Source organism: Vibrio sp. 10N.286.48.F5 (genome assembly GCF_041469785.1).
GTDB classification, from domain to species: Bacteria; Pseudomonadota; Gammaproteobacteria; order Enterobacterales; family Vibrionaceae; genus Vibrio; species Vibrio crassostreae_C.
Map to the genome: position 1 here is coordinate 1 of NZ_JBFRLG010000019.1, position 54304 is coordinate 54304.

The 54304-nt window shown below is 45.3% G+C and carries 66 protein-coding genes and 1 riboswitch (1 of these 67 cut by a window edge); of the genes, 43 read left to right on the plus strand and 23 right to left on the minus strand.

Going from position 1 to position 54304, the window contains the following annotated elements; all coding sequences use genetic code 11:
- The first annotated feature begins 473 nt into the window (after nt 1-473).
- The 28 genes from rpsJ (at nt 474) to rplQ (ending at nt 14124) form a co-directional block, all read left to right on the plus strand.
- Nucleotides 474-785, plus strand: coding sequence for a 30S ribosomal protein S10 (rpsJ, locus tag AB4185_RS12445; protein ID WP_004736761.1), 312 nt, complete (start codon nt 474-476; stop codon nt 783-785).
- A gap of 14 nt (nt 786-799) precedes the next feature.
- Nucleotides 800-1429, plus strand: a complete 630-nt coding sequence (gene rplC, locus AB4185_RS12450) for a 50S ribosomal protein L3 (protein WP_004736763.1) — start codon at nt 800-802, stop codon at nt 1427-1429.
- A 16-nt stretch (nt 1430-1445) separates the two neighbouring features.
- Entirely contained in the window at nt 1446-2048 is a 603-nt protein-coding gene (gene rplD / locus AB4185_RS12455) for a 50S ribosomal protein L4 (protein ID WP_004738803.1), read from the plus strand.
- Nucleotides 2045-2347: a 50S ribosomal protein L23 gene (gene rplW, locus AB4185_RS12460; protein ID WP_004736765.1), complete on the plus strand. Its 303-nt coding sequence runs from the start codon at nt 2045-2047 to the stop codon at nt 2345-2347. The genes rplD and rplW overlap by 4 nt, the downstream gene beginning before the upstream one ends.
- A 14-nt stretch (nt 2348-2361) precedes the next feature.
- Nucleotides 2362-3186 (plus strand): 50S ribosomal protein L2, encoded by an 825-nt coding sequence (rplB, locus tag AB4185_RS12465; RefSeq protein ID WP_010435149.1) that lies wholly within the window; start codon nt 2362-2364, stop codon nt 3184-3186.
- Nucleotides 3187-3205: 19 nt separating this feature from the next.
- The gene (gene rpsS, locus AB4185_RS12470) at nt 3206-3484 is read left to right on the plus strand and encodes a 30S ribosomal protein S19 (protein ID WP_004736729.1); all 279 of its coding nucleotides are present in this window, start codon (nt 3206-3208) and stop codon (nt 3482-3484) included.
- A gap of 10 nt (nt 3485-3494) precedes the next feature.
- Nucleotides 3495-3827, plus strand: coding sequence for a 50S ribosomal protein L22 (gene rplV / locus AB4185_RS12475; protein ID WP_004736732.1), 333 nt, complete (start codon nt 3495-3497; stop codon nt 3825-3827).
- An 18-nt stretch (nt 3828-3845) separates the two neighbouring features.
- Complete coding sequence (gene rpsC, locus AB4185_RS12480) at nt 3846-4544, plus strand: 30S ribosomal protein S3 (protein ID WP_004736734.1); 699 nt, start codon at nt 3846-3848, stop codon at nt 4542-4544.
- An 11-nt stretch (nt 4545-4555) separates the two neighbouring features.
- On the plus strand, nt 4556-4966 hold the full coding sequence (gene rplP, locus AB4185_RS12485; RefSeq protein ID WP_004736736.1) for a 50S ribosomal protein L16: 411 nt from the start codon (nt 4556-4558) through the stop codon (nt 4964-4966).
- Entirely contained in the window at nt 4966-5157 is a 192-nt protein-coding gene (rpmC, locus tag AB4185_RS12490; RefSeq protein ID WP_004736737.1) for a 50S ribosomal protein L29, read from the plus strand. Before rplP ends, rpmC begins: the two co-directional genes overlap by 1 nt.
- Nucleotides 5157-5411 (plus strand): 30S ribosomal protein S17, encoded by a 255-nt coding sequence (gene rpsQ / locus AB4185_RS12495; protein ID WP_004736739.1) that lies wholly within the window; start codon nt 5157-5159, stop codon nt 5409-5411. Before rpmC ends, rpsQ begins: the two co-directional genes overlap by 1 nt.
- Before the next feature lie 162 nt (nt 5412-5573).
- Nucleotides 5574-5945, plus strand: coding sequence for a 50S ribosomal protein L14 (gene rplN / locus AB4185_RS12500; RefSeq protein ID WP_004736740.1), 372 nt, complete (start codon nt 5574-5576; stop codon nt 5943-5945).
- Nucleotides 5946-5956: 11 nt separating this feature from the next.
- A complete protein-coding gene (gene rplX, locus AB4185_RS12505) occupies nt 5957-6274 on the plus strand; it encodes a 50S ribosomal protein L24 (protein ID WP_004738792.1) in 318 nt (105 codons plus the stop codon).
- 24 nt (nt 6275-6298) lie between these two features.
- A complete protein-coding gene (gene rplE / locus AB4185_RS12510) occupies nt 6299-6838 on the plus strand; it encodes a 50S ribosomal protein L5 (RefSeq protein ID WP_004738790.1) in 540 nt (179 codons plus the stop codon).
- A 16-nt stretch (nt 6839-6854) separates the two neighbouring features.
- A complete protein-coding gene (gene rpsN / locus AB4185_RS12515; protein WP_004738789.1) occupies nt 6855-7160 on the plus strand; it encodes a 30S ribosomal protein S14 in 306 nt (101 codons plus the stop codon).
- Nucleotides 7161-7189: 29 nt separating this feature from the next.
- Nucleotides 7190-7582: a 30S ribosomal protein S8 gene (rpsH, locus tag AB4185_RS12520; protein ID WP_017061309.1), complete on the plus strand. Its 393-nt coding sequence runs from the start codon at nt 7190-7192 to the stop codon at nt 7580-7582.
- Nucleotides 7583-7592: 10 nt separating this feature from the next.
- The gene (rplF, locus tag AB4185_RS12525) at nt 7593-8126 is read left to right on the plus strand and encodes a 50S ribosomal protein L6 (protein ID WP_017063712.1); all 534 of its coding nucleotides are present in this window, start codon (nt 7593-7595) and stop codon (nt 8124-8126) included.
- 9 nt (nt 8127-8135) lie between these two features.
- Nucleotides 8136-8489 carry a 50S ribosomal protein L18 gene (gene rplR / locus AB4185_RS12530; RefSeq protein ID WP_004738784.1) on the plus strand — a complete coding sequence of 118 codons (354 nt, stop codon included), beginning with the start codon at nt 8136-8138 and terminating at the stop codon, nt 8487-8489.
- Nucleotides 8490-8503: 14 nt separating this feature from the next.
- A complete protein-coding gene (gene rpsE, locus AB4185_RS12535; RefSeq protein WP_017061307.1) occupies nt 8504-9004 on the plus strand; it encodes a 30S ribosomal protein S5 in 501 nt (166 codons plus the stop codon).
- Between the two features lie 7 nt (nt 9005-9011).
- The gene (rpmD, locus tag AB4185_RS12540) at nt 9012-9188 is read left to right on the plus strand and encodes a 50S ribosomal protein L30 (RefSeq protein WP_004736756.1); all 177 of its coding nucleotides are present in this window, start codon (nt 9012-9014) and stop codon (nt 9186-9188) included.
- A 5-nt stretch (nt 9189-9193) separates the two neighbouring features.
- Nucleotides 9194-9628 (plus strand): 50S ribosomal protein L15, encoded by a 435-nt coding sequence (gene rplO, locus AB4185_RS12545; protein WP_004736758.1) that lies wholly within the window; start codon nt 9194-9196, stop codon nt 9626-9628.
- Between the two features lie 20 nt (nt 9629-9648).
- Nucleotides 9649-10983: a preprotein translocase subunit SecY gene (gene secY / locus AB4185_RS12550; protein ID WP_004738781.1), complete on the plus strand. Its 1335-nt coding sequence runs from the start codon at nt 9649-9651 to the stop codon at nt 10981-10983.
- Between the two features lie 41 nt (nt 10984-11024).
- Entirely contained in the window at nt 11025-11138 is a 114-nt protein-coding gene (rpmJ, locus tag AB4185_RS12555; protein ID WP_000868186.1) for a 50S ribosomal protein L36, read from the plus strand.
- 148 nt (nt 11139-11286) lie between these two features.
- Complete coding sequence (rpsM, locus tag AB4185_RS12560; RefSeq protein WP_004738779.1) at nt 11287-11643, plus strand: 30S ribosomal protein S13; 357 nt, start codon at nt 11287-11289, stop codon at nt 11641-11643.
- A 19-nt stretch (nt 11644-11662) separates the two neighbouring features.
- Nucleotides 11663-12052: a 30S ribosomal protein S11 gene (gene rpsK / locus AB4185_RS12565; protein WP_004738778.1), complete on the plus strand. Its 390-nt coding sequence runs from the start codon at nt 11663-11665 to the stop codon at nt 12050-12052.
- Between the two features lie 31 nt (nt 12053-12083).
- Nucleotides 12084-12704, plus strand: a complete 621-nt coding sequence (rpsD, locus tag AB4185_RS12570; RefSeq protein ID WP_004738777.1) for a 30S ribosomal protein S4 — start codon at nt 12084-12086, stop codon at nt 12702-12704.
- Nucleotides 12705-12726: 22 nt separating this feature from the next.
- Nucleotides 12727-13719, plus strand: coding sequence for a DNA-directed RNA polymerase subunit alpha (locus AB4185_RS12575; RefSeq protein WP_004729813.1), 993 nt, complete (start codon nt 12727-12729; stop codon nt 13717-13719).
- Nucleotides 13720-13743: 24 nt separating this feature from the next.
- The gene (rplQ, locus tag AB4185_RS12580) at nt 13744-14124 is read left to right on the plus strand and encodes a 50S ribosomal protein L17 (protein ID WP_004729812.1); all 381 of its coding nucleotides are present in this window, start codon (nt 13744-13746) and stop codon (nt 14122-14124) included.
- Between the two features lie 279 nt (nt 14125-14403).
- Here the strand turns inward: rplQ and AB4185_RS12585 are convergent, their stop codons facing one another.
- Nucleotides 14404-14898, minus strand: coding sequence for a DUF2780 domain-containing protein (locus AB4185_RS12585; protein WP_017058875.1), 495 nt, complete (start codon nt 14896-14898; stop codon nt 14404-14406).
- 134 nt (nt 14899-15032) lie between these two features.
- On the minus strand, nt 15033-15653 hold the full coding sequence (locus tag AB4185_RS12590; RefSeq protein ID WP_008220519.1) for an FKBP-type peptidyl-prolyl cis-trans isomerase: 621 nt from the start codon (nt 15651-15653) through the stop codon (nt 15033-15035).
- Nucleotides 15654-15866: 213 nt separating this feature from the next.
- Here AB4185_RS12590 and AB4185_RS12595 point away from each other — a divergent pair, with 213 nt between their 5' ends.
- Nucleotides 15867-16451 (plus strand): LysM-like peptidoglycan-binding domain-containing protein, encoded by a 585-nt coding sequence (locus tag AB4185_RS12595; protein ID WP_372135511.1) that lies wholly within the window; start codon nt 15867-15869, stop codon nt 16449-16451.
- Nucleotides 16452-16510: 59 nt separating this feature from the next.
- On the opposite strand, the gene AB4185_RS12600 is transcribed toward AB4185_RS12595, so the two are convergent.
- From AB4185_RS12600 to AB4185_RS12645, 10 genes are all read right to left on the minus strand, one after another.
- Nucleotides 16511-17359 (minus strand): DMT family transporter, encoded by an 849-nt coding sequence (locus tag AB4185_RS12600; protein ID WP_017058877.1) that lies wholly within the window; start codon nt 17357-17359, stop codon nt 16511-16513.
- Nucleotides 17359-17811 carry a GNAT family N-acetyltransferase gene (locus AB4185_RS12605; RefSeq protein ID WP_372135512.1) on the minus strand — a complete coding sequence of 151 codons (453 nt, stop codon included), beginning with the start codon at nt 17809-17811 and terminating at the stop codon, nt 17359-17361. The genes AB4185_RS12600 and AB4185_RS12605 overlap by 1 nt, the downstream gene beginning before the upstream one ends.
- 57 nt (nt 17812-17868) lie before the next feature.
- A complete protein-coding gene (locus tag AB4185_RS12610) occupies nt 17869-18435 on the minus strand; it encodes a Crp/Fnr family transcriptional regulator (protein WP_017067547.1) in 567 nt (188 codons plus the stop codon).
- Between the two features lie 71 nt (nt 18436-18506).
- Nucleotides 18507-20261 (minus strand): lysophospholipid acyltransferase family protein, encoded by a 1755-nt coding sequence (locus AB4185_RS12615; protein WP_102333017.1) that lies wholly within the window; start codon nt 20259-20261, stop codon nt 18507-18509.
- 12 nt (nt 20262-20273) lie between these two features.
- Nucleotides 20274-20711: a YHS domain-containing (seleno)protein gene (locus tag AB4185_RS12620; protein ID WP_102333018.1), complete on the minus strand. Its 438-nt coding sequence runs from the start codon at nt 20709-20711 to the stop codon at nt 20274-20276.
- Nucleotides 20712-20723: 12 nt separating this feature from the next.
- Nucleotides 20724-21473: an NRDE family protein gene (locus AB4185_RS12625; RefSeq protein ID WP_017058882.1), complete on the minus strand. Its 750-nt coding sequence runs from the start codon at nt 21471-21473 to the stop codon at nt 20724-20726.
- Between the two features lie 2 nt (nt 21474-21475).
- The gene (locus tag AB4185_RS12630; RefSeq protein ID WP_032545608.1) at nt 21476-22018 is read right to left on the minus strand and encodes a hypothetical protein; all 543 of its coding nucleotides are present in this window, start codon (nt 22016-22018) and stop codon (nt 21476-21478) included.
- A 19-nt stretch (nt 22019-22037) separates the two neighbouring features.
- Nucleotides 22038-23171 carry a D-alanine--D-alanine ligase gene (locus tag AB4185_RS12635; protein WP_371725124.1) on the minus strand — a complete coding sequence of 378 codons (1134 nt, stop codon included), beginning with the start codon at nt 23169-23171 and terminating at the stop codon, nt 22038-22040.
- Nucleotides 23168-23755, minus strand: a complete 588-nt coding sequence (locus tag AB4185_RS12640) for a DedA family protein (RefSeq protein ID WP_372115842.1) — start codon at nt 23753-23755, stop codon at nt 23168-23170. Before AB4185_RS12640 ends, AB4185_RS12635 begins: the two co-directional genes overlap by 4 nt.
- A 283-nt stretch (nt 23756-24038) precedes the next feature.
- Nucleotides 24039-26015 carry a bifunctional 2',3'-cyclic-nucleotide 2'-phosphodiesterase/3'-nucleotidase gene (locus AB4185_RS12645; protein ID WP_372135513.1) on the minus strand — a complete coding sequence of 659 codons (1977 nt, stop codon included), beginning with the start codon at nt 26013-26015 and terminating at the stop codon, nt 24039-24041.
- A 414-nt stretch (nt 26016-26429) separates the two neighbouring features.
- Between AB4185_RS12645 and cysD the strand changes: the two genes are divergently transcribed.
- From cysD to cysC, 4 genes are all read left to right on the plus strand, one after another.
- Nucleotides 26430-27374 (plus strand): sulfate adenylyltransferase subunit CysD, encoded by a 945-nt coding sequence (gene cysD, locus AB4185_RS12650; RefSeq protein ID WP_226088532.1) that lies wholly within the window; start codon nt 26430-26432, stop codon nt 27372-27374.
- An 18-nt stretch (nt 27375-27392) separates the two neighbouring features.
- Nucleotides 27393-28823: a sulfate adenylyltransferase subunit CysN gene (gene cysN, locus AB4185_RS12655; RefSeq protein ID WP_004735272.1), complete on the plus strand. Its 1431-nt coding sequence runs from the start codon at nt 27393-27395 to the stop codon at nt 28821-28823.
- A gap of 65 nt (nt 28824-28888) precedes the next feature.
- The gene (locus AB4185_RS12660) at nt 28889-30613 is read left to right on the plus strand and encodes an SLC13 family permease (RefSeq protein ID WP_017067554.1); all 1725 of its coding nucleotides are present in this window, start codon (nt 28889-28891) and stop codon (nt 30611-30613) included.
- A 24-nt stretch (nt 30614-30637) separates the two neighbouring features.
- Nucleotides 30638-31258: an adenylyl-sulfate kinase gene (gene cysC / locus AB4185_RS12665; RefSeq protein WP_372135514.1), complete on the plus strand. Its 621-nt coding sequence runs from the start codon at nt 30638-30640 to the stop codon at nt 31256-31258.
- Between the two features lie 163 nt (nt 31259-31421).
- Here cysC and AB4185_RS12670 read toward each other — a convergent pair whose 3' ends face one another.
- The 7 genes from AB4185_RS12670 to AB4185_RS12700 all read right to left on the minus strand — a co-directional run bounded on the left by AB4185_RS12670 (nt 31422) and on the right by AB4185_RS12700 (nt 37170).
- Nucleotides 31422-32330, minus strand: coding sequence for a TIGR03899 family protein (locus tag AB4185_RS12670; RefSeq protein ID WP_102320277.1), 909 nt, complete (start codon nt 32328-32330; stop codon nt 31422-31424).
- 514 nt (nt 32331-32844) lie between these two features.
- Nucleotides 32845-33360 carry a DUF3299 domain-containing protein gene (locus AB4185_RS12675; protein WP_372135515.1) on the minus strand — a complete coding sequence of 172 codons (516 nt, stop codon included), beginning with the start codon at nt 33358-33360 and terminating at the stop codon, nt 32845-32847.
- Nucleotides 33361-33374: 14 nt separating this feature from the next.
- Nucleotides 33375-34634, minus strand: a complete 1260-nt coding sequence (locus tag AB4185_RS12680; RefSeq protein WP_017067558.1) for an FtsX-like permease family protein — start codon at nt 34632-34634, stop codon at nt 33375-33377.
- A complete protein-coding gene (locus tag AB4185_RS12685; RefSeq protein ID WP_017058894.1) occupies nt 34631-35347 on the minus strand; it encodes an ABC transporter ATP-binding protein in 717 nt (238 codons plus the stop codon). Before AB4185_RS12685 ends, AB4185_RS12680 begins: the two co-directional genes overlap by 4 nt.
- Before the next feature lie 141 nt (nt 35348-35488).
- Entirely contained in the window at nt 35489-36196 is a 708-nt protein-coding gene (locus AB4185_RS12690) for a DUF2796 domain-containing protein (RefSeq protein ID WP_136981963.1), read from the minus strand.
- 40 nt (nt 36197-36236) lie between these two features.
- Nucleotides 36237-36527, minus strand: a complete 291-nt coding sequence (locus AB4185_RS12695) for a DUF2607 family protein (RefSeq protein ID WP_017063722.1) — start codon at nt 36525-36527, stop codon at nt 36237-36239.
- 91 nt (nt 36528-36618) lie between these two features.
- The gene (locus AB4185_RS12700) at nt 36619-37170 is read right to left on the minus strand and encodes a YtfJ family protein (RefSeq protein ID WP_017063723.1); all 552 of its coding nucleotides are present in this window, start codon (nt 37168-37170) and stop codon (nt 36619-36621) included.
- A gap of 253 nt (nt 37171-37423) precedes the next feature.
- On the opposite strand from AB4185_RS12700, the gene AB4185_RS12705 reads away from it, so the two are divergent.
- The gene (locus AB4185_RS12705; RefSeq protein ID WP_017058898.1) at nt 37424-37624 is read left to right on the plus strand and encodes a DUF1107 family protein; all 201 of its coding nucleotides are present in this window, start codon (nt 37424-37426) and stop codon (nt 37622-37624) included.
- Nucleotides 37625-37734: 110 nt separating this feature from the next.
- Here AB4185_RS12705 and msrA read toward each other — a convergent pair whose 3' ends face one another.
- A complete protein-coding gene (msrA, locus tag AB4185_RS12710; RefSeq protein ID WP_372135516.1) occupies nt 37735-38364 on the minus strand; it encodes a peptide-methionine (S)-S-oxide reductase MsrA in 630 nt (209 codons plus the stop codon).
- Between the two features lie 195 nt (nt 38365-38559).
- On the opposite strand from msrA, the gene AB4185_RS12715 reads away from it, so the two are divergent.
- The 3 genes from AB4185_RS12715 to AB4185_RS12725 are packed head-to-tail and all read left to right on the plus strand — an operon-like array spanning nt 38560 to nt 44399.
- Nucleotides 38560-40272, plus strand: a complete 1713-nt coding sequence (locus AB4185_RS12715; protein WP_065584316.1) for an autotransporter assembly complex family protein — start codon at nt 38560-38562, stop codon at nt 40270-40272.
- Complete coding sequence (locus AB4185_RS12720; protein ID WP_372135517.1) at nt 40269-44027, plus strand: translocation/assembly module TamB domain-containing protein; 3759 nt, start codon at nt 40269-40271, stop codon at nt 44025-44027. The genes AB4185_RS12715 and AB4185_RS12720 overlap by 4 nt, the downstream gene beginning before the upstream one ends.
- Nucleotides 44028-44045: 18 nt before the next feature.
- Entirely contained in the window at nt 44046-44399 is a 354-nt protein-coding gene (locus tag AB4185_RS12725) for a gamma-glutamylcyclotransferase (RefSeq protein WP_017058902.1), read from the plus strand.
- An 88-nt stretch (nt 44400-44487) separates the two neighbouring features.
- Here the strand turns inward: AB4185_RS12725 and fbp are convergent, their stop codons facing one another.
- Nucleotides 44488-45498: a class 1 fructose-bisphosphatase gene (gene fbp / locus AB4185_RS12730; RefSeq protein ID WP_017058903.1), complete on the minus strand. Its 1011-nt coding sequence runs from the start codon at nt 45496-45498 to the stop codon at nt 44488-44490.
- 270 nt (nt 45499-45768) lie between these two features.
- Between fbp and mpl the strand changes: the two genes are divergently transcribed.
- The 5 genes from mpl to thiQ all read left to right on the plus strand — a co-directional run bounded on the left by mpl (nt 45769) and on the right by thiQ (nt 51407).
- Nucleotides 45769-47127, plus strand: a complete 1359-nt coding sequence (gene mpl, locus AB4185_RS12735; protein WP_065584318.1) for a UDP-N-acetylmuramate:L-alanyl-gamma-D-glutamyl-meso-diaminopimelate ligase — start codon at nt 45769-45771, stop codon at nt 47125-47127.
- 38 nt (nt 47128-47165) lie between these two features.
- Nucleotides 47166-47789, plus strand: coding sequence for a flavin prenyltransferase UbiX (locus tag AB4185_RS12740; protein WP_016787846.1), 624 nt, complete (start codon nt 47166-47168; stop codon nt 47787-47789).
- 43 nt (nt 47790-47832) lie between these two features.
- A riboswitch (TPP riboswitch) is annotated at nt 47833-47952 on the plus strand.
- Between the two features lie 53 nt (nt 47953-48005).
- On the plus strand, nt 48006-48998 hold the full coding sequence (thiB, locus tag AB4185_RS12745; RefSeq protein WP_229647438.1) for a thiamine ABC transporter substrate binding subunit: 993 nt from the start codon (nt 48006-48008) through the stop codon (nt 48996-48998).
- A 91-nt stretch (nt 48999-49089) separates the two neighbouring features.
- Nucleotides 49090-50703 carry a thiamine/thiamine pyrophosphate ABC transporter permease ThiP gene (thiP, locus tag AB4185_RS12750; RefSeq protein WP_017058907.1) on the plus strand — a complete coding sequence of 538 codons (1614 nt, stop codon included), beginning with the start codon at nt 49090-49092 and terminating at the stop codon, nt 50701-50703.
- Nucleotides 50703-51407 carry a thiamine ABC transporter ATP-binding protein gene (gene thiQ, locus AB4185_RS12755; RefSeq protein ID WP_017071293.1) on the plus strand — a complete coding sequence of 235 codons (705 nt, stop codon included), beginning with the start codon at nt 50703-50705 and terminating at the stop codon, nt 51405-51407. Before thiP ends, thiQ begins: the two co-directional genes overlap by 1 nt.
- Nucleotides 51408-51532: 125 nt before the next feature.
- Here the strand turns inward: thiQ and yjgA are convergent, their stop codons facing one another.
- Nucleotides 51533-52057, minus strand: coding sequence for a ribosome biogenesis factor YjgA (gene yjgA, locus AB4185_RS12760; protein WP_017069408.1), 525 nt, complete (start codon nt 52055-52057; stop codon nt 51533-51535).
- A 118-nt stretch (nt 52058-52175) separates the two neighbouring features.
- Between yjgA and pmbA the strand changes: the two genes are divergently transcribed.
- On the plus strand, nt 52176-53519 hold the full coding sequence (gene pmbA, locus AB4185_RS12765) for a metalloprotease PmbA (RefSeq protein ID WP_017058910.1): 1344 nt from the start codon (nt 52176-52178) through the stop codon (nt 53517-53519).
- A gap of 96 nt (nt 53520-53615) precedes the next feature.
- Here the strand turns inward: pmbA and mgtE are convergent, their stop codons facing one another.
- Nucleotides 53616-54304, minus strand: the 3' portion of a protein-coding gene (mgtE, locus tag AB4185_RS12770) for a magnesium transporter (RefSeq protein WP_017058911.1). It continues 667 nt past the right edge of the window; 689 of the gene's 1356 nt are visible here — the last part of the coding sequence; its start codon lies off the right edge, out of view; the stop codon is at nt 53616-53618.

Sequence of the window (54304 nt, forward strand, 5' to 3'; positions counted from 1 at the left end):
GGTGTTGTAGCTAAAATCTTCGCTTAATAGCATTTAGATTTTTGCACTCTCTTCATTAGAAGAGCACGCATCTGAAAAGGGGAGCTTCGGCTTCCCTTTTGTTTTCTCAAAAGAAATATTACCTTCCATCTATCTTCTTCCCTCTCGATACAAAACCAACTTCCAATAAATTGCGATTATTTTTCCAACACTACTTGCATACTAAAGTGTGATCTGTATAATGCATCGCACTGGCTAACGCTGGTTGTGAACCAATGAGCACTGAGGAGTAGGTCTTACCTAGTAATGTATACTCAGCTTATGTTCGCGGTTAATAAAAATAGTAAACTTCTTGTTTACTTCAAAAGTTAACTGACAATGCGTCCTAATTTTGGGTGCTACGGTTTCACATAAATCAATCGGCATTCTCTCGTTTTATCGGGTTTGAGTGGCGATATTGTTTGTGTAATTTTTAATAATTGGAGCTCTGTCTCATGCAGAACCAACGTATTCGTATCCGCCTTAAAGCGTTTGATTACAAGCTAATCGATGCTTCAACTGCGGAAATCGTTGAAACAGCAAAACGTACTGGCGCACAGGTTCGTGGTCCTATTCCACTTCCTACTCGTAAAGAGCGTTTCACTGTTCTTACCTCTCCACACGTCAACAAAGATGCACGTGATCAGTACGAAATCCGTACTCACAAGCGTTTGATCGACATCGTTGAGCCAACAGATAAAACTGTTGATGCTCTAATGCGTCTTGATCTTGCAGCTGGCGTTGATGTTCAAATCAGCCTAGGTTAAGGGAGATAAGAATAATGATTGGTCTAGTCGGACGTAAAGTGGGTATGACCCGCGTATTTACTGAAGAAGGCGTTTCTATCCCAGTAACTGTTGTTGAGGTTGAAGCGAACCGTATTTCTCAAGTTAAAACTCTTGAGACAGACGGCTACGCAGCAATCCAAGTAACTACTGGTGCTAAGAAAGCTAACCGTGTAACTAAACCTGAAGCTGGTCACTTCGCGAAAGCGGGTGTAGAAGCAGGTCGCGGTCTTTGGGAATTCCGTTTAGAAAACGGCGAAGAGTTTGAAGTTGGCGCTGAGCTAAACGTAGAACTTTTCAACGAAATTAAAAAAGTAGACGTTACTGGTACATCTAAAGGTAAAGGCTTCCAAGGCGCTATCAAGCGTTGGAACTTCTCTACTCAAGATATGACTCACGGTAACTCTTTGTCTCACCGCGCACCGGGTTCAATTGGCCAATGTCAAACTCCAGGCCGCGTGTTTAAAGGCAAGAAAATGGCAGGTCACATGGGTGCTGAGCGTGTAACGACTCAAAACCTAGAGATCGTACGTGTTGACGCTGAGCGCAATCTACTCCTTATTAAAGGTGCAGTACCGGGCTCAACAGGCGGAAACGTGATCGTAAAACCTGCTGTTAAAGCATAACGTCTAGGAGTAAGTAATGGAATTGATGGTTAAAGGTGCTGATGCACTAACTGTTTCCGAGACTACTTTCGGACGTGACTTCAACGAAGCTCTTGTACACCAAGTAGTTGTTGCATATGCAGCAGGTGCTCGTCAAGGTACTCGTGCTCAAAAGACTCGTTCTGAAGTATCTGGCGGTGGCGCTAAGCCATGGCGTCAAAAAGGTACTGGCCGCGCACGTGCTGGTACAATTCGTAGCCCAATCTGGCGTACAGGTGGTGTTACTTTTGCTGCGAAACCACAAGATCACAGCCAAAAAGTAAACAAAAAAATGTACCGCGGTGCTATGAAGAGCATTCTTTCTGAGCTAGTTCGTCAAGAGCGTTTAATCGTTGTTGATAACTTCTCTGTAGAAGCACCAAAAACAAAAGAACTTGTAGCTAAGCTTAAAGAGCTTGAGCTAAGCGACGTTCTGATTGTGACTGGCGAAGTAGATGAAAATCTATTCTTAGCTGCTCGTAACCTATACAAAGTAGATGCACGTGATGTTGCTGGTGTTGATCCAGTATCACTAATCGCTTTCGACAAGGTTCTAATGACTGCTGACGCAGTTAAGCAAGTTGAGGAGATGCTAGCATGATCACTGAAGAGCGTATCTTAAAAGTTCTACGTGCTCCGCACATCTCTGAAAAAGCAACTATGGCAGCTGAGAAAGCGAACACTATCGTTTTCAAAGTAGCTAAAGATGCAACTAAGAAAGAGATCAAAGCAGCTGTAGAAAAGCTATTTGAAGTTGAAGTTAAGTCTGTAAATACTCTTGTATTAAAGGGTAAGACCAAACGTCAAGGTATGCGTGAAGGCCGTCGTTCAGACGTTAAGAAAGCCTACGTTACTTTGAAAGAAGGTCAAGATCTTGACTTCGTTGGCGGCGCGGAATAACAGGAGTAGTAAAAATGGCTATTGTTAAATGTAAGCCGACTTCCCCTGGTCGTCGTCACGTCGTTAAAGTTGTTAACGCTGACCTACACAAGGGTAAGCCATACGCACCACTTCTAGAGAAAAACTCTAAGAACGGTGGTCGTAACAACAACGGTCGTATTACAGTACGTCACATCGGTGGTGGTCATAAGCACCATTACCGTGTAATTGACTTCAAACGTACTAAAGATGGCATCCCAGCGAAAGTTGAGCGTCTAGAATACGATCCAAACCGTAGTGCTAACATCGCTCTAGTTCTGTACGCAGACGGTGAGCGTCGTTACATCATTGCACCTAAAGGTGTTAACGCAGGCGACCAGATTCAATCTGGCGTAGATGCTGCAATCAAAGCAGGTAACACTCTGCCGATGCGCAACATCCCAGTAGGTTCTACTGTACACTGTGTTGAACTTAAGCCTGGTAAAGGTGCTCAACTAGCTCGTTCGGCTGGTGCTTATGCTCAAATCATCGCTCGCGATGGTGCATACGTAACTATCCGTCTACGTTCTGGTGAGATGCGCAAAGTTCTTTCTGAAGGTCGTGCAACGATCGGTGAAGTTGGTAACTCTGAGCATATGCTACGTGAACTTGGTAAAGCTGGTGCTTCACGCTGGCGCGGCGTACGTCCAACCGTACGTGGTGTAGTAATGAACCCGGTGGATCACCCACATGGTGGTGGTGAAGGCCGCACATCTGGTGGTCGTCACCCAGTTTCTCCTTGGGGCGTTCCTACTAAGGGCTTCAAGACTCGTAAGAACAAGCGCACTGACAAGTACATCGTACGTCGTCGCACTAAATAATTTATAAAGAGGAATCGCCATGCCACGTTCTCTCAAGAAAGGTCCTTTTATTGACCTACACTTGCTGAAGAAGGTAGAGAAAGCGGTGGAAAGCGGAGACAAAAAGCCTATTAAGACTTGGTCCCGTCGCTCAATGATCATCCCAACAATGATTGGTTTGACCATCGCTGTCCATAATGGTCGTCAGCACGTTCCAGTTTTCGTTACCGAAGAAATGATCGGTCACAAACTGGGCGAATTTGCACCAACTCGTACTTATCGCGGTCATGCTGCAGATAAGAAAGCTAAGAAGAAATAAGGAGTAGATGATGGAAGCTTTAGCTAAACATAACTTTGCTCGTATTTCTCCACAGAAAGCTCGCTTAGTTGCAGACCAAATTCGCGGTAAGTCGGTAGACCAAGCTCTAGAAATTCTAACTTTCAGCAACAAAAAAGCTGCTGTATTAGTTAAGAAGGTTCTTGAGTCAGCTATCGCTAACGCGGAACATAACGAAGGTGCAGATATCGACGATCTAAATGTCGCTAAAATCTTCGTAGATGAGGGCCCTATCATGAAGCGTATTATGCCTCGTGCTAAAGGTCGTGCGGATCGTATCTTGAAGCGTTCAAGCCACATCACTATTGTTGTAGCAGATCGCTAAAGACTAGGAGAGTAAGCAATGGGTCAGAAAGTACATCCTAATGGTATTCGTCTTGGCATCGTTAAGCCTTGGAATGCTACATGGTTTGCTAATACCAACGAATTCGCTGACAACCTAGACGGCGACTTCAAGGTACGTCAGTTCCTTACAAAGGAACTACAAAAAGCATCATTATCTCGTATCGTTATCGAGCGTCCAGCTAAGAGCATCCGTGTGACTATTCACACTGCTCGTCCTGGCGTTGTTATCGGTAAGAAAGGTGAAGACGTAGAGAAGCTACGCGCAGCTGTAGCTAAAATCGCAGGTGTACCAGCGCAAATTAACATCGCTGAAGTACGTAAGCCTGAGCTAGATGGTCAGCTTGTAGCTGATAGCATCGCGTCTCAACTAGAGCGTCGTGTTATGTTCCGTCGTGCAATGAAGCGTGCGGTACAAAATGCTATGCGTCTAGGCGCTAAAGGCATCAAAGTACAAGTAGGCGGCCGTCTTGGCGGTGCTGAAATCGCACGTTCTGAGTGGTACCGTGAAGGCCGTGTGCCTCTACACACTCTACGTGCAGACATTGATTACGCAACTTCTTCGGCTCACACTCAATACGGTGTGATCGGCATTAAAGTTTGGATCTTCAAAGGTGAGATTCTAGGCGGTATGCCAGCTGCTAACGCAGTAGAGCCAAAAGGCGATAAGCCTAAGAAGCAGCGTAAAGGCCGTAAGTAAGGAGTCGAACGATGCTACAACCAAAACGTACTAAGTTCCGCAAGGTTATGACTGGTCGTAACCGTGGTCTAGCTAAAGGTACTGAAGTAAGCTTCGGCGAATTCGGTCTTAAAGCTGTTGGCCGTGGTCGTCTGACTGCACGTCAAATCGAAGCGGCACGTCGTGCTATGACACGTCACATTAAGCGTCAAGGTCAAATCTGGATTCGTGTATTCCCAGACAAGCCAATTACTGAAAAGCCTCTTGAAGTTCGTCAAGGTAAAGGTAAAGGTTCAGTTGCGTACTGGGTTGCTCAAATCCAACCAGGCAAAGTTATGTACGAGATGAATGGCGTACCTGAAGAGTTGGCACGTGAAGCGTTCCGCCTAGCGGCACGTAAACTGCCTGTTAAAACTACTTTTGTAACTAAGCAGGTGATGTGATGAAAGCACAAGATCTACGCGAAAAGAACGTTGAAGAGCTTAATGCTGAGCTATTGAATTTGCTACGTGAACAGTTCAACTTGCGCATGCAAGCTGCAACTGGTCAACTTCAGCAAACTCATACTCTAAAAGCTGTACGCCGTGACATCGCACGTGTGAAAACTGTTTTGACTGAAAAGGCAGGCGCATAATGAGCGAAACTAACCGCATCCAGCAAGGCCGTGTAGTAAGCGACAAGATGGACAAGTCTATCGTTGTTGCTATTGAACGCACTGTAAAACACCCAATTTACGGTAAGTTCATCAAACGCACGACTAAAGTACACGCACACGACGAAGACAACACTTGTGGCCTAGGCGACAAAGTTGAAATCGCTGAGTGTCGTCCTCTGTCTAAGACTAAGTCTTGGACATTGGTTAAAGTTCTAGAAAAAGCGAAGATTTAATCTTTGTAATTCTATAACTTATAAGCGGCTCCAAATTATTTTTTGGAGCCGCTTGTTTTTTGTCTACCCAATTTAAAAAAAGGGTGGTACAATTCGCGTCCCTTTTAAAGAGGCAGCCCGACCCGAGAGGGTCTAGTTTTAATATTTAGCGGAGCACTAACAATGATCCAGATGCAAAGTACACTTGACGCAGCAGATAACTCTGGCGCGCGCAAGGTAATGTGTATTAAGGTTCTGGGTGGCTCTCACCGCCGTTATGCACATATCGGTGACGTCATCAAGGTTACAGTGAAGGAAGCGATTCCTCGCGGTAAAGTAAAGAAAGGTGATGTTCTGAAGGCGGTAGTAGTGCGCACCCGTAAAGGCGTTCGTCGCCCAGACGGTTCTGTCATTCGCTTCGACAGTAATGCTTGTGTATTGTTAAATGACACTACTGAGCAACCAGTCGGCACACGTATCTTTGGTCCTGTGACTCGTGAACTTCGTAACGCGAAATTCATGAAGATTGTATCACTAGCACCTGAAGTTCTGTAAGGAGCGGCAATATGGCAGCTAAAATCCGTCGTAATGACGAAGTAATCATTCTTGCTGGTAAAGATAAAGGCAAGAAAGGTAAAGTAACTAAGGTTCTGACAACTGGTAAAGTTATCGTTGAAGGCATCAACCTTGTTAAGAAACACCAAAAGCCGGTTCCGGCTCTAGGTCAACAAGGTGGCATCGTTGAACAAGAAGCAGCTATTGATGCTTCTAACGTTGCTGTTTTTAACGCGGCTACTGGTAAAGCAGACCGTATCGGTTTCCGTATCGAAGATGGCAAGAAAGTTCGTTTCTTCAAATCTAACGGCGAAACTGTTTCTAACTAATTAGAAGTAATTTGGAGTTCTACTATGGCGAAACTGCATGATTACTACAAGTCGTCTGTAGTCGCTGAGCTTACCAAAGAGTTCAGCTACACAAGCGTCATGCAAGTCCCTAGGATTGAGAAAATCACCCTAAATATGGGCGTTGGTGAAGCAATCAACGATAAGAAACTGCTAGAAAACGCAGCAGCTGATATGGCAACGATCTCTGGTCAAAAGCCACTTATCACTAAAGCGCGTAAATCTGTAGCTGGTTTCAAAATTCGTGAAGGCTACCCAATTGGTTGTAAAGTAACCTTGCGTGGTGAGCGCATGTGGGAATTTTTAGAGCGTTTAATCTCTATCGCACTTCCACGTGTACGTGATTTCCGTGGTGTTAGCGCTAAGTCTTTTGACGGTCGCGGTAACTACAGCATGGGCGTTCGCGAGCAAATCATCTTTCCGGAAATCGACTACGATAAAGTCGATCGTGTCCGCGGTCTTGATATCACTATCACGACTTCTGCGGGTTCCGATGAGGAAGGCCGAGCTCTGCTGGCTGCCTTTAACTTCCCATTCCGTAAGTAAGGGTAGGGTTACTGTTATGGCTAAACAATCAATGAAAGCACGTGAAGCTAAACGTGCAAAACTAGTAGCTAAGTTCGCTGAAAAGCGTTCTGCGCTAAAAGTTATCATTAGCGATGTAAACGCATCTGAAGAAGATCGTTGGAATGCGGTTCTTAAACTGCAATCTCTTCCACGTGATTCAAGTGCATCACGTCAGCGCAACCGTTGCAACCAAACTGGTCGTCCACACGGTTACCTACGTAAATTCGGTCTAAGCCGCATTAAGGTTCGTGAAGCTTGCATGAAAGGCGAGATTCCGGGTCTTCGTAAGGCTAGCTGGTAATTGCCACTTAATCATTTGGAGTAAATCTTATGAGCATGCAAGATCCGATTTCGGATATGCTGACCCGAGTTCGTAACGGTCAGGCAGCAAACAAAGTTGCTGTAAAAATGCCTTCTTCAAAGCTTAAAGTTGCAATTGCTGCATTACTTAAAGCTGAAGGTTACATCGTAGACTTCGCTGTTAACAGCGAAGCAAAACCTGAGCTAGAAGTTACTCTTAAGTACTTCCAAGCTAAACCTGTAATCGAGCAAATCAAGCGTGTATCACGTCCTGGTCTAAGAGTTTATAAAAATAAAGACTCTTTACCTACAGTGATGGGTGGTCTTGGTATTGCAGTTGTTTCTACTTCCAAGGGTCTGATGTCTGACCGTGCTGCTCGTAAAGCAGGTCTTGGCGGTGAAATCATCTGTTACGTAGCTTAAGGAGTAGATTATGTCTCGTGTTGCTAAAGCACCTGTCGCTATTCCAGCTGGCGTAGAGGTGAAACTAAACGGCCAAGAAGTTACTGTAAAAGGTAGCAAAGGTGAGCTTACTCGCGTTCTTAACAGCGCCGTAGTTATTGCACAGGAAGAAACCAACCTAACTTTCGGTCCGAAAGAAGGTGTTACTAACGCATGGGCACAAGCTGGTACAGCTCGCGCTCTAGTTAATAACATGGTTGTGGGTGTTACTGAGGGCTTCACTAAGAAGCTAACTCTTAAGGGTGTTGGTTACCGTGCTGCTATGAAAGGCAACTCTGTAGCTCTAACTCTTGGTTTTTCTCACCCAGTAGAGCACGCTCTACCTGAAGGTATTAAAGCTGAGTGCCCTAGCCAAACTGAGATCATCATTACTGGTTGCGATAAGCAAGTAGTAGGTCAAGTTGCGGCTGACATTCGTTCTTACCGTGCTCCTGAGCCTTACAAAGGCAAAGGTGTTCGTTACGCAGATGAAAATGTGCGTACTAAAGAAGCTAAGAAGAAGTAAGGTATCACTATGGATAAGAAAGCATCTCGCATCCGTCGTGCTACACGTGCACGTCGTAAGATTGCAGAACTTGGTGCAACTCGCCTGGTAGTACACCGTACTCCTCGCCATGTTTACGCACAAGTTATCGCGGCAAACGGCTCTGAGGTTATCGCAGCTGCTTCTACTGTAGAAAAAGCGATCCGTGAGCAAGTTAAGAACACTGGTAACGTTGATGCAGCTAAAGCAGTTGGTAAAGCTGTTGCTGAGCGCGCTCTTGAAAAAGGCGTAGCTTCAGTTGCATTTGATCGTTCTGGTTTCCAATACCACGGTCGAGTAGCGGCGCTAGCAGAATCTGCTCGCGAAGCTGGTCTGAAATTCTAAGGTAGGGTTGGAAGATGGCTAAAGAACAACAACAAGCTAATGATTTGCAAGAAAAGCTGATCGCAGTTAACCGTGTATCTAAGACGGTTAAAGGTGGTCGAATCATGAGCTTTACTGCACTAACAGTAGTTGGTGACGGTAACGGTCGCGTAGGTTTCGGTTACGGCAAAGCTCGTGAAGTACCTGCTGCGATTCAAAAAGCAATGGAAAAAGCGCGCCGTAACATGGTTACAGTATCGCTTAACGAAGGCACTCTTCACCACCCGGTGAAAGGTCGTCATTCGGGCTCTAAAGTTTACATGCAGCCAGCTGCAGAAGGTACAGGTGTTATTGCCGGCGGTGCAATGCGTGCTGTACTTGAAGTTGCGGGCGTACATAACGTACTTTCTAAAGCATACGGTTCAACGAACCCGATCAACATCGTTCGTGCAACGATTGGTGCTCTAGTAGACGTTAAGTCACCAGAAATGGTTGCTGCTAAACGTGGTCTAACTGTTGAATCTATTTCGGAGTAAGCACACGATGGCAACTATTAAAGTAACTCAAACTAAAAGCTCAATTGGTCGCCTACCTAAGCACAAAGCGTGTCTTAAAGGTCTAGGTCTTCGTCGCATCAACCATACAGTAGAACTTGAAGATACACCGTGCGTACGCGGTATGATCAACAAGGTTTACTACATGGTTAAGATTGAGGAGTAATCAGAATGCGTTTGAATACTCTATCACCGGCTGCTGGCTCTAAACCTTCTAAGAAGCGTGTAGGTCGTGGTATCGGTTCTGGCCTTGGTAAAACAGGTGGCCGCGGTCACAAAGGTCAAAAGTCACGTTCTGGCGGCTCTGTTCGTCCAGGTTTTGAAGGCGGTCAAATGCCTCTAAAACAACGTCTACCTAAATTCGGTTTCACTTCTCGTAAGAGCCTAGTGTCTGCTGAAGTTCGTCTAGCTGAGCTAGCGAAAGTAACAGGTGACGTAGTTGATCTTAACAGCCTTAAAGCTGCTAACGTTATCACTAAGAACATCGAGTTTGTTAAGATCGTTCTTTCTGGTGACCTAAGCAAAGCTGTGACTGTTAAAGGTCTACGCGTGACTAAAGGCGCTAAAGCTGCAATCGAAGCTGCAGGCGGTAAAATCGAGGAATAATCTCGAGGAACGAGGTACAGATGGCTAAGAAACCAGGACAAGATTTTCGTAGTGCTCAGAGCGGCTTAAGTGAACTAAAGTCGCGCTTATTATTCGTAATTGGTGCACTTTTAGTATTCCGAGCCGGCTCTTTTGTGCCGATCCCTGGTATTGACGCAGCTGTACTTGCCGATTTGTTCGATCAGCAAAAAGGTACCATCGTAGAAATGTTTAACATGTTCTCCGGTGGTGCTCTTGAGCGTGCATCTATATTAGCATTGGGTATCATGCCGTACATTTCGGCATCGATCGTAGTCCAATTGCTAACTGTAGTTCATCCAGCGTTAGCGGAACTCAAGAAAGAGGGTGAAGCAGGCCGTCGTAAGATAAGCCAATATACACGCTACGGCACGCTTGTACTTGCAACATTCCAAGCTATTGGTATCGCAACAGGCTTACCAAACATGGTCGACAATCTGGTTGTTATCAACCAAACCATGTTTACGCTTATTGCTACCGTGAGTTTAGTAACTGGTACCATGTTCTTAATGTGGTTAGGTGAACAAATCACTGAGCGAGGAATCGGTAATGGTATTTCCATTCTGATTTTTGCAGGTATTGTTGCTGGATTGCCTTCTGCAATCGGTCAAACAATCGAGCAAGCGCGTCAAGGTGAATTGCATGTGCTTCTTCTGCTGTTGATTGCTGTATTGTCTTTTGCTGTTATTTACTTCGTAGTTTTCATGGAACGTGGTCAACGTCGTATCGTCGTTAACTATGCGAAACGTCAACAAGGTCGTAAAGTTTTTGCAGCACAAAGCTCTCACTTGCCTCTTAAGATTAATATGGCAGGTGTTATTCCAGCGATTTTCGCATCAAGTATTATTTTGTTCCCAGGAACATTAGCGCAGTGGTTTGGTCAAAATGGTGAAAGCAGCGCGTTCGGTTGGTTAACTGACGTGTCATTAGCTCTTAGCCCAGGTCAACCTTTGTATGTAATGCTTTATGCAGCAGCTATAATCTTCTTCTGTTTCTTCTATACAGCGTTGGTGTTTAACCCACGTGAAACAGCTGATAACTTGAAGAAGTCTGGTGCATTCGTACCCGGTATCCGCCCAGGTGAGCAGACAGCGAAATATATCGATAAAGTGATGACTAGACTAACCCTTGCGGGCGCTCTATACATTACTTTTATATGTCTGATTCCTGAGTTCATGATGGTCGCGTGGAACGTTCGTTTCTACTTTGGCGGCACATCACTACTAATCGTAGTGGTAGTTATCATGGATTTCATGGCACAGGTACAGACTCATCTGATGTCACAACAGTATGATTCTGTGTTAAAGAAAGCGAATCTGAAGGGTTACGGCCGTTAATTCGGTGGTAACAATTTCGATTCCATTTACGGAGTTTAGCAATGAAAGTTCGTGCTTCCGTTAAAAAAATCTGCCGTAACTGTAAAGTTATCAAGCGTAACGGTGTCGTTCGCGTGATTTGCAGTGAGCCAAAGCATAAGCAACGCCAAGGCTAATTAGCAGAAATTTTTACTTGAAATACAAGGTAGAGTCGAGTATATTCCTCGGCCTACCTTTTGCGTGCAAAAGAAGTAGTATGCCGCAGCGTATCCATAACGGGCTTTGCTGCGGATAATTCTTTTATGAACCCCTTAGGAGTGAATAATGGCCCGTATAGCCGGCATTAACATTCCTGATCATAAGCATTCTGTAATTGCACTTACTGCAATCTACGGTATCGGTAAAACTCGCTCTCAAGCTATTCTAGCTGAAGTGGGTATTGCTGAAGATGCTAAGATCAGTGAACTAACTGAAGAGCAGATCGATCAACTGCGTGATGGTGTAGCTAAGTACACTGTAGAAGGTGATCTACGTCGTGAAGTATCGATGAACATCAAGCGTCTTATGGACCTTGGCTGTTACCGCGGTCTTCGTCATCGTCGCAGTCTACCACTACGTGGACAGCGTACTAAAACCAACGCTCGCACCCGTAAGGGTCCGCGCAAGCCGATCAAGAAATAGTCGGATAAGGTAGAGTACAATGGCAAAACAACCAACTCGCGCGCGTAAGCGCGTACGCAAGCAAGTAGCTGATGGCGTAGCGCACATTCATGCTTCTTTCAACAACACAATCGTAACTATCACTGACCGTCAAGGCAACGCTCTTGCATGGGCTACAGCAGGTGGTTCAGGTTTCCGTGGTTCTCGTAAATCTACTCCGTTCGCAGCACAAGTTGCAGCTGAGCGTTGTGGTGAAATGGCTAAAGAATATGGCCTAAAGAACTTGGAAGTTATGGTTAAGGGTCCAGGTCCAGGTCGCGAATCTACTGTTCGTGCACTGAACGCTGCTGGTTTCCGTATCACTAACATTGTTGATGCGACACCAATCCCTCATAACGGTTGTCGTCCACCTAAGAAACGTCGCGTTTAAGTTTCGTTTCTAGGAATATTGGAGAAAGATCATGGCAAGATATTTGGGTCCTAAGCTTAAGCTTAGCCGTCGCGAAGGTACTGACTTATTCCTTAAGTCTGGTGTCCGTGCGATCGATACCAAGTGTAAAATTGATAACGCACCAGGTGTACACGGCGCTCGTCGCGGTCGTCTATCTGAGTATGGCGTTCAGCTTCGTGAGAAGCAAAAAGTTCGTCGTATTTACGGCGTTCTAGAAAAACAATTCCGCAACTACTACAAAGAAGCTGCACGTCTTAAAGGCAACACAGGTGCAAACCTGCTTCAGCTTCTTGAAGGTCGTCTTGATAACGTAGTTTACCGTATGGGCTTTGGCGCTACTCGTGCTGAATCTCGTCAACTAGTTAGCCACAAGTCTATTCTAGTTAACGGTAAAGTTGTAAACGTTCCTTCTTTCAAAGTAGCGGCAAACGACGTTGTTTCTATCCGCGAGAAAGCTAAACAGCAATCTCGTATTAAAGCGGCTCTAGAAGTTGCTGAACAACGTGAAAAGCCAACTTGGATTGAAGTAGATGCTGGCAAAATGGAAGGTACATTCAAGCGTATGCCTGAGCGTTCTGACCTATCAGCTGACATCAATGAACACTTGATCGTCGAACTTTACTCTAAGTAAGGTTAAAAAAAGAGAGGACACAATGCAGGGTTCTGTAACAGAATTTCTTAAGCCGCGTCTTGTTGACATTGAACAGATCAATACGACACACGCGAAAGTAACTCTTGAGCCATTAGAGCGCGGTTTCGGCCACACTCTAGGTAATGCTCTTCGCCGCATTCTTCTATCTTCTATGCCGGGTTGTGCCGTAACAGAAGTTGAAATTGAAGGTGTGCTACACGAATACAGCACTAAAGAAGGCGTTCAGGAAGATATCCTGGAAATCCTTCTAAACCTTAAAGGTTTGGCTGTACGCGTTGCTGAAGGCAAAGATGAAGTGTTTATTACACTGAACAAATCAGGCTCAGGCCCTGTTGTTGCAGGTGACATCACCCACGATGGTGATGTAGAGATCGCTAACCCTGAGCACGTAATTTGTCACCTAACGGATGACAACGCTGAGATCGCTATGCGTATCAAAGTAGAACGTGGTCGTGGTTACGTTCCAGCTTCAGCTCGTATCCATACTGAAGAAGATGAGCGTCCTATCGGTCGTCTACTAGTTGACGCTACTTACAGCCCGGTTGATAAAATCGCTTACGCTGTAGAAGCGGCACGCGTAGAACAACGTACTGATTTAGACAAGCTTGTTATCGATATGGAAACGAACGGTACTCTAGAACCTGAGGAAGCAATCCGTCGTGCAGCTACTATTTTAGCTGAACAATTGGATGCGTTCGTAGATCTTCGTGATGTACGTGTACCTGAGGAGAAGGAAGAGAAGCCAGAATTCGATCCTATCCTACTACGTCCTGTAGACGATCTTGAACTAACAGTTCGCTCTGCTAACTGTTTGAAAGCAGAAGCGATTCACTACATCGGTGATCTTGTACAGCGCACTGAGGTTGAGCTACTTAAAACGCCAAACCTTGGTAAGAAATCTCTTACAGAGATTAAAGATGTGCTTGCTTCACGTGGTCTTTCTCTAGGCATGCGTCTAGAAAACTGGCCACCAGCGTCAATCGCTGAAGATTAATCGAAAAGTTAGAAGGATTAGGTCATGCGCCATCGTAAAAGTGGTCGTCAACTCAACCGCAACAGCAGTCATCGCAAAGCGATGTTCAGCAACATGGCTAGCTCTCTTGTTCGTCACGAAGTTATTAAAACTACCGTGCCTAAAGCAAAAGAACTACGTCGCGTAATTGAGCCATTGATTACCCTAGCTAAGACAGACAGTGTTGCTAACCGTCGTCTTGCATTTGCTCGCACTCGTGATAACGAAGTTGTGGCAAAACTATTTAATGAACTAGGCCCGCGTTTCGCGGCTCGCCAAGGTGGTTACACTCGCATTCTTAAATGTGGTTTCCGTACTGGTGATAAAGCTCCAATGGCTTACATTGAGCTTGTAGACCGCCCAGCTGCTGAAGAAGCTGCTGAGTAATCTATACTAGATTCTTAATACAAAAGCCGAGCATTAGCTCGGCTTTTTTGTGTCTGTAGAACAAGGAAAAGATAATAGAAATTGCACCATGATGTTTGGCACTTTTTGCTTGTCTTATCTGCTCCAATTTTCAAAAATGTCTCGTATCTCGTATCTCGTATCTCGTATCTCGTATCTCGTATCTCGTATCTCGTATCTCAAATATCTTTTCTTCCACGCACAAAAAAGAGCACCGAAGTGCCCTTATTAGATTTTAAGCTAGCTATTAATAACTAACGATTATTGCCATATAGCTGAAAGTGAATCCATCAGGCCGCTCGTTGCACCTTGTGACTGCAGTGCTTGAAGAATGATGGGTGCAAATGTCGTAACCATTGATGGATCCATGCCTAATCCAGAAAACGCACTTTCAACGGCACCTTGTGAGCTTAGTAGCGATGATAGCCCCGTAGATTCAAGGCTCGACATGCCTGGAATAAGTGTCGCGAGTTCTTTGTTGTCGGCTGTGCCAAGTGAGTTTTGTGCAAGGGCCAACATTGAACCAATACCGCCAACTGCTTGGTCGCTGGTAACAGAAGCTTGGTCAGCTACCGTATCCACAAGTGGTGTTGTTTCGTTCTGCTGAGACCACATATTCACTGCTGCCATTAATGCAGTTTGTGATAGTTGGGAATAGTTGGTATCTGATGATGAACTGGTTTGTTCAGAGTCGCTAGTGCTAGCGCAAGAGACAACAGCAAGGCTGCTTAAAACTGTGATGAGTACTTTCTTCATTATTCGTCCTTAAGTAATAAAGTAATTTACTCTTTCACTATAAACGAAAAACGGCGATGTAGTCACATCGCCGTTGGATTATTTCAATTTTATTTGCCAATAGTATTTTGTTTTACTAAAGGTTTTTATAAAAATTAAAGAATAGCTAGAAGTTCTACTTCAAATACTAGAGCAGCAAATGGTGGGATTGCAGCACCTGCGCCACGCTCACCGTATGCTAGATCTTGAGGGATGTATAGCTTCCACTTAGAGCCAACAGGCATCATTTGTAGAGCTTGTACCCAACCTTGAATTACGCCAGTTACTGGGAATTCAGCAGGTTGACCGCGAGATACAGAGCTGTCGAAAACAGTACCGTCAGTTAGTTCGCCGTGGTAGTGAACACGTACTTGCTTGTCTGCAGTAGGGATTTCGCCAGTACCTTCAGTTAGTACTTCGTACTGAAGACCAGACTCAAGAACTGTTACTTCTGAACGAAGAGCGTTGTCAGCTAGGAAAGCTTCGCCGTCAGCAGCAGCAGCTTTAGCTAGTTCTTGACGTGCAGCTTCACCACGAGTGTGTAGCTCTTGTAGTGCGTTGTTGATTTCGTCAACTTCGATAGCTGGCATGTCGCCAACTAGAGCTGTTGCGATACCAGCAGCGATTGCGTCAACGTTTAGGCCTTCAAGACCAGAACCAGCAAGTTGTTGGCCCATTTGTAGACCGATACCGTAGCTAGCTTTTTGCTCTACAGTTTCAAATTTTACTTCAGACATGAAAAGTCACTCTTTTTGTCAGTACGAAAAGGGTAAGAATACCAGTATTAGCAGCGTGAAGAAACGGCTAGTCCCTGATCACTTGCGCTTTACCGTGCCCAAATCACAGCCATGTCAATTTTCTCGCTTTGGGCCTTGTTGTGACGGAAAGATCTATACTGTTGGTACTTTGGTTTTTATACTGTAGTTATTCAATGTATAGGACGCAGTGGTATGAATCGTCGTCAAAAGAAAAAACAGAAAGTTGACCACTTAGCAGAATTCAAGGATCGACTGAATAAGGTCAAAGAGAAATTGAGTTCGATCGATGTGAAGAAAATGAAAACCTCGACAGCGCAAACTTGGGGTTCATTGCCGAAGTTACACCAAAGACTGTTGATGGTGATTTCTCCGATCGTACTGATATTACTTTTTGTGCCGCTACCAGAACCTAAAGTAGACACAGCTCCAACAACATCGCGCGTTGAGCTTGAAATAAACACCGTCGGCTTAAGCGAACAGCAAAATGCCAAGAACGGCTCATTAGAACCGAGTAACAAAAATTGGCAGGAGTACCTTGTTAAGCAAGGGGATACGTTAGCGCAGGTTTTTCGAAACAACGATTTGCCATTGTCTGACTTGAATGCGTTAGTGCGAATTGAAGGTGCAGATAAGCCGCTCAGTCAGATTCGTAAAGGCCAGGTGGTTCGTTTCAAACTTGCTGAAACTGGGCAGTTGGACATTCTTCAGCTAGAGAAAGGCGACACTTCGGTGATGTTCTTCCGCTTATCCGATGGTGGCTTTGGTCGCAGTAAGTAGATGAATAGTGAGCCTGAGTTAAAGCGCTTCACCAGACACAGATAAACGATAGAAAAGAGCTAAGCATTAGCTCTTTTTTTTGGTCGCTTGAAAGGGGCGAGTGGCAAGATGATAAGCATGATTCCGATAAAGGTTAATGTATCCGGAATCTCATCGAACCATATTGCACCTATTAGCGCGACAAACACCAATCCTGAATACTCAGCCAAGGCAATTTGGCTAGAGTGTGCTTTTTGATAGGCAGCAACCGCAAGGCCGTTGTAACTTAAGATTAGCGTCGCACTCAGGGCTATGTATCCCAAATGCTCCACAGACACCGGCTGCCAGTATAAGAAGCACAGTACTAATGAGGCTGGAATAGAGAATAAGGTTGTCCACCACAGCGTAGTGACCACCGTTTGCTCACTAGGAAGCTTTCTTACGAGTACATTAAATAGTGCTAGGGTGAGTGCTGTCCCCAAAGCAAACAGTGCCGCCCAATGAAATTGTGATGGCCTCAAGACAATCAATGCACCAATAAAACCTATGGTTGTGCCGATCACCTTGCCGAGTGCCGGTTGCTCTTTCAATAGCAACATTGAGAGCGGCAACATCAGTAAAGGCGCGACATAAAATACTGCGTTGGCGGTTGCCAAAGACAAGTGAGTGATCGCGACCACCATGCACCCACTGCCGATCAGAATTAACTGACCTCGAATGAAGGTTACCTTAGCCTGCTGTAAGCGCCGTTGTTCTTTTTTCTGCTGTAGCCACAAAGGGGTGATGATGAGCAGAGATATCAACTGTCGGAAAAAAATATACTGTAAGGGCGGTACTTCGCCATTTAACAGCTTTACCGCTACGTCGGAAAGCGAGGCAAACAAGTTACCTGCAACCAACAATAGAATACCGGCAGTGATATTCGTCATTATTTTTCTAATCTCATGTCTATATGAGGAATGTCATCTTCGAGGTACATATCCGAGATGGTGTTGAAGCCGTGGCTCGCATAGAAGTTTTCTAGGTGTTGCTGCGCGCCAATATCAATGGCCGTATTTGGCCAAAGAGCCTCGCAGCGTGTTAATGCTTCTTTTATTAATTGATGCCCCAAGCCATCACCTCTTGCTGATTGCTTGGTTGCGACTCGGCCGATGCTGGTGTTGTCGTAAGAGGTACTTGGTGGTAATAAACGTGCACACGCAACCAACTCATCATCAGAATAACCAAGCAGGTGCTCAACACCTGCGAGTGTATCTTTACCGTCCAGCTCTGGATAAGGACAAGTTTGCTCAACCACAAATACATCGACTCTTAATTTAAGTAGTTGATAAAGCTGTTGTGTTGAGAGTTCAGAAAAAGGAATTGAGTGCCAAGTGATCATGTTTACATCCAGAGATTATCGATGCCCTGAATGTACTATGCGTGATGATTGTTGGCATTAACTATTGTTAATTCGACCTTTAATTCTGCTCAGGCTGATTGCGGTTATTCCTAGGTAGGCTGCAATTTGATTGTCGTTCAAGCGCTGCTCAAGGTCGGGATAGTGCTCGCAGAACAGCTGATAGCGTTGCTCTGGTGTATAGAGCAGCATGAAGCGTTCTTTGTTTTCCTTATGCATCAGTTGTGTTTCTAACAGCTTTAAATACAAAGGATTATTTGATGCACGCCACTCGATAACCGCATTCATTGGCAGCTCTAACATGGTGATGGGTGTCAGCGTTTCTAATAGGTAAGGAGAGGCTTGGTTCTTTATCAGACTCTCAAAGCCGATGATCCAATCTTGTTCCCAATAGAACTCTTTGCTGTATTGCTTACCATCATCAGTGAGGTAGCAGGCATGGCACAAGCCTTCAAGTACAAAGTAGATTGAACTCGCCATCTCACCTTGATTGATCAAGATGTGTCTGGTTGGCAGCTCAAGTGGCTTGGCGACAGCGAGTAGAGATTCAATCTGGCTTTCAGAGAAGTCGAAGCTTTGCAGTTGTTCGATAAAAGAGGTGTGCATGAAAATAACCTATCCCAAATAAGTGCTGAAATCATCGCACTTATTTGGAGAGAGGTACAGAGCAGGATAAATCAGAGGCGTGCGTGTTGCTCTAGGTAATCTTGAGCAAGTTCTCTGCCCATGTATTTACCTAAGGTCTTCAATGGAACCTTCTTAAGGTTCACCACAATCAAGCCATCCAAGGCATCATTAAACGATGGGTCGACATTAAAACACACCAGTTTACCGTTCATCCCTAGATATTGGCGCAGCAGTACCGGCAGGCCTTTACCTTGCTCCATGCGTGCTAACACTTTAGAGAGCAGAGGCACACTCGCCAGTGAAGAGAGCAGGTGATTTTGCCAGAACACATGACTGCTGGTATTGAGTGGTGACGAAGGTGAAACCAAATTCGCCTTTTCCTCATCATAATGGTGGATTGATAACGTGGTCGCGATCAACAGACGCGCATTGTGGCTGTAATCATTGCTGATACTGACTGGGCCGAACAGATGGGTATATTGAGGGTGACGAGACACAAAGGTCGCAATGCCTTTCCACAATAGTAACAGTGAGTTCAGGCTCTTTTGGTAAGGTTTACTTACTACCGATCGCCCAAGCTCAATGCTGTTTTCTAGAGTATCAATGAATTCTTGGTTGTAGTTAAACAGGCTACGAGAGTAGAGCTGATCAAGCCCGTGCTCAGCGATGAGTTTGTCGACCATACCGAGTCGATACGCGCCAACCAGTTCTGCCTTGGTTTTATTCCACACAAACAGTTGATGGTAGTAAAGGTCATACTCATCTAAATCACAGGCCAGCCCGCTGCCTTCTCCGACTTCTCTAAAGCTTTCTTCTCTTACTCGACCAATCTCGCGCATTAAGTTAGGAATGGATTGGCTTGGTGTGCAGTAGACCTCAAAGTTCCCTTGCTCGAGCAGTTTCATCTCTTCAGGGAGTGAGTCTATCTCTATTGATAAGACTTCTGGTGGAATAGGCGCTATCACTTGGGTATCGAAAGAGGGCGCGTGGATTGGCGTGTTCGGACTATCTTGTTGACTCATTAGATAGGTATTAAGTCGTAGGTAGTTGACGATATCCATCTCTTTTTCAAACGATTTTATCTCTGAATACGGAATCGATGAGCCAATCGAGATAGAGATAGTTGTCGCTTGTTTATTAAGAAGTTCACGCCCGAGTAGAGCGGTTCTCAACAGTGGATGAACACGACCCGCTTGATAGAAAAGCTCACTGTTCTTGCCATTGATAAAGATAGGTACCGTGGTGGCTTGGTGACGTTTGACGAATTTCGCTACCGACTTGCTCCACTCGATGTCTGTCAGTGTTTTTGCCCCTTTACGGTAGCTTGATACTTCACCTGCTGGGAATACAATCAATAGTCCACCATCAGCCAAATGACGATTGGCATCTCGAATCGCTTTGGCATTGGTGCGTTTCGATTCTTTACTGTTAAAGACATCGACACCGATGAAAAGATCATCCAGTTCAGGCAGGCGCTTAAGTAACTCATTGGCCAGCACCTTCACATCCTTTCTTACTGATCCTACGAGATCGGCAAGGATCACGCCTTCGATGGCGCCAAGCGGGTGGTTCGCCACAATCACGACAGGCCCTTCTTCCGGGATGTTTTCCGTGCTTCCCGATGCAACCGAGTAGTCGATATTGAGCGCCGACAGAGTGTAATTCATGAATTCGAAGCTAGATAACTCGTTTTTACGATCTTGGTAGAGTCGGTCTAGCTTAGATAGCCCAGTTGCCCACTCGACAACAGACTCACCTAAACCAAAAGGCGTGTAACGTGGTAAACGAAAAGGACTATCAATCATAATGAAATTACCTTACTTAATCAGTTGCGGCCAAACTTTATCGGCTTGTTGAATATGCTGTGCTTGGTCTTGTTCCCAGCGCTGCTTAATCTCTTGGTCGTAGTTGAGGTAAAGCTTGTTATCAACAATCGTCCATTGATGTGGGTCACTCGGTGCAAAGTCGCTCTTCGCTGATACTGCCCAAGCGCAATAGCCACCATATTGAGGGGCATATTTTTCAGGATTATTAACAAATAAAGTCAGATTCTTTTCAGAAGAGAAATACCAATCCGCCCCTTTGTACTCAGTGCTGAATTTTTTACTGCCTTCAATGGGCTTACCGGAAGTGAAATATGCGACGGTATCGTAGCCATCGAGCGCCTTACTGCTAAAGAAACCAGTGTAGATTTCATCGGCGGCAAATACGTACGGGCTAACAAGTAGCAGAACCATGGTGAATAGTTTTCTCATGATGGACTCCATCTATAGATTGATTGCGGGTGATAAATCAAAGGTAAAGCGCTGCTGATTTATCTGACATGGTTTAATGGGTTCGCATGGTGAGCCGGGTGCATAAAACATAGAGGCTTGACCATGCAGGTTACGTAAGTGTGTAAAGCTCACGGTATGTGCGTCTTCGCGATGCATACAGGTCGCTAAATGAGGTTGCTCATTGTGATGGTGAGAGTGGAACATCAGTAAGTTCTGTTGATTCTTACCTGCCGCCATGAGCTGATCATATTTTGCTTGTCGGTAGGCTTGCACTCGCTCTAAATCAACACCGGATGAGAAGAGTGGAGAATCAGTGTCGACTATTTTCTGTTGAATACCATCCCACATGTAGGCGATAACCAGACCATTGTGTTGGGTTAGATTGGGCGCGAAAGCTAGCAAGGTAAATGGGGCAAAAGAGTGTAGGTCTAGCTTGTGAAACGCTTCAGATAGCTGACTGATATTACGACTCGATGATAGGTTTTTAAGTAGCAAACCGCGGCTTACTAAAGGACCAACGGGCACTGTGCCTTGATAGTTATTGAGTAGGCATAGCGAAAGCCCGAACTCATTAATACTTATCCAGCTACCGCCGCCAGTTGGGTCGAGTGGCATAATGATATCGACACCGTTGACTCGATATTGTCTGGGTGGCATTGCCAGTGCTCGCGTCTTTTGTTCATCACGATTAAAAAAGACCTGATAACCATTCTCTTCAAGCAGCCAAGATACTGAACACATGATTATTGCTCCCTCAGATAGCTGTTGGTGGTTGGGGCATAACCAAAGGTGTTGCAGGTCTCGACGTCTAGGAAGGTGGTGATCACCTTGATCATCGCGTAATGATGATTGGCATGCAGTGCGGCAAAGGTGACCTCTCTTTCGAGCGTTGAAGGCAGGCTTGCGAACACTTGAGCATCCATCGAAACCTCGGTTTGGATCATGATAGGCGCTTCGAGATCTCGACGGTCTAATCGTTCAAGCCAGTTGATCACATAGTGGATCTCTTTGACTGCAATAGAGCGGTCGTATTCGACAGGATGACCACGACGACGAGTGTTGTAATCAACGGCCTCATCCTCTTTTAAAATCAAGGCGTGAAAAAGATCCAGTGTGTGACGAGTATGTTCACCGATAGAGCTTGTAACGTGTGGCTTTGCTCGTGTCAGGTAATCGCTGTCAGAAATCGCTAACAAAAACTCTAGACCCTGATTCAATATCTCTACCGCTCCCTTGATGCTAGGAGAGAAAGAAGTAAGGGCGCTCGGCTGGGCTATGGGGTTCATTCATGATCCTCGTGAAAAGTTAGTCGGTAGTCGGATATTGTTGAACAAGACGTCGCTCTTCTTGCCACGCCGCAAATAAGCTCTTGAAAGAAGGGGATTGGTGGCCTCGTTGTTTTTGCTGAGCGCCAATATCAAAAAGAATGCGATATTGCAGAAGTAGCGTGGAAAATATCTCTCGCAATGGGGTGTTGCGATCCCAGATATGTCCAGCCTCACTGCTTGCGCCATTGACCTCAAGAATCGTGAAATCCTCGCCGTTCATTAGGCTGTGCATGTCCTTAAACTTGACGTCGAGTCGACCAAAGTGAAAGCCATCGAAGTCGTCGAATATCTCGTCTAAGCGTTCGGTTAAAGCCTGAGTGATGTATTGATTGCCATCGCGGAAGATACAGCCACGGCTATGGCTGCCTGCAAACGCGAGTTGGAACTCTTCGCCCTCTGCGAGCACTTGATCCAATTTATCTTCATGTCTCGGTAGATACAGGTGACTAAGCTGCCCAGCGCGCGGGCTATTTTCAATTAACTGTTTGAGTGTCGACTTGCCATCACCCATCACCATTGGTGCGTATTTGAGTGTGATCGAGATGATCTCGCCTTGCTTTTTGTTTGGGTAACGAACATAGAAAACACCCGCTTCGGCTTGATAAGGCGCCTTTTTCTGCAGTAGAAAGCGAGCATTATTTGGGAAAGATTCAACATACTGCTCAAGTTGATCTTGTGTGTTGATCAGCTTAACTCCGACACCTCGACAGCCAAGATCCGGCTTAGCCACAATCGGGAAATCAAGATCCGTTTGTATGAGTGCGCTGCGTGCGTCTTCGGCTTGTTTTTTACTGCTGAGATCCGTTTTGGTTAGGGTGATAAACGGTGAGATCCAACGCTGACTTGAAGATCCGGCAAGGCTTAATATCTCGTGTTTTGATTCGCCGACCATGCCACTGAGTTTGATGCTCGGATTGGCGATGAGCGGCAGCGCCCAGTCAAAGTGCCGTAACCCTTGCATCAGGCTTTGAATGACCACTGGCGTGTAGAAGAACCAAGTCGGAAGAAACTCATAAGGAGAGACACTTCGCACGGTATCTTTTTCAAGCAGAGGCATACCTGCATTAATTTGATGTGCGGGAATGATGCGAATATCTTGCGGTGAACTCATGATAGCCCTCTAGAGTAGGTTTTATTCATTAATCGATTGCCGATAAACAGCAAAACGATGGCACACGGGATGATGATCCATTGATATTCAGAGGCTTGCAGCCAGGCTGATGTCCCTAAATAGTAGATGGCAGAGAAGACAATGCCAGTCCAGAGCGCAGTTGCGCTGATGACGGCAAATAAGAAAGTAGGCAGTGGGATGGCGAAAAAGCCACTCAGAGTAAAACCAACGGTGCGTAGCCCAGGAATAAAGCGGATAGCAAAAAGGCTGCTGAATGCGTTTTGGCGTAATTTGGTACGAAGCGAACGAAAGTACTTATTGGTGAGGGCTTTATATCGAACGCCTCGGAAGTAACGTCCTGATTTTCCTAGGTAGTAGAGGCCCAAGTCACCTGTGGCAATACCGATGAAAATGGCAAGCAGAGCATATTGAGGAGGAATGAGCCCTTGAGTGGCTAAACCGGCAGCGGTAACAATCGCAAGATCTTCAAGCAGGTAAGAAAGCGCGATAATGCCAAGCATCAGCCATAGCAGCGACTCCTCCCCTGAATGTAACCATGCTTGAATGCTCTCGACCGTGCTCATCAAATGTCCTTTTCTATCCTATAGATGAATGGCTTAATGACCATTCATTGAGTGTAGTAAATTAAATAGACACGAGGAGCAGAGAAAAACTTACAGACAATTAGCGCTTTTTTGTGTTGATTGGATGCAATGAGTGGTTAGAACTATGCGGTTTCGGTGCAGAATCAGAGGATGATAAAGGGTTAGAAACCTAAGATTTTTGCATGAATATTGAGAAGAAAACAAAAAGGCTGAGTCGTTAAACTCAGCCTTTAGAAGGTTAACTATGGATTACTTAAGCAATCTATTTAGTTAGGTCAATCTGGTAAACAGCGAAACCAACATCGTCAGTGGCAACACGTTTCATTGGGTATTGACCCTTCTCTTTAATGAACTGTGCCGCTTTCTCACTTGGCGACGTTTCAAAGCGGATATCTAGCTTTTTATCCGTTTTGATTGGTGCGAATGACCAGTTGTTGTCAGCTGTTGGGCTCACTTGGCCTTGCTCTTTGCTTACGCGAGAGATGTAGTTCGCCAGTACAGTACGGTTCTCATCTGGTGCATCAAATGCGATGAAGTCTTCACCTGTGCCTGGGAATTTAGCGCTGTAAGCTCGGTAGTTGTTGGTTGCGATCAGGAAGTCTTGCTTCATGTCGATTGGCTTACCTTGGTAAGTTAGGCCAACAATACGCTGAGAATCAGGGTTAACCACTTTACAGTTTGCATCGTATTTCGCAGGCTGAGTTACGTCGATTTGGTAATCCACACCGTCGATAACATCGAAGTTGTAAGTACGGAAGTTATCCCACTCAATCAGCTGTTGTGGTGCTGTTGAGTTCACATCGATTTGGTTGAATTGGCCAGCAGAACACTCAAGCCACTCTTTTACTTCGTGACCTGTTACCTTCATTGCAACTAGCGTGTTCGGGTAAAGGTATAAGTCAGCCGCGTTACGGAATGTCAGTTGGCCAGATTCAACCTCAGTGAAGTTCGCTGGGTCATTCTTACGGCCACCGGCTTTGAATGGCGCAGCAGCAGAAAGTACTGGTGTACCATCTAGGTCAGGGTCACCTTGGATGAACTGTTCAACGTAATCTTTCTGTGCAAGGTTAACGATTTGAACTGTTGGATCGTCTTGTACTAGAGACAGGAAGCTGTACATCACATCGTCTGCTTTACCAATCGGTTGGTTAACAAACTCACGAGTACCAGCGTGGTCTTTTTCTAGTGCTGTTACGATGCCTTCATCAGCTGCAGCAAGAGATTTCTTCTCGATTTTGTCGTAGATAGGGCGCGCTTCTGATTGGCCTTTAACGACTTCCCACTTACCGTCTTTTTGTGCAAGTGTTAGATCCATAACACCAACGTGGCTACCCCAACGACCAGGCATTACTGCCGCAACGCCGTTCATTGTGCCCGTTTCGTTGTCGATGCCTTGGATGTCATCAAAACCTTTACCTGGGAAAACTGCGTGAGAGTGGCCGAATGCGATCGCATCGATGCCGTCTACTTCAGATAGGTAGAACGTTGAGTTCTCTTCGCCATTTTTGTATGGGTCCGTTGATACGCCTGAGTGAGGGATAGCAACGATAACTTCAGCGCCTTCCGCTTTCATTTGAGGCACTAACTCGTTAGCCGTCTCAATGATATCGCGAGCGATCACTTTGCCTTCTAGGTTCTTCTTATCCCACGTCATGATTTGTGGTGGAACAAAACCGATGTAACCCACTTTTACTTCGTGCTCTACGCCAGCAGTATCTTCAAACGTGTGCGTCTTGATGATGTAAGGCGTGAAGTAGTGTTCTTTAGTTTCTGCGTCGTAAACGTTAGCACTGATGTATGGGAAATCAGCGTCGTTGATCGATTCTTCTAGGAACTCAAGACCGTAGTTGAATTCGTGGTTACCTAGGTTTGCAGCGTCGTAGCTTAGTTGGTTCATTGCTTTATATGCAGGGTGAACTTCGCCTGCTTCGATGCCTTTGTCTGCCATGTAGTCACCCATTGGGCTACCTTGCAGTAAGTCACCGTTATCAACTAAAACGCTGTTGGTTACTTCGCTTTGAGCTTCTTTTACTAAAGTTGCAGTACGTGCTAAGCCGATTTTTTTCGATGGCTTGTCTTTGTAGTAGTCGTAATCCATTAGGTTGGTATGGATATCCGTCGTTTCTACGACACGTAATTTAATCACTTCATCGGTATCTGGTGTTGTTGTGCAGCCTGCTAAAGTCAAACCAAGACCCGCAAGTACAGCCAATGACAAAGGTTTCATTGCAACTTTCATTTTGTAGCTCCAAAGTGGATAGTAGAAAATTCGTTGCGTAATGTAACAAAACCGAATGAAACAATGATTACAACGAATGTTAATTCGTGACTTAGATCGATTACTTTATGGTGTTCTGCAAGACGCCTCCCAAAGCTGCTCAATCGATGCGCAACTGATATCGATAATATTAGTCCATTCATTTCACCTGCTTATCGATAAATTCAATCCCTTATCAGCTTTTCGAATAAAAAATGAAATTTTAGAATTTCCAGTAATATGAGAGGCTCGTCATAATGCCTATATCAAGGACGTATCAGGCAGACGAATAGCAAGGATAGCTCAACACGAAGCTTCTGTTTTCTTCTAGTGCCAATACTCCCATTCACTCAAGTGGATGAGTTAAATCCCATGCTTGGCAAGACCAAGTAATGAATTGCTCGTAACGCGAGCCTTAAAGGAAGCACTGAAATGGACCAAGAACGTTTAACCCACCTAAAACAGCTCGAAGCGGAAAGTATTCATATTATCCGTGAAGTGGCGGCTGAGTTTGATAACCCAGTGATGATGTACTCCATCGGAAAAGATTCTTCTGTGATGCTTCATTTAGCTCGCAAAGCGTTTTATCCAGGCAAGATTCCATTCCCGCTATTGCATGTAGATACGGATTGGAAATTCCGCGAGATGATTGAGTTTCGTGATCGTACGGCTAAAAAGTACGGCTTCGACCTTTTAGTACATAAGAACCCAGAAGGTATTGAGATGGGTTGTAGCCCATTTGTACATGGTTCTTCGAAGCACACTGACATCATGAAAACACAGGGCCTTAAGCAGGCGTTAAACAAGTATGGGTTCGATGCGGCTTTTGGTGGTGCGCGTCGTGATGAAGAAAAATCTCGTGCGAAAGAACGTGTTTATTCTTTCCGTGATAAGAACCATACGTGGGATCCAAAAAACCAGCGTCCAGAGCTTTGGCACACCTACAACGGTCAGGTTAATAAGGGCGAAAGCATTCGTGTCTTCCCGCTATCTAATTGGACTGAGCTCGATATCTGGCAATACATCTATCTAGAGAGCATCGATATTGTTCCACTTTACCTTTCAGACAAACGCCCTGTAGTTGAGCGTGATGGCATGCTGATCATGGTTGATGATGACCGTATGGAGCTGCAAGAAGGTGAAGTGATTGAAGAGAAAAGCGTTCGTTTTCGTACTTTAGGCTGTTACCCATTAACCGGAGCGGTTGAATCTGAGGCGAATACGCTAACGGGCATTATTGAAGAGATGCTGGTGGCGACGTCTAGTGAGCGTCAAGGTCGAGCGATTGACCATGATCAGTCGGGCTCTATGGAGCTGAAAAAGCGCCAAGGTTATTTCTAAGAATCTAAGGAAAGAAAAATGAATAGTGCAGTAGAAGCCGAATTGGCTGAACTAGGGATTGAAGGTTATCTAAGTCAGCATCAGCATAAATCTATGCTTAGATTTTTAACTTGTGGCTCGGTAGATGACGGTAAAAGTACGCTAATCGGTCGCTTACTCCATGATACAAAACAGATTTATGAAGATCAGCTAGCGGCGGTTCACTCGGATAGCCAACGAGTGGGAACGACAGGTGAGAAACCTGATTTGGCACTGCTTGTTGATGGTCTGCAGGCTGAGCGTGAGCAAGGGATCACGATCGATGTGGCTTACCGCTACTTCTCGACTCAAAAACGTAAGTTCATTATTGCTGATACTCCTGGGCATGAGCAGTATACGCGCAACATGGCAACAGGCGCTTCAACGTGTGATCTGGCTGTGATCTTGATTGATGCTCGTAAGGGCGTTCTGGATCAAACCCGTCGTCACTCGTTTATTTCTAACCTACTTGGTTTGAAGCATTTCATCGTCGCAGTCAATAAGATGGATCTGGTGGAGTACTCGCAAGATCGTTTTGAGGAGATTCGCGATCAATATCTAGAGTTTGCTGAAAACCTAGAAGGCGAAACTAATATTCAAATTCTGCCTGTTTCCGCGCTTGAAGGCATTAACGTTGCAGCGCCAAGCAAAGAACTTGCATGGTTCGAAGGTCCGTCTCTATTAGAAGTGTTGGAGAACGTCGATATTGACCAAAAACGTTCTGCAGGTGAATTCCGATTCCCTGTTCAGTACGTAAACCGTCCTAACTTAGACTTCCGTGGTTTTGCAGGCACCGTTGCCTCTGGCCGTGTCAGTGTGGGTGATGAAATCAAGGCGCTGCCATCAGGTAAAACGTCTAAGGTGGCAAGTATTGTGACCTTTGATGGCGAACTTGAATCGGCGCAAGCGGGTTTGGCAGTAACGCTGACTCTTGAAGATGAAATCGATATCAGCCGTGGTGATTTGATTGTGCTGGAAAATGCTCAAATTGAATCAACTAACCATGTATTGGCTGACATCGTATGGATGACAGAGCAACCATTGCAACCGGGCAAAGCTTACGACATCAAGATCGCAGGCAAGAAAACCGTTGGTCAGGTTGAAACGGTTCGTCACCAATACGACATCAACAACCTATCGACTCACGCTGTCGATGAGTTGCCATTGAATGGTATTGGTTTGTGTGAATGGTCATTGAACGAGACTGTCGCGCTGGATAAATACCGTGAAAGTGCCGATACCGGTGGCTTCATCGTTATCGACCGACTAACCAACGTGACGGTTGGCGCGGGTTTGATTCGAGACCGTTTGGACTCTGTTGAACAGCAAGTCGGTAACTTCTCTGCATTTGAACTTGAGTTCAACGCATTGGTTCGCAAACATTTCCCTCATTGGGATGCCAAAGATCTAAGCCAACTACTGAAGTCATAAACGACCAAGTAACAGCTTATTGAATCAGGCGGAAACCGATCGTTTCCGCCATAAAGGACGGGTATATGTGGCAACAAGGATTTGTATTAGCGATTTTGCTCGGCATTATTACTTGCCTGCTCGTTACCCGTATTAAGCCAAGCTTTATCTTTGCTGGCGCGGCGTTTATTGCTTTTATGGCTGGCATGATCGACTTGTCGAGCTTGGCTAATAACTTCACTAACTCCTCGTTACTGACTTTAATTCTTCTGATCCTCGCATCAAGTGCGTTGGAGAAAACTCGCTTAATCAGCTGGGTTAGCCGCAATATCTCTGAAGGTAGGCTAGGTACCGTGGTTGCGAAGTTGGGTATTTCTACAGCGTTACTTTCTTCTTTTACTAATAACACCGCGGTGGTTGTTTCTTTGATCGGGGCGATCAAACGTAATCAACAGCACGCGCCGTCTAAGTTACTTATCCCTTTGTCATACGCTGCCATCTTAGGTGGCACCCTGACATTGATCGGCACCTCTACCAATTTGATCATCAATAGTTTTGTTGAAGATGCAGGTTTACCGAGCTTAAACTTTTTCACACCTACCTTGATCGGTTTAGCAGTTTTGGTCGGTGGGGTATTGATCCTTATTCCTCTTAGCTATTTTTTACCCAGCTACGATGATGGTTCTCAAGATGATCTGCCTTACTTTCTCGAGGCGCGAGTTGAGCCAGGTTCTCCATTAGTTGGCCGTAGCGTCAGTGAAAATAATCTTAGAGCTCTTAGAAAACTGTTCTTAGCCGAAGTGATTCGAGACGGTAAAACCACCGCGTCGATTGACCCTGATTTTATTCTTCAAGCTCGCGACCGATTGCTGTTTTGTGGTGATGTAGAGAGTGTTGCAACACTGCAAGAAATCCAAGGTTTAACCCTGTTTGGTCAGCATCATTTGAATGGCCAGAGCTTTGTTGAAGTGGTGGTGAGTTCGTCGGCAAGCTTCTGTAACAAAACCCTGAAAACCAGCCAATTTAGAGATCGTTTCGATGCGGTTGTGGTTGCTATTCGTCGTGGCCATGAACGCCTAGAAGGTGGGCTAGGGAATATCACATTGACCGCTGGTGATACCTTGATTTTGGTTCCAGGTAAACGCTTTGAAGAACAGCGCCAACAACACAACAAAGAGTTTGTGTTGATGAATGACTTAGATTCGAGTGCCAAGCTTGATGCCGACAAATCGACGTTCGTGTTGCTCGGCTTTGCTAGCGTGATTGGTTTAGCCCTTATCGATGCAGTACCTATTATCAAAGGCTTAGCTGGTTTTCTACTGTTGCTGGTGGCATTTGGCGTGGTGCAACTGGGTGAGCTCCGCCGCCGTTTCCCAGTCGATATTGTGGTGATCGTGGGCTCTGCACTTTCTATTGCTCAACTGATGATTTCATCGGGTTTATCTGAGCGGATGGGGCTGATGTTTATGGAGGCGTTTAATGGCTGGGGCGTATTCGGTGCGTTAGTTGCTACCTACTTTATGACTTTGGTTTTGACAGAGCTGGTGACCAATAATGCGGCTGCAGCACTCTCATTTCCGATTGGCTACAGTATGGCAGTAGGTTATGGCGTTGACCCTATGCCGTTCATCATGGCGGTACTGTTTGGTGCCAGTGCCAGTTTTATCTCTCCATACGGCTACCAAACCAACTTACTTGTTTATAGCGTAGGTAATTACCATTTAACGGATTATCTGCGTATCGGCATTCCAATCTCGATTGTATATTCGGGCTTGGTGCTGACCCTAATTCCTTATTTTTTCCCATTTTAATGCTGTTTATTTAAAGGACTAATTATGACCGCAGTACTCAAACCCAAAGATGAGAATGTTGTGTGGCATCAACACTCGATTGATAAAACATTTCGCGCGGATCTGAAATCACAAAAGCCAGCCGTGCTCTGGTTCACGGGGTTGTCTGGTTCTGGTAAATCGACAGTCGCTGGAGCATTAGAAAATCGCTTGGCACAGCTTGGTTACCATACTTATTTATTGGATGGCGACAATGTGCGTCATGGATTATGTAGTGACCTTGGCTTCTCTGAGCAAGATCGTCGAGAGAACATCCGTCGTATTGGTGAGCTTGCTAAATTGATGGCAGATGCAGGCTTGATCGTGTTGTCAGCCTTTATTTCTCCGCATCAAGCTGAAAGGCAACTCGTGAGAGGTTTATTGCCGGAAGGTGAGTTTCTTGAGGTGTTCGTCAATACTCCATTAGAGGTTTGCGAACAGCGTGACCCTAAAGGTCTGTATAAGAAAGCACGTGCCGGAGAGATCCCGAACTTTACAGGTATTAGTTCAGTGTACGAAGCGCCTCAGAACCCTGAGATTGATCTACCTGCAGGTGAGAAGACACTCGATGAATTGGTCGAACTGTGTATTGATGCGTTGGAGAAGCGAAATATCTTAGCCAACTGAGATCGTTGGTATGGCTAAGGCTACTCAGCTGTTTATCTGTTTATTCACGACCGATAAATAGTGCAGCCTTAGTTTACCGAGACAAGAAACCTATCCTATAGATTCTCTTTATTCCTCTCTATACTTCACTTTTTACACCGTCTATTTTAGCTCCGTCGAGTGTCTAGACGGTGTAATTTACGCTGCTTTTCACTTCTGTCTGTACTGTGAATTTCTGGCTCAATAGTGCAATCAGTTGATCGTAATACTGCGTGTTTGGCTTGTTACCGAGCAAGGTACAAAGCTCATTGCCTGTAGGGCTGAATCGGTAGTAAACCAGCTTCACGCCTTTTGATAATGGTGCCAGTGACATGCTCTTACCTTGATAGGTTAGGTGCAGGGCTGGATCGAAATCAATCTCTCCGGATTCTAATTCTGTGCCCAGAATAATCCCGAGCTCTATCAAGTGGAGCAAGCTGGAGTAGGGCAGGTTGTGCCCACCAAGGTTGATGGTGTTGGTGGTGTCCCTTTTGCCAAAGTTGAATAGCCCAGCATGAGATTTAAAGCCGAGTAAGAGCTTTCTGCTGTTATCGCTACCAAAGCTACAACCCAGTGATGCTGCCCTTTGTAGGGTTAACGCTTCTTTTGGTGTCATGTCTTTTAAGATTTGCAGTGCCTTCATCGACGTCGAGCCTGGGTTGGTGACTTCTCGTTTCAGTACTTGAGCCCATAGCCTCTGCATCGATGTATTGTGGATCTCTTGTGCCATGTCGAAGAAACGGTATAACCAGTCCTGATCCGGGTCTCCAGCCGCTTCATCCTTACATGAAGAGTGCGCCAACTTTAGAATCTGTTCTAGGTTCTTTTGGCGAAGCTCTCTACGTTTTTTCTCTCGCAATAGTGCCCGTTCGATAAGCGTACTCTCAGCTTTATCCTTTGGCTTGGCACTATGACTAATTAAGAAATCGAGGCCGAAGCTTTGTGCGATGTGCAGCATTCTGCTGGCACTGTCGGCAATATGAGGCTTTTTCTCATGCTTATGCTGTGTGTCGCTAGCATGCTCAATGATCACTGGCTGTTTGGTTTTTGACATAAGAGTACCGTTAGGAGACGACTCAAAACCAATCGTAGTAAATAATTGCTCAGCCTAGCTTGTTAAAACGCTTGATAACTGCGTTAGAACTTTTGATTGTAGAATAACCACTTATCAAAAAGCTCCGCCTTGTTCTCAAGGCTTTTTCCTACGCTATTTCTGAACACTTACTTATTGTGATTGGTATAACTGTCTAAAATGTAACTCTTTATCTTATTGGTGGCTAGATTTTGCGAGCATAGTTGAAGGTTTCAACAAAATTTTACTTTTGTTAATGATAATAAAATGTTAAATTTGTTGTAATTCTCAAGGAGGAGTTATGAATCAAGTCAATGATAACAAGCTGAAGAAACAGCTTAGTATAGGGTTATTACTCGCGATTTATGTCGCTGTTCTAGCTTACTTATCTAATTACATCGCGTAATTCAGAAGAAAATTATCGTTATTAAACTGTTATTGAATGATCACACTCGTTCAGTGACGGCAGCTCATCCTTGAGCCACCCTTCTAATGACTACATGTCGTCATACTCTTCAATCGCAGTACCTTCAATAAGATAACCGGTTTGCGCTAAATCATGGCTGATTGACTCAGTTTTCAGCGTTCCGACCAAATAGATCACATCCCATAACTGCTGTATTGGTGCACCTTTCGGGAACTTCACGTAGATGATTTGGTTCGGTGGCGGCGGTGGCACGTGGATACATGCGCCAAAGTACGGTACCAGCAGAAACTCAGTGATCATATTCTCATCACCTTCCAATGGAATCACAAAGCCAGGAATCTTCACTGTGCTGCCATTCAGCTCTGGGCGAACAGCACCAAGTGTCGATTGTTGAGGTTTGTCCATACTATTGTGGTCAACCATCGGCATACCAAATGAATCTAGCTGAGCACGTTCTGATTCTGGAATCAAATCAATCCATTCAAGTGTTAATACCGATTCGTCATTCTGAGTGGTTTCAGCGTGAGCTGTACTGGTAAATGGGAACAGAAGTAGCCCAAGTATCAGTAGGAATTTGCGTTGCATCGTAGGTTCCTATTTTAGATTCGAATCGTCATGCCATCAGACAATGACTGGCGGTAAGCCCTGAAAGCGGGAATAAAGCCGATAATGATTCCAGCAACTTGTACCAGCATAAGCAGTTTCCACTCATGCGGTGTGATTGCGGATATCGATATGTTGATACCATAACTTTGTTGCACAATAGGAGCAACCACTGCGATCAGGGCAAACAACACGGCAACACCTAATGTAATGCCAAGGAAGGTTAGCGCACTGGCTTCACTGATCAGTAAACCAAACACATGACGAGGTCTTGCGCCCATCGCACGTAGGATGGCCATCTCTCGGCGCCTTTCTTGCAAGCTAGTGAGTAGGCTACTGAGCATGCCCAATAAACCGGCGACGACAACAAACCCTGAAACAATCAGTAGTGCTTGTTCTGCTACAGCCATCATTCCCCACAATTCGTGAAGCGCAATGCCCGGCATAATGGCGCTTAAAGGTTCTTGGCGGTAGTTATTGATTTCTCGTTGCAGTGCGAAGGTTTGGATCTTCGATTTAAGGCCAACCATCATCGCGGTAATCTGCTTCGGTTGGAAGTCACGTTGCTTTAGCGCTTCAGCATTCGGTGTGTGCCCGAGGTTGGCACCTGATTCCCAGCCAACATGAATTGCTTCGATTGCCTCTAGCGATACGTGTACGGTTTTGTCTACTGGTGTTCCTGTTGGCGCGAGTATTCCCACAATCTTGAAGGGCAGATTATCGTGACGGCTAAACGCAACATCACTGATACCGTGCGCAAGAATGATTTGATCACCTATTTTGTAATCTAGCTTCTTCGCGACGTCGGCACCAATCACTACGTCAAATAGCTGATTAAACTCTTTACCTTGTTGGAAAGTAAGTAATTGCTTACTTCCATAGCGATAGTTTTCAAAGTAACTATGATTTGTACCCATCACACGGAAGCCTTTGTGTGAATCGCCCAATGATATTGGTATCGCCCACTTTACTGCGTTGTGCTGGCTAAATTCTTCATAGCTTTTCCAGTCGATGTTGTTGGTCGCATTACCGATTCTAAATACGGAATAAAGCAGCAGGTTTACCTGACCAGAGCGGCCACCGACGATAAGGTCAGTACCTGAAATCGTATTGGCGAAGCTGCTCTTAGCTTCGGTTCTTACACGTTCCACACCGAGTAATAGAATGACGGATACAGCCACAGTGAGAATAGTTAGAATGGCTGTGGCTTTACGGTTGAGTACGCTTTTTAAGGCTAAGTGAGTAATTACTTTCATACGACAACCTTAGCTTGGTTAACGGTTTTTAAATCTATGGTTCGAGTGAACAACTTTTCTAGTGTTGGATCATGGCTAACAAAGATAAGAGTGGAACCTGCCTGGTTGGCTTGTTCTAACAACAGTTCGATAAAAGCTTCTCGGTTGTCATGATCCAAAGCCGAGGTTGGCTCGTCGGCAATAATGATTTTGGGTTGGCCGATCAAAGCACGAGCGGCAGCAACACGTTGTTGTTGACCGATGCTCAACTCGGTAACGGGCTTGTCCATTAAAGCTTGAGGTAGCTTTAATCGGAGTAACAACTCTCGAGCCGTCTCTTGTAAGCTTTTCTGGCTTTCAGCGACTTGCTGTTTACGAATCTGTGAAAACTGGCAAGGAAGCGTCACGTTATCGATAACTGATAGATAAGGAAGCAGGTTAAATTGTTGGAAAATATAACCAATATGATCGGCTCTGAATTTATCTCTTTGACGAGGTGTAAGCTGAGTGAGGTCTTGATCAAGGATAGAGACTTCTCCTTGCTCAGCTTGGTTGATTCCGGTCAGTAGCCCTAACAAAGTTGATTTTCCACAACCACTTGGCCCTTTAATAAAAAGGTGCTCTTGGGCTTGGATGTGAAGAGAGGGGATCTCTAGCGTTGGTGGTAATTCAGGCTTCCAACGAAAGCTGATATTTTCGAGTTTGACCACAAGTGATGAACTGTCAGAAGACATGCTAGCTCCAATAATTAAAGCGGTGTATCTACTGGACAGTAATTTGAAACATAAATTCCCAGGAACACACCGATTTGAACAGCCAAGTAAGCGATGACTTACCTGGCTGTTTATTTTACGTTTAATCCGATCTAGGAGTGATTAGAATCGGAAACTAATACGCTCTGCGTTAAGCACTTCTTGTACTTGAGCTGTGTCTGTTAGTAGGTTCACCGTCATTTTTTCAGTGTTGCTGAACTTAGAGAACCACTGAGTGCTAACTGTGTCTAGCTTAGCAACATCTGAACATTCATAGTGGTACTCAACAGTGAACTCACCGTGGCCACCTTCTGAGTGATCGTGGTGGTCGTGACCTTCGTGGTCATCATGATCGTGCTCAGCGTGGTCATGGTCTTTGTGGTCATCATGATCGTGTTCAGCGTGGTCATGGTCTTTGTGGTCGTCATGATCGTGTTCAGCGTGATCATGGTCTTTGTGGTCGCCATAACCGTGTTCCGCATGGTCATGGCCTTCATGGTCGTCATGACCGCCTTCTAAGGTGTTTGCTACTGACTTGAACTTCAGAGTACAACTCGCATTGTTAAAACTAAACAGCTCTTCTGGCTTGTTTAATTGTGCGATAGCCTGTTCAAACACTTTCTTCTGTTCTGCAGTTTTTGGAGCATGTTCAAACCCAACCACATCTGCGCCTGGAGCTGTTACTTCAACAAGCAATTCTTGCCCATCTTGCGCGATGTTTACTTCAACTTGGCCATGTACGTGTGCATCATGAGAGCGGAATTCTTCGTTAGCTAGAGCATTTGTAGAGACAGTCATGCCGATAACAACGGCTAAAAAAGTAGGTTTCATGTTTTTTCCTGAATAAAGGTTAATTAAAAAGTAGTGGTAATTAAGCGATATTTACAGGAGGTGAGCGTGCCAAATAAGCGAAATATAGCCGCTGTAGTGAAGTTACTGACTCTGTAATAGCGACAGTAAATTCCGAATGGAACTCTGGAATCTGTGGTAGTGAGTGCGCTGTGATGAACTGATTAAGCGAAAACAGCTCACAATGGTGTGAAGTGTGGTGCTCTGGTGCGATATCCACAATGTGTGTTGCGGCTAACACGCTTAACATGAGCATAAGCCCAAGCAAGAAGCCTGTTTTGCGTTTCACATTGTTGGGTGTGTTTTGCCACATCAGGATGATTAACCACAGAATTAAAAAAAGGATACTGTTATAATATAACAATATCCTTTGGTTAGGTCTCGAAAAAGACGCGAATATCTTATTAAAGGCTCGCTTTAATCAACTCAATGACTTGAGTGACTTCTGATTCGTTTAATGCACCTTCTTTTACAAACAAGATTTTACCTTGCTTGTCTTGAACGATAATCGCTGAGCTTTCTTCTTTTAGAGCCCATGTTGACGCAACGGCGCCGTCTTCATCTAGGACCATAGAAGACCATGGAAATTCTTCTTTGCTGCTTTCGGCAGAGGACTTAACAAAAGACCCAGTACCCCAAATCGCATCATCTTGGTTGATGATAGTGGTGGTTTGGTAGCTGTCTTCTGAGAATTTCGATGCGGTAATGGCTGCCATCAGTGGTGCGTTGAGCTCTTTAGAGCTGCTGCGGCCAGCGATAGCTTGAACGACGCGAACTTTACCTAGAAGATCATTGGTTGCCCAAGCTTGATATCCAGTATTTCCGTCGTTTAGAACAATCTCACCATAGTTACTCACATCGACGGCAGGCAGGGTAGCGCCTACTGATAGGTTGTGAGCATTGGCGAAGAGTGGAGAGGCTGCGGCTAGAAAAGCCAGTAGAGTTTTGTTTTTCATTATATTTTTGTTCCGCTTATTGGTTTGCACAGGAAGTATAATATGAAATTTGAAAAATGCCTCTTTAACTTTTTTATCGTACGACGTAGAAAGAAGTTGCAGGCTTGTTACCAAAAGGTATAATGCATCAATATCAAGATGAACAATAGATTATCTTGCTGTTTGCTAAAGGAATTAGCGATTAAATGTGCTTTGAACAGCGACGCTGTTCAGGTATGTGACTGTAGTACTCAAATGGAATTGAGGTTGTATTATGTTAAGAAAATTTTCTACTTACCGTCCACGTCAGGTGGCGCGTTTCGTTAAAGTCCTGTTCAAAGGCCAATTTGCTATTGAAGGTGTTGGAGAGTTTCGCTTCGACCAAGGCAAGGTGCTACTTCCTGAAGTTTCAGACAAACAAAAGCTCACTATTTTTAAAGAAGTTAACGGCACCATTGCAGCGTTGCCGGTGTAACTGAGCTTTATCGATTTGTCTTGCACCGAATAGATTAACAATGAAAAGGGCTTCCTGATGGAAGCCCTTTTTTAATGCGTGTCGTTCACGATGGTATGTCGAACGGCACTTTATTGTGGAGGGAAGCACACACCTGTTCCACCCAACCCGCAATACCCATTCGGATTTTTAGCTAGGTATTGCTGGTGGTAGGTTTCTGCAAAAAAATATTTTCCAGCAGGCAGAACTTCCGTCGTGATCTCGTTGCCTAAAGATTCAGTCATTGCTCGTTGATATTCACGTTTAGAGTGCTCAGCGATAGATTGTTGCTGTTCACTGAAGGTGTAAATCGCAGAACGGTACTGAGTCCCTAAATCGTTGCCTTGGCGCATCCCTTGAGTTGGGTCATGACGCTCCCAAAAGGTTTCAAGTATTCGAGCTAGAGAGGTTTGTTCACTATCAAATATGACACGAACGACCTCGGTATGGCCGGTTTGCCCAGTACATACTTGTTCATAAGTGGGATTAACTGTGTATCCGCCAGCGTAACCAACGGATGTTGAAATAACGCCATCCAATTGCCAAAACAAACGCTCAGCTCCCCAGAAGCACCCCATACCAAACAGGACTTCTTGTTGAGAGCCCGTGGGTGCATCGAGCAGGTCGGTTTGATTGACGAAATGGCGCTCAGTGATTCGAATTGGGTCAGCATTTCCCGGTAGTGCGGTTGCTGCAGAAACCAGTTGTTGTTTGTTTAGCATGTTATATTCCTTTTCGCATACGTTTACCGCGCTGGCTTTTATTTAACGTGGGTTCATATTAACTGTTGGTCAATATTGAATAAGTCTTTAAATTAGACCGTGTTATTCCAGGATTTATTACAGACTCAATGCCTATTTAGCGGTATTATTTCTTTTCACTTATTAACGTATTGATAACTTCTTCACCAATTAAACATGATAAGAAAAACTTTACCAGTTCTGATTGGCACTCTATTGTCATCGACGCTCGCTTTCGCTGACGTTTCCCTTGAAATCAAAGGGCTAGATGGAGCGCTTGAGGATAATGTTGATGCTTATCTGAGTGCGATCCCTGAAGAAGAGTATTCGGTTTCACTAAGATTCCAATCCCGCTTGGAATCTATGATTAAAGAAGCCCTGAATGCGTTAGGCTACTACCACCCTAAAATCACATTTACTCACTCCGAAGATGATACCGAAATGACCGTTACGGTTGAGCCGGGAGAGCCTGTTGTTATTTATACTTCAGATATCGTTCTAACTGGTGAAGCCAAGGATGACCCAGACTTTTTAGCCTTGATAGCGAAGAGTAGCTTGTCTAAAGGTTCGACTCTGAATCATGGTAATTATGACTCTTTGAAATCGTCGATCCGCAACCTTGGCTTAGCGAAAGGCTACTTCGATGGTGCTTATGATCTTAGTAAGCTAGAAGTCGCTCCTGAATTGAACCGCGCTTATGTTCGTCTTCATTATAACAGTGGTATCCGCTATCACTTTGGTACTACTCAGGTTACTGGTAGCCAGATAGAAGAAGATAAGGTGCAGTCACTTAAACCATTTGAGGATGGCGAACCTTACTCAATCACCAAAGTCGGTGAGTACAACCAAAACCTGTCCAATACGGATTGGTTCTCCTCGGTATTTGTTGAACCAGATTTAAGCCAGTTAGGCGAAGGCCGAGAGATCCCGATGAAGGTTAGCCTTGCTCCGCAAGCTCGTAACCAAATCGAAACGGGTATCGGTGTATCCACCGACCTTGGCGTAAAAGGCACTCTGAAGTGGAAAAAACCTTGGGTTAATGAACAAGGCCATAGCTTCAATAGCAGCCTGTCGATTTCTAAACCTGAACAGACGATTACCGCTACCTATAAAATCCCTCTGGATGACGTGCTGAACGACTACTATCAAGTTAAGTACGGTATGAAAAACTTGGATAATCGTGATACCAAGAGTTTGGAGTCAAACTTAGCGCTAGAAAGATATTGGCGACTGGATAACGGTTGGCAACGCACGGTCTTCATTCGATACTTGGTCGAAAACTATGAGCAAGGTTTGCAGGATGATTTAGCGCAATTTGTGCTGCCGGGTATCTCTTTCTCACGCACTCGAACGCGAGGCGGTTCGATGCCGATGTGGGGCGATAAACAAACCATTATGGTTGAAGCGGGTGATGATACCTTGTTATCTGAAACTAAGGTTGTTCGTTTTCAAGGTCAAACCGCTTGGATTCGAAGCATTGGCGACAATCACCGAGGCTTAACTCGACTTCAATTTGGCGGCAACTTTGCCGACGAGTTTGATAAGCTATCTCCCTCCCTAAGATTCTTTGCTGGTGGTGACAATAGCATTCGTGGTTATGGTTATGAGTCGATCTCTCCTCGAGATGAAAGTGGCGCACTAACGGGTGCCAAATTCATTGCAACCAGCTCGTTTGAATACCAATACCGCTTGGTTGGAAACTGGTGGGGCGCAGCATTCTACGACATTGGTGATGCCTTCAATGATAAACCTGAATGGAAACATGGTACCGGCGTCGGGGTTCGTTGGGCGTCGCCCGTCGGCCCTGTGAGCTTAGATTTTGCTTGGGGTCTAGATGCAGCAAAAGGTGATGAGTTCCAGTTACACTTTAGTTTAGGGCCAGAATTATGATCAAAGTGATGGGCAAGTGCATCAAGTGGACGTCGATCTCATTGACGTCTATTTTGCTGTTGTTGATAGCCTTGCTAGGTTTTGTTTTGTTCACCAATCCAGGGTTGAACACTGTGTTGTGGGGCGCTGAAAAAGCGTTGCCACAGCTTAAAGTGGAAAGCACTAAAGGGGCTCTGTTCCCGAGCTTTACGCTTAATAATGTTCAGTTTAAAGATGAGAGCCTGCATATAGACACCAAGGTTCAAAAGCTGAACTTGGCGATTAATCCTCGCTGTCTGCTCGACCCTAAGTTGTGTGTCGATCGTTTAGCGATTCAAGGATTGGACTTCGCATTTACTGAACTGCCTCCGGCCTCTACAGAAGAAACAGAACCTACTCCGCCCGTAACATCGGTAAAAACACCGTTGCCAATTGTGATCAACCGTATCGCTTTGTCTGATATCAAGTTAAATATCTTGGGACATGAAATTGAATGGAGCCTGTTCTCTACGGCTTTGAGTATGCAGGGAGAAACGCTGACGGTATCGCCAACCTTATTCAATGATCTGAAGGTTAAGCTTGCTGAGTCGACAGAAGAACCGCAAACAGAAACAGTAGAGCCAGAATCAACCGCTAAAACTGCGATCGAGCTGCCTGAAGTCTGGATTCCTTTACAGGTTGTACTGGAGCGTTTTGACCTCAACCGTTTCACCTTAGAACAAGAAACCCCAATTGTGGTGAACCATCTTGGGCTAGAAGCTCGAGCAGGTAAACATACGGTAGATGTTTCTACTCTAGAGCTCGATATGCCACAAGCAAGCGCTAACCTTGCGGCTAAGGTTGAGCTTAAAGGTGGCTATCCGTTAGATCTTTCTTTAGATGCTTTGGTGAAAGAAACCGACCTCGCTGGTCAGAAGCTATCGCTGAAAGCACAAGGTAGCGTGGCCAAATTAAGCCTAGAGTCTCAGTTTTCTGAATTGATTGAGGCAAAACTGTCTGGGGATATTCAACCCTTAGAGCCAACTCTGCCATTTGACCTTCTTTTGGAGGGAGGTAAAGCGCAATGGCCTCTTACTGGTAAAAGTGACTACCAAGCTGCAATTGAGAGATTCAAAGCCGATGGCTCATTAGATGGTTTTAATGTGCAGCTCAAAGGCGAAGCGGATGGTAAGGAAATTCCGGCCTTAACAATAGACCTGCAAGGCAAAGGCACCACGGAACAAATTGATCTCGAGCGTCTAAAGCTCAACACGCTAGGCGGTGAGCTTAACGGTGTCGTTAAAGCGAACTGGAAGAGTCTCGTTAACTGGCAAGCTGACGTGACACTCAAAGATATTCAACCGGGTCTGCAGTGGCCAGAAGCTGAGGGCAACATTAGTGGAAACATCGTCACCTCAGGTGAGTTGACGGAAGCGGGCGGCTGGGCGATTGAACTGCCTAAATTGGATATTGAAGGGATCTTGCGAGAATACCCTCTGGATATCGAAGGTCAGTTGTCAGCGTCGGATCGCAGCGCGAGCGGTGAACCAAAACTGAAAACCAGTGGTTTGAGCTTAGCTCACGGTGTTAACTCGATTAAGGCTCAGGGTGAGCTTGATAAGAAATGGGACATGGGTGTTGAGATTCACTTCCCTGAGCTTGTAAAAAGCGTCCCTGATTTGAAAGGTAAAGTGATTGGTAACATCCAGCTCAGTGGTCCAACGAAAAAGCCTGAAGTCGATCTCGCTCTAAATGTGGATAAGGTAGATTGGAATAACGAAGCAACACTAGAATCCTTGTCGCTTAATGGTTCTGTGGTTCCTCTGCCATTGCCTGAAGCTCAAGCTGATCTTGAATTAAAAGCTAACAACCTAACCTATCAAGATCAGAGCGTAAAAAGCATTGATCTCACGGTGAGTGGTGGTGAGAAGAAACACACAGTGACACTTGATGTGATATCCGACATCGTGTCTACAAGCTTAGCTATTTCCGGAGAGTTGATTCAAAAGCCTTCTCTTATTTGGTATGGATCGTTAGACAGAGTCAAAATCACCACTCAGCAAGGTCCTTGGGTGTTAGATCAACCTGTCGCGATAAATGCGGATGTTGATAAACAGTTTGCCGATGTTCAAGCGCACTGTTGGAAACAATCGGGTTCGAGCGTGTGTTTGGATGAAGACGTTCGTGTCGGAAAATCGGGTGAGGCCAAGGTAGCCATCAATCAATTCGATTTCGAGCAGATTAAAGCCTTTGTGCCTAAAGAGACGCAATTACAGGGCTTAGTCAATGCGACTGCTCATGCAAAGTGGTCTGAACAAGATGAGCCTGAAGTCACGGTAAGCGTTGATATGCCGAAAGGTCAGGTTGTTCAACAAGTGGGTGAGCCAATCACACTGGGTTGGGAAAGCGTTGCATTGAATGCCCAACTGAAAGACAACAAACTGGATGCCGATTTTAAGTTGGATGTTTCCGACAATGGTGACCTGTCTGGCACGGTGTCGTTACCGGATATTCTTGCCGAAGACAAAATGGTCGATGCGGCAATTAAGCTGACCACGTTCCATCTTGATTTCTTACAACCAATTCTAGGTGAATACAGCTTATTGAAAGCCGACCTTGAGAGTGATCTTCAAGTTAAAGGCTCTCTGATGCACCCTCAAGTCTTTGGTCAATTCTCTGTTGATGGTATTCAAGTCAAAGGCGATGTTACGCCTGTTGATGTGAAAGATGGCCGCATCGACCTCGACTTTGATGGTTATAGTGCAAAACTGGATGCGAATGTCGAAACACCTGATGGTCACCTTGATATTGAGGGAACCGGAGATTGGCAAGATCTTAAAGCATGGCATTCGAACGTTAGAGTTTTCGCTGATGAGTTGATGGTTGATATCCCACCGATGGTTAAGGTGAAGGTCGTACCTGATATGACTATTGATGTCACACCAGATCTGGCGAAAATCACCGGTGATATTGCATTACCATGGGGACGAATTGTTGTTGAAGATTTACCACCGTCAGCGGTTGGCGTCTCTTCTGATCAGGTTATTTTGAATAAAGATCTAGAGCCAGAAAACGAAGATACGATTCCATTCAATGTGATGACCAACATTAATATCTCCATTGGTGATGACTTTAAACTGTCTGCCTTCGGTCTTGAAGGTGATTTGGTCGGTAAGCTCAACGTGGCTCAAAAAGACCAAGGTCCATTTATTACAGGTGAAGTGAACATCGTCGATGGTACTTATCAATCATTCGGGCAAGACCTCTTGATCGAAGAGGGTAAGATCCTAATGAATGGACCACCGGATCAGCCATACGTAGCCATCAACGCGATTCGTAATCCTGATAATACTCAGGATGACGTGACCGCTGGTATTCGAGTGACTGGCCCTGCGACAGAGCCTACCATCGAGATTTATTCTGACCCAGCGATGCCACAAGCGAACGCACTGTCTTATATTTTGCGTGGCCAAGATATCGACGGTGAGTCGAGCGGTTCGATGACAACGACTTTAATCGGTTTGAGTTTAGCGAAGAGTGGTAAGGTTGTTGGTGAAATCGGTGAAGCCTTTGGTGTAAAGGACTTGCAACTGGATACTGCAGGCTCTGGCGATGACTCTCAAGTGACGGTAAGTGGTTACATCCTGCCTGGCTTACAGGTGAAGTATGGTGTGGGTATCTTTAACTCGTTAGGTGAGTTTACCGTTCGTTATAGATTGATGCAGGATCTCTATGTTGAAGCTGTTTCTGGCCTAGACAGTGCTGTGGATCTTCTCTATCAATTTGAGTTCGAGTAGAGCCGTATGGGAGGGCATATGCAGCATCTTGTTTTTGTCTATGGAACCTTGAGGCAAGGTCAGTCCAATCACCATTATTTGCAGGGCTGCGATTTATTAGGGCAGTTTGATACACCTAAGGAATACGCACTTTTTGATTTAGGTGCCTATCCGGCGATGATTTTGGGAAAGAAAAGTGTCGCTGGTGAGGTCTATATCATTAACGACGAAATTTTAGAGTCGCTCGATCGGCTAGAAGATGTTCCTGTTGAGTATCGTCGTGAGCAAATAGAGACTATATTTGGATTAGCATGGGTATATTTGTATCAGCTTGATCTAACAGCTAATAAAGAAATACTTTCGGGTAACTGGTGTAAGCGGAACAACGCTTAGTCGCTATATCTTCTGAGTTACCAAACAAAAAGCCAGCATGTGAATGCTGGCTTTTTTAATGATGCTATTTTGAGAAATGAACGAGGGTTTAGTCTCGGTTCAGCTCAAGAAACTCTTCTACTTTGCGAACCATGTTTGTTGAGCCAACAAAGAAAGGTACACGTTGGTGCAGCTCAGTTGGTTTGATATCCATGATACGTTGAGCACCGTCTGAAGCGATGCCGCCCGCTTGTTCCATAAGGAAAGCAATTGGGTTGCACTCGTAAAGCAGACGCAGTTTACCTTGAGGGTGACTTTGCGTGCTTGGGTACAAGTAGATGCCGCCTTTCAAAAGGTTACGGTGGAAATCTGATACTAGAGAACCGATGTAACGTGATGTGTAAGGGCGGTTGTCGCTTGGCTCATTTTCTTGGCAGTACTTGATGTACTTCTTAACACCGGTTGGGAAGCGGATGTAGTTACCTTCGTTGATCGAGTAGATCTTGCCTTCGTCTGGAATCATCATGTTTTCATGAGATAGACAGAAAGTACCCAGAGATGGATCGTAGGTGAAACCATTTACGCCAGCACCAGTTGTGTAAACCAGCATGGTTGAAGAACCGTAAATTACGTAGCCGGCAGCTACCTGTTTGTGACCTGGCTGTAGGAAATCTTCTTGTGTTGGTGGAGTACCGATCGGTGATACTCGACGGTAGATAGAGAAAATTGTACCAACCGATACATTCACATCGATGTTTGAAGAGCCATCAAGTGGATCCATCAGTACAACGTATTTTGCGTTTTTGTTGAGCTCTTTATTGAAGGCGACAGCTTCGTCTTCTTCTTCACTTGCAACACCACAAACTTGGTCACGGGCTTCTAGAGCCGCTTTAAATTTGTCGTTCGCGTAAAGGTCTAGCTTTTGCTGCTCTTCACCTTGCACGTTGTCTGTACCAACAGCGCCAGTGATGTCGACTAGGCCAGCCTTGTTGATCTCACGGTTAACAATTTTTGCAGCAAGTCGAATAGACGACAAAAGGGATGATAGATCACCGCTTGCATGGGGGAAGTCACTCTGTTTCTCAACAATGAACTCACCAAGGGTGCGCATCTCAGACATGTTATTTCCTTAAACTTCTCTCAATATTAGGGGGGATTTGAGCACTGTAGATTCGGCCTCTTGAGTGGGCTTTATTCATCTAGACGCTTACCTAAATTCTAAAGGTTAGATCTTTTTAATGGTAATGAACTAAGCGACACAGATCTCACTTACTATGTCGACTCAATTTGTTTTGCATTGCCGCTCGCTTTTAATCGCCATTTAATGATAATGAGTGCAAGCCGTTTTAATTAGGCACTGTTTATTTAGCCAAGCGTTTGGAAGCAATTTATGCATATTCATATCTTAGGAATTTGTGGCACCTTCATGGGTGGTGCTGCGGTATTGGCTCGTCAATTAGGTCACAAGGTTACGGGTAGTGACGCGAATGTTTACCCACCAATGAGCACCTTGTTGGAATCACAAGGGATTGAAATTATTGAAGGGTTCGACCCTAGCCAATTAGAACCAAGGCCAGATCTCGTGGTTATCGGTAACGCAATGAGCCGCGGTAATCCGTGTGTTGAGTATGTGTTGGATAACAACCTTAGATACACCTCTGGTCCTCAGTGGTTGCAAGAGTTCTTACTGCATGACCGTTGGGTGTTAGCGGTATCGGGAACGCACGGTAAGACCACGACATCAAGCATGTTGGCTTGGATCTTGGAAGACTGTGGCTATGCACCGGGCTTCTTAGTTGGCGGAGTGTTGGGTAACTTTGGTATCTCTGCTCGCCTTGGTGAAAGCATGTTCTTCGTGGTAGAAGCCGACGAATACGACAGTGCTTTTTTCGATAAACGATCTAAGTTCGTTCATTACCACCCAAGAACCTTAGTGATGAATAACCTAGAGTTTGATCATGCGGACATCTTTGACGATCTTGAAGCGATTAAGCGACAATTTCATCATTTGGTGCGTACTGTGCCAAGCAATGGTCGCATTTTCTCACCTAAGCAAGACAGCGCTATTGAAGATGTTCTAGCTCGCGGTTGCTGGAGTGAAACTGAATCGAGTGGCGAGCAAGGCGACTGGGATGCCAAGAAACTGGTCAAAGATGGCTCTCAATTTGAGGTTTACTTCCAAAATGAATGTGTTGGAACCGTAAATTGGGATTTAGTGGGCGACCACAACGTAAATAATGCTTTGATGGCGATTGCAGCTGCACGTCATGTGGGCGTGACACCTGACCTTGCTTGTGAATCACTAGCTACCTTTATTAATACTAAGCGCCGTTTGGAGTTTAAAGGCGAGGTGGCAGGTGTGTCTGTTTATGACGATTTTGCTCATCATCCAACGGCGATTGAACTTACGCTCGGGGGATTACGTAATAAGGTCGACACTAAGAAAATCATTGCCGTTTTAGAGCCTCGTTCTGCCACCATGAAACGTGGTGTGCACAAAGAAATACTGGCTGATTCGTTGAAGCAGGCGGATTCTACCTACTTATTCCAACCGGATAACATTGATTGGTCAGTTCAAGATGTTGCAGACGCTTGTCACCAACCGGCACACGTGAGTGATGACATGGATGCATTCGTTGCTAAAATTGTCTCAGAGGCACAAGCTGGCGACCAAATTTTGGTAATGAGTAATGGTGGCTTTGGTGGCATTCATCAAAAACTGTTGGATGGATTGGCACTCAAAGGCTAACGGCATCCACGACCTTATAATTTGAAGTAATTGAGAACATGACAAAACACGATAAAGCGATAACCCTTGCTTTCACTGGCGCATCTGGTGCGCCTTATGGCCTGCGTTTACTTGAATGCCTTTTGGCAGCCGACTATCAGGTCTACTTGCTGATTTCATCGGCAGCGCGAGTGGTATTGGCGACCGAGCATGAACTTAAGTTACCTGCTGGGCCAGATGCGGCGAAACAAGCTTTGGTTAAACATCTTGGCTGCGACCCTGAGAAGCTGGTGGTGTGTGGCAAAGATGATTGGTTCTCGCCGGTTGCCTCTGGTTCAGCAGCGCCGAAGCAGATGGTCGTTTGCCCATGTTCCGCGGGAAGCTTGGCTTCGATTGCACATGGATTGTCGGATAACCTGATTGAGCGAGCAGCAGACGTAGTCATGAAAGAGCGAGGACAGCTGTTGTTGGTGGTTCGCGAGACGCCATTTTCGACGCTTCATCTCGAGAACATGCACAAACTTTCGACCATGGGCGTAACGATCATGCCTGCAGCTCCGGGTTTTTATCATCAACCCAAGTCAATTGAAGATCTGGTCGACTTTATGGTGGCGCGTATTCTAGATCACCTTGGTATCGAACAAGGTTTAGTGCCACGTTGGGGTTACGATCAACGTAATTGATCCAAACTTGATAGCTTATTGTTAAAAATCAAATTACAATTCTGAACACTCATCGGGGAGCGAACCATTCAAATAATGAATGCGAGCTGAGATCAAGCAGGTGCTTGGGACCCGTAAACCTGAACCAGATAATGCTGGCGTAGGAATTGAGTTAGGAACAACCTCTACCGTTCTCCTCCCTCAAACCTGTGCCGCTCAGACCATGGAGAGCGTCCAGTGAAATTCACATTAACTACCCTTGCTGTTACTACAGCTATTTCTTTTTCTGCCTTTGCTGCAGACAACACTTTGACTGTATACACCTATGACTCTTTTGCTGCGGATTGGGGCCCTCGCCCTGCCGTTGAAAAAGCATTCGAAGAGAAGTGTGGTTGTGATGTGAACTTTGTCGCGCTTGAAGATGGCGTGTCTATTCTTAACCGCTTGCGTCTCGAAGGCGGCAACAGCAAAGCTGACATCGTATTAGGCCTAGACAACAACCTAATGGCTGAAGCGAAAGCGACGGGCTTATTGGCTGAGCATAATGTTGATACGTCATCGGTAACGCTTCCTAATGGTTGGAACGACAGCACTTTTGTACCCTATGACTTTGGCTACTTTGCTTTTGTTTACAATAAAGAGAAACTGGAAAACCCGCCGAAGAGCTTGAAAGAACTGGTTGAGCAGCGTGATGATCTTAAGGTCATCTACCAAGATCCACGTACATCAACACCAGGCCAAGGCATGATGCTTTGGATGAAATCAGTATACGGTGATGAAGCGACAGCAGCATGGAAGAAGCTTGCTCAGAAAACAGTGACTGTAACCAAAGGCTGGTCTGAAGCTTACTCAATGTTCCTAGAAGGCGAGTCGGATTTAGTCTTGTCTTACACAACGTCTCCTGCTTACCACATTATTGCTGAGAGCGATTCTAAGTACGCAGCGGCAAGCTTTGAAGAAGGGCATTACACTCAAGTGGAAGTGGCCGCCAAGGTTAAAGGCAGTAAGAACGAGAAACTTGCTGATGAGTTTATGGCGTTTATCCTAAGTGATGAATTCCAAACGGCGATGCCAACAGGTAACTGGATGTACCCAGTGACGGATGTTGAGTTACCAAAAGGGTTTGAGCAACTTACGGTTCCTCAGAAAGCGCTGAGCTTTAGCTCAGAAGAGATCGCCGAGAAGCGTAAGCCATGGATTCGTGAATGGCAGAGTGCACTTACTTTTTAATTTGCTTTTAAAAAATTAGCTTTCTAACTTTCTGTATTTAAAGGTTTGTTCGATGTTAACTGAGCGAACCATTTACGGTAAAAAACAATCTATGATAAAGAAAACACCTAAGGTTGGGATTTGGGTAGCGATACTCATTACTGCCTTCGTGGTTTCAGCAGTTGGGGCATTGCTTAGCAATGCCCCTTCTCTTGATATCAGCCAAGTATGGTCCGATCCTTACTATTGGCATGTAACGAAATTCAGCTTTTATCAAGCGACACTCTCAACAGTGCTGAGTGTTGGCTTTGCTATACCTATTGCTCATGCGCTGTGTCGTAGACAATTTTTTGGACGCGCTTTGTTGTTAAGGCTGTTCGCGTCGACCTTAGTCCTGCCAGTGTTAGTGGGTGTATTTGGCTTACTTGCGATCTATGGCAATAGTGGTTGGTTAGCTAAGTTTTTGGCGAACTTCGATATTGAATTGCCATTTTCCATATACGGATTGAATGGTATTTTGCTGGCGCACGTTTTCTTCAACTTGCCTTATGCCAGTCGCTTACTTCTGCAAGCGTTAGATACCGTGCCTGCCGAGCAACACAAGCTTTGTGCTCACTTGGGTATGAGTCATTGGAACAAATTCAGATGGGTTGAATGGCCTCGCTTAAGACAGCAATTACCACATGTGTGTGGCTTAGTCTTCATGTTGTGTTTTACCAGCTTTGCTACCGTGATGGCGCTAGGCGGTGGACCTAAATCAACCACTATCGAGCTCGCTATTTATCAGGCGATTAAATTCGACTTTGACCTTCAAGCTGGTGCCTTGCTCGCGATATGGCAAATGCTGCTGTGTGGTGTGCTAGCGGTGAGCATTCAACGCCTATCGAAGCCTATTTCAGTGACGGCCAGTCAGCTGTCGGAAGAGAAATATTTGGTTAAGGACAGCTGGTGGTCAAAAGCTTGGGATAGCTTTTGGATCATCATAGTCTCAATGCTGGTATTGCCGCCATTAGCTATGGTTATCGTCAGTGGAATTAACTCGCAGGCATTAACCGTACTCAGCAGCGAGCCGTTTTGGGCGGCGTTAATGACCTCGGTTAAAGTCGCGTCATTAGCAAGTGTTATCGCAGTTGGTATTGGTATCGCCATACTACTGACTAGCCGAGCATGGCGTTTACAGAACAAGAATTTTCGAGCCGATAAAATCGAGCTGATTGGCACTATTATCTTGGTGACTCCGGGGCTGGTGATCAGTACGGGTATCTTCTTATTACTGCGTTCATTCACCGATGTATTCAGTTTAGCTTTCTTTATCGTGATTGCCGTCAACAGCTTAATGGCGCTGCCTTACGTAATTAAAACCCTAGCTCAACCTATGCTGCATTTGTCTCAGCAGTACCAGTATGTGTGTGCAAGCTTGGGTATGACAGGTTTCACGCGTTTTAGGTTAGTGGAGTGGCGAGCATTGCGTAAGCCGATGGCGCAAGCCTTCTCGATTAGCTTTATGTTGGCGATGGGTGACTTAAGCGCGATTGCTTTGTTTGGTAGCCAAGATTTTAGAACTCTGCCTTTGTACCTATTCCAATTGTTAGGCAGCTATCAAATGGAAGCGGCGGCGGTAGTTTCTGTGAGCTTACTGTTATTGAGTGTCGGCAGCTTTAGCTTAATAGAATTCTTATTTACTCGAAGATCTAAGCTCGATGCTAAAGAATTAAGGAACCGATGATGTTAGTGATGAAAGATGTGGATTACCACTATCACAGAGAGTTGTTTAGCTTTGATTTTCAAGCTGAGCAGGGCGATATTGTTGCGCTTATGGGGCCGAGTGGTGCGGGTAAGTCTACACTGTTGGCGCTAGTTGCTGGTTTCATCGAGCCTACATCGGGTGAGATATCAGTGGCTGGGCAGTCGCTTATTGGTAAAGAAGCACATCAGCGTCCGTTGGCGATGTTGTTTCAAGAGCACAACCTGTTTGCTCACCTTACGGTGCGAGAAAATATTGGTTTAGGTCTGCATCCAGGTTTAAAGCTTACTGCAACCCAAAAGCAAGCTGTGGAGCAAGCCGCAGCGCAAGTTGGCGTCGCTGAGTATTTGGATAGGTTGCCTGAGCACTTATCCGGCGGTCAACGCCAGCGTGTTGCGTTAGCGCGTTGTTTTGTCCAACCTCATGATATTTGGCTGCTTGATGAACCTTTCTCTGCGCTTGATCCTTTGCTGCGTGAAGAGATGCTTAGCTTAGTGAAGCGATTAGCGGCAGAGCGAAATATTACGGTCTTGATGGTGACTCACCATTTAGGTGACGCACGCAGTATCGCGAATAAGTTTGTGTTTGTGGCGCTAGGTAAGGTGTTGGTTGAAGACTCGATAGAGGCACTGACGGCGGATCATCCACAGACAGAATTAAGCTCATTTGTTAAAGCGGGTGAGTGACGACTCATCACTCCTGTGAGTATTTATTGATATTGAGTGCTTCTTGATATCGAGTACGTCAAAAACAAAAAGACCTAGCATGTGCTAGGTCTTTTATTCACTCTATGAGTAAAGCGAGATAACGATTAGTCTTCTAGCTTTAGCTCTTTTAAGATTTGGAAGATTTCACGAGAAGCCTTTGCTGGCTTGTTCGCTGATTTCTCTTTGTTAGCTTGGCGAGCTAGCTGACGAAGACGCTGACGGTCTGCTTCAGGGTACATGTCCATGACTTCTGAAATGGCAGCATCGCCTTCAGCAACAACGCGATCACGCAGTTGCTCAAGCTTGTGCAGTTCAGCGGTTGCTTGCGAGTGCTTGTTACGTACTTTATCCAAAGCCGCTTGAATTGGCTCAGGATCAACATTGCGCATTACTTTACCAATGTATTGAAGTTGACGGCGCTTCGCTTCATTTTTAAAGCGTTGTGCATCTTTAATCGCTTGTGCCAAATCTTCAGACAGAGGAAACTTGTCTAATACAGAAGGCTTCAGGGAAACAAGTTCTTCCCCCAGTTTTTGTAGCGCTTCCATGTCGGTTTTCATTTCTGTCTTACTTACCCAGATGATTTCTTCTTCTGGTTCCCATGGGGCTTTTTGGTTTTTGCGAGCCATCTTTTCTGCCTATGTCACTATCTCAAACGAATATATTGCCTATTTTAGCAAGAATCTTGGGGAGAAAGCGAAATTCTTGTTATCCTACGTAATATTGACCTAAAAAATTAGAATAGATATGGATGTAAAACAGCAAGTCGCCCAGCAAAGAGTTGAGCTAGAAGCCGCAGTAGCTAAAGCGTTGGATATGGCATCAGTGAGTGCAGACGCAGCTGAGGTCGCTATTACTAAGTCAACGGGTTTAAGTGTTTCAACACGTATGTGTGAAGTGGAAAACGTTGAATTTAATAGTGATGGTGCGCTAGGTATTACTGTTTATCGCGGCCAGAAAAAAGGCAGCGCATCTACATCTGATCTGAGTGAAAAGGCGATTGCTCAAACCGTCGCGGCCGCACTTGATATTGCTCAGTACACTTCTGAAGACCCATTTGCCGGTCCTGCGGCAAAAGAATACATGGTAAAAGAAATTCCAGATTTGGATCTTTTTCACCCTGATGAACCAAACCCTGACTATGCCGCTGAGATTGCGATTGCTGCTGAGAAGCAAGCGTTAGCTTATAGCGATAAGATCAAACAGAGTGATGGCGCAAGCTACGACAGCCACTATGGCGTTAAGGTTTATGGTAACAGCCATGGCTTACTAGCAAGCTATGCTTCTAGTCGTCATAGCACGAGCTGCTGTGTAATTGGACAAGGCGCTAACGGTGAGATGGAGCGTGACTACAGCTACACCGTTGCACGTCACCGTGACGAGCTGTGGACGCCTGAGCGTGTGGGTCAAGAAGCTGCAGAAAAGACCATTAGCCGTTTGGATGCGAAAAAGCTACCAACAGGCCAGTACCCAATTATGTTCGCTAATGATGTGGCAACTGGCTTGATTGGTCACCTTGTTATGGCGATCAGTGGCGGTAACCTTTACCGCAAGTCGTCATTCCTATTGGATCATCTCGGTCAGAAAATCCTACCTGACTGGTTTAACATTTCTGAGCGACCACATATCTTGCGTGGTTTGGCTTCAAGCCCATTCGATAGCGAAGGTGTGTTCACTCAAGATCGTGAAATCATCACTGACGGTGTGCTAGCAACTTACCTACTAACGAGCTATGCCGCACGTAAGATGGATATGACGCCAACCGGTCATGCTGGTGGTATTCATAACTGGTTCGTTAAATCGACCGGTCAAAACTTTGAGCAGATGCTAAAAGAGTTGGGTACTGGCTTCCTAGTCACTGAAGTGATGGGCCAAGGCGTAAACACCGTAACGGGTGATTATTCACGTGGCGCTGCAGGTTTCTGGGTTGAAAACGGAGAGATCCAATACCCAGTATCAGAAGTAACAATCGCAGGTAACCTAAAAGACATGTTTACTCAGATTGTTGCTGTGGGTAACGACGTAGAAACACGTTCGCAAATTCAAACGGGTTCTATCCTGCTTGAGTCGATGAAAGTCGCGGGTGAGTAATTCAATTAAAGCGAATCTGATGAATTAAAAAAGGGAGCCGTGGCTCCCTTTTTGTTTTCTGTATTTCGCCAAAAATTGGCTAACTGCTTATGCTAACTAGATCAGTATGGTCGCTAAGCCTAGGAACACCGATAGGCCAATAACATCGGTTACTGTGGTCAGTGCCATACCGCCAGCAAGGGCTGGATCGATATTCATCTTCTTCAACATCACTGGGATAGTTACACCAGCAATACCTGCGACAATCAAGTTGGTCATCATCGCCGCTGAGATGATGCCTCCCAGTATCCAGTTACCTTTCCAAGCCACCACGATACCACCAATGATAACGGCCCATAGAACGCCGTTTAGGAAGCCGATGGCCGCCTCTTTGAGTAGTAGTTCGCGTTTGTTACTGTCACCGATATGACCGAGTGCCAAACCACGAATCACCAGAGCAACGGTTTGGTTACCCGCAACACCCCCCATCGAAGGCACGATAGTCATCAGAACCGCAATCGCTGCCATTTGATCGAGCGTTGCTTCAAACATGTTTGATACAGATGCTGCCGCCAGTGCTGCGAGTACGTTAGCACCAAGCCACACACTACGACGACGAGCAGATTTTACGACCGGTGCGAAGGTATCTTCGTCATCGTCCATACCCGCCATACTCATCATTGAGTGTTCGGCATCTTCACGGATAACATCAACCACGTCATCGATGGTGATACGACCAACAAGGTGCTGGTTACTATCGATGACAGGCGCAGAAACCCAGTTACGACGTTCAAACAGGCTCGCGA

What these genes read in the sequence shown, in the direction of transcription:
- rpsJ (WP_004736761.1), top strand. Translation starts at nt 474, where the DNA reads ATGCAGAACCAACGTATTCGTATCCGCCTTAAAGCGTTTGATTACAAG.
- rplC (WP_004736763.1), top strand. Translation starts at nt 800, where the DNA reads ATGATTGGTCTAGTCGGACGTAAAGTGGGTATGACCCGCGTATTTACT.
- rplD (WP_004738803.1), top strand. Translation starts at nt 1,446, where the DNA reads ATGGAATTGATGGTTAAAGGTGCTGATGCACTAACTGTTTCCGAGACT.
- rplW (WP_004736765.1), top strand. Translation starts at nt 2,045, where the DNA reads ATGATCACTGAAGAGCGTATCTTAAAAGTTCTACGTGCTCCGCACATC.
- rplB (WP_010435149.1), top strand. Translation starts at nt 2,362, where the DNA reads ATGGCTATTGTTAAATGTAAGCCGACTTCCCCTGGTCGTCGTCACGTC.
- rpsS (WP_004736729.1), top strand. Translation starts at nt 3,206, where the DNA reads ATGCCACGTTCTCTCAAGAAAGGTCCTTTTATTGACCTACACTTGCTG.
- rplV (WP_004736732.1), top strand. Translation starts at nt 3,495, where the DNA reads ATGGAAGCTTTAGCTAAACATAACTTTGCTCGTATTTCTCCACAGAAA.
- rpsC (WP_004736734.1), top strand. Translation starts at nt 3,846, where the DNA reads ATGGGTCAGAAAGTACATCCTAATGGTATTCGTCTTGGCATCGTTAAG.
- rplP (WP_004736736.1), top strand. Translation starts at nt 4,556, where the DNA reads ATGCTACAACCAAAACGTACTAAGTTCCGCAAGGTTATGACTGGTCGT.
- rpmC (WP_004736737.1), top strand. Translation starts at nt 4,966, where the DNA reads ATGAAAGCACAAGATCTACGCGAAAAGAACGTTGAAGAGCTTAATGCT.
- rpsQ (WP_004736739.1), top strand. Translation starts at nt 5,157, where the DNA reads ATGAGCGAAACTAACCGCATCCAGCAAGGCCGTGTAGTAAGCGACAAG.
- rplN (WP_004736740.1), top strand. Translation starts at nt 5,574, where the DNA reads ATGATCCAGATGCAAAGTACACTTGACGCAGCAGATAACTCTGGCGCG.
- rplX (WP_004738792.1), top strand. Translation starts at nt 5,957, where the DNA reads ATGGCAGCTAAAATCCGTCGTAATGACGAAGTAATCATTCTTGCTGGT.
- rplE (WP_004738790.1), top strand. Translation starts at nt 6,299, where the DNA reads ATGGCGAAACTGCATGATTACTACAAGTCGTCTGTAGTCGCTGAGCTT.
- rpsN (WP_004738789.1), top strand. Translation starts at nt 6,855, where the DNA reads ATGGCTAAACAATCAATGAAAGCACGTGAAGCTAAACGTGCAAAACTA.
- rpsH (WP_017061309.1), top strand. Translation starts at nt 7,190, where the DNA reads ATGAGCATGCAAGATCCGATTTCGGATATGCTGACCCGAGTTCGTAAC.
- rplF (WP_017063712.1), top strand. Translation starts at nt 7,593, where the DNA reads ATGTCTCGTGTTGCTAAAGCACCTGTCGCTATTCCAGCTGGCGTAGAG.
- rplR (WP_004738784.1), top strand. Translation starts at nt 8,136, where the DNA reads ATGGATAAGAAAGCATCTCGCATCCGTCGTGCTACACGTGCACGTCGT.
- rpsE (WP_017061307.1), top strand. Translation starts at nt 8,504, where the DNA reads ATGGCTAAAGAACAACAACAAGCTAATGATTTGCAAGAAAAGCTGATC.
- rpmD (WP_004736756.1), top strand. Translation starts at nt 9,012, where the DNA reads ATGGCAACTATTAAAGTAACTCAAACTAAAAGCTCAATTGGTCGCCTA.
- rplO (WP_004736758.1), top strand. Translation starts at nt 9,194, where the DNA reads ATGCGTTTGAATACTCTATCACCGGCTGCTGGCTCTAAACCTTCTAAG.
- secY (WP_004738781.1), top strand. Translation starts at nt 9,649, where the DNA reads ATGGCTAAGAAACCAGGACAAGATTTTCGTAGTGCTCAGAGCGGCTTA.
- rpmJ (WP_000868186.1), top strand. Translation starts at nt 11,025, where the DNA reads ATGAAAGTTCGTGCTTCCGTTAAAAAAATCTGCCGTAACTGTAAAGTT.
- rpsM (WP_004738779.1), top strand. Translation starts at nt 11,287, where the DNA reads ATGGCCCGTATAGCCGGCATTAACATTCCTGATCATAAGCATTCTGTA.
- rpsK (WP_004738778.1), top strand. Translation starts at nt 11,663, where the DNA reads ATGGCAAAACAACCAACTCGCGCGCGTAAGCGCGTACGCAAGCAAGTA.
- rpsD (WP_004738777.1), top strand. Translation starts at nt 12,084, where the DNA reads ATGGCAAGATATTTGGGTCCTAAGCTTAAGCTTAGCCGTCGCGAAGGT.
- AB4185_RS12575 (WP_004729813.1), top strand. Translation starts at nt 12,727, where the DNA reads ATGCAGGGTTCTGTAACAGAATTTCTTAAGCCGCGTCTTGTTGACATT.
- rplQ (WP_004729812.1), top strand. Translation starts at nt 13,744, where the DNA reads ATGCGCCATCGTAAAAGTGGTCGTCAACTCAACCGCAACAGCAGTCAT.
- AB4185_RS12585 (WP_017058875.1), bottom strand. Translation starts at nt 14,898, where the DNA reads ATGAAGAAAGTACTCATCACAGTTTTAAGCAGCCTTGCTGTTGTCTCT.
- AB4185_RS12590 (WP_008220519.1), bottom strand. Translation starts at nt 15,653, where the DNA reads ATGTCTGAAGTAAAATTTGAAACTGTAGAGCAAAAAGCTAGCTACGGT.
- AB4185_RS12595 (WP_372135511.1), top strand. Translation starts at nt 15,867, where the DNA reads ATGAATCGTCGTCAAAAGAAAAAACAGAAAGTTGACCACTTAGCAGAA.
- AB4185_RS12600 (WP_017058877.1), bottom strand. Translation starts at nt 17,359, where the DNA reads ATGACGAATATCACTGCCGGTATTCTATTGTTGGTTGCAGGTAACTTG.
- AB4185_RS12605 (WP_372135512.1), bottom strand. Translation starts at nt 17,811, where the DNA reads ATGATCACTTGGCACTCAATTCCTTTTTCTGAACTCTCAACACAACAG.
- AB4185_RS12610 (WP_017067547.1), bottom strand. Translation starts at nt 18,435, where the DNA reads ATGCACACCTCTTTTATCGAACAACTGCAAAGCTTCGACTTCTCTGAA.
- AB4185_RS12615 (WP_102333017.1), bottom strand. Translation starts at nt 20,261, where the DNA reads ATGATTGATAGTCCTTTTCGTTTACCACGTTACACGCCTTTTGGTTTA.
- AB4185_RS12620 (WP_102333018.1), bottom strand. Translation starts at nt 20,711, where the DNA reads ATGAGAAAACTATTCACCATGGTTCTGCTACTTGTTAGCCCGTACGTA.
- AB4185_RS12625 (WP_017058882.1), bottom strand. Translation starts at nt 21,473, where the DNA reads ATGTGTTCAGTATCTTGGCTGCTTGAAGAGAATGGTTATCAGGTCTTT.
- AB4185_RS12630 (WP_032545608.1), bottom strand. Translation starts at nt 22,018, where the DNA reads ATGAACCCCATAGCCCAGCCGAGCGCCCTTACTTCTTTCTCTCCTAGC.
- AB4185_RS12635 (WP_371725124.1), bottom strand. Translation starts at nt 23,171, where the DNA reads ATGAGTTCACCGCAAGATATTCGCATCATTCCCGCACATCAAATTAAT.
- AB4185_RS12640 (WP_372115842.1), bottom strand. Translation starts at nt 23,755, where the DNA reads ATGAGCACGGTCGAGAGCATTCAAGCATGGTTACATTCAGGGGAGGAG.
- AB4185_RS12645 (WP_372135513.1), bottom strand. Translation starts at nt 26,015, where the DNA reads ATGAAAGTTGCAATGAAACCTTTGTCATTGGCTGTACTTGCGGGTCTT.
- cysN (WP_004735272.1), top strand. Translation starts at nt 27,393, where the DNA reads ATGAATAGTGCAGTAGAAGCCGAATTGGCTGAACTAGGGATTGAAGGT.
- AB4185_RS12660 (WP_017067554.1), top strand. Translation starts at nt 28,889, where the DNA reads ATGTGGCAACAAGGATTTGTATTAGCGATTTTGCTCGGCATTATTACT.
- cysC (WP_372135514.1), top strand. Translation starts at nt 30,638, where the DNA reads ATGACCGCAGTACTCAAACCCAAAGATGAGAATGTTGTGTGGCATCAA.
- AB4185_RS12670 (WP_102320277.1), bottom strand. Translation starts at nt 32,330, where the DNA reads ATGTCAAAAACCAAACAGCCAGTGATCATTGAGCATGCTAGCGACACA.
- AB4185_RS12675 (WP_372135515.1), bottom strand. Translation starts at nt 33,360, where the DNA reads ATGCAACGCAAATTCCTACTGATACTTGGGCTACTTCTGTTCCCATTT.
- AB4185_RS12680 (WP_017067558.1), bottom strand. Translation starts at nt 34,634, where the DNA reads ATGAAAGTAATTACTCACTTAGCCTTAAAAAGCGTACTCAACCGTAAA.
- AB4185_RS12685 (WP_017058894.1), bottom strand. Translation starts at nt 35,347, where the DNA reads ATGTCTTCTGACAGTTCATCACTTGTGGTCAAACTCGAAAATATCAGC.
- AB4185_RS12690 (WP_136981963.1), bottom strand. Translation starts at nt 36,196, where the DNA reads ATGAAACCTACTTTTTTAGCCGTTGTTATCGGCATGACTGTCTCTACA.
- AB4185_RS12695 (WP_017063722.1), bottom strand. Translation starts at nt 36,527, where the DNA reads ATGTGGCAAAACACACCCAACAATGTGAAACGCAAAACAGGCTTCTTG.
- AB4185_RS12700 (WP_017063723.1), bottom strand. Translation starts at nt 37,170, where the DNA reads ATGAAAAACAAAACTCTACTGGCTTTTCTAGCCGCAGCCTCTCCACTC.
- AB4185_RS12705 (WP_017058898.1), top strand. Translation starts at nt 37,424, where the DNA reads ATGTTAAGAAAATTTTCTACTTACCGTCCACGTCAGGTGGCGCGTTTC.
- msrA (WP_372135516.1), bottom strand. Translation starts at nt 38,364, where the DNA reads ATGCTAAACAAACAACAACTGGTTTCTGCAGCAACCGCACTACCGGGA.
- AB4185_RS12715 (WP_065584316.1), top strand. Translation starts at nt 38,560, where the DNA reads ATGATAAGAAAAACTTTACCAGTTCTGATTGGCACTCTATTGTCATCG.
- AB4185_RS12720 (WP_372135517.1), top strand. Translation starts at nt 40,269, where the DNA reads ATGATCAAAGTGATGGGCAAGTGCATCAAGTGGACGTCGATCTCATTG.
- AB4185_RS12725 (WP_017058902.1), top strand. Translation starts at nt 44,046, where the DNA reads ATGCAGCATCTTGTTTTTGTCTATGGAACCTTGAGGCAAGGTCAGTCC.
- fbp (WP_017058903.1), bottom strand. Translation starts at nt 45,498, where the DNA reads ATGTCTGAGATGCGCACCCTTGGTGAGTTCATTGTTGAGAAACAGAGT.
- mpl (WP_065584318.1), top strand. Translation starts at nt 45,769, where the DNA reads ATGCATATTCATATCTTAGGAATTTGTGGCACCTTCATGGGTGGTGCT.
- AB4185_RS12740 (WP_016787846.1), top strand. Translation starts at nt 47,166, where the DNA reads ATGACAAAACACGATAAAGCGATAACCCTTGCTTTCACTGGCGCATCT.
- thiP (WP_017058907.1), top strand. Translation starts at nt 49,090, where the DNA reads ATGATAAAGAAAACACCTAAGGTTGGGATTTGGGTAGCGATACTCATT.
- thiQ (WP_017071293.1), top strand. Translation starts at nt 50,703, where the DNA reads ATGTTAGTGATGAAAGATGTGGATTACCACTATCACAGAGAGTTGTTT.
- yjgA (WP_017069408.1), bottom strand. Translation starts at nt 52,057, where the DNA reads ATGGCTCGCAAAAACCAAAAAGCCCCATGGGAACCAGAAGAAGAAATC.
- pmbA (WP_017058910.1), top strand. Translation starts at nt 52,176, where the DNA reads ATGGATGTAAAACAGCAAGTCGCCCAGCAAAGAGTTGAGCTAGAAGCC.